This window comes from Caldicellulosiruptor morganii (assembly GCF_026810225.1).
Taxonomy (GTDB): domain Bacteria; phylum Bacillota; class Thermoanaerobacteria; order Caldicellulosiruptorales; family Caldicellulosiruptoraceae; genus Caldicellulosiruptor; species Caldicellulosiruptor morganii.
Window position 1 is genome coordinate 513358 of record NZ_CP113865.1, and the last position, 57671, is coordinate 571028.

The window sequence follows — 57671 nt, forward strand, 5'->3', positions numbered from 1 at the left end:
ACCGACTGGAGAGTAAATGAGAACAGCAACATGAGCTATTCTCTGCAGGGTTTGAACAATCACATCTCAACAGCTGTTATATCCAAGTACTGGCTGAACAAGATCTATCCCAGGGAGGTTGCCGAAGCCCATATAAATGGTGATTTTCACCTTCATGATCTGGGGGTACTAGGTGTTTATTGCTGTGGATGGGATTTGAGAGACCTTCTTTTGAATGGTTTTACGGGGGTTGAGGGAAAAGTTGCATCAAAGCCGGCAAAGCACTTTAGAAGTGCACTTGGTCAGATTGTCAATTTCTTCTACACACTTCAGGGTGAAGCAGCGGGTGCACAGGCATTTTCAAACTTTGACACATACCTTGCACCGTTTATATACTATGACAAGCTCACGTATTCGGATGTGAAACAGGCTCTTCAGGAGTTTGTTTTCAACACCAATGTGCCGACAAGGGTGGGGTTTCAGAGCCCGTTTACAAATATTACACTTGATCTGGTTCCACCGTCCACTTTAAAAGATGAACCTGTTATAATTGGCGGGCAGATTATGGACAGGACATACAAAGAGTTTCAGCGCGAGATGGATATGTTCAACATGGCATTTGCAGAGGTCATGATGGAAGGTGATGCAAAGGGAAGAATTTTCTCATTCCCGATTCCAACATACAACATAACAAAGGATTTTGACTGGGACAGTCCGGTTGTTGACAAAATCATGGAGATGACAGCAAAGTATGGCTTGCCTTACTTCAGCAACTTTGTAAACTCTGATATGCAGCCTGAAGATGCAAGGTCGATGTGCTGCAGACTCAGACTTGACAATAGAGAGCTCAGAAAACGTGGCGGTGGGCTTTTTGGTGCAAATCCACTGACTGGCTCAATTGGAGTTGTGACAATTAACCTGCCAAGAATAGGGTATCTGTCAAAGTCGGAGGATGAATATTTTGAGAGATTGGCAAGACTTATGGATATTGCAAAGACAAGCCTTGAGATAAAAAGAGAAATTCTGGAAGATTTGACCAGGAAGGGCCTGTACCCGTATTCAAGGTTTTATTTAAGAGATATATATGAGCGCTACGGTGAGTACTGGAAGAATCACTTTAACACAATTGGGATTGTTGGAATGCACGAAAGCCTTTTGAACTTTATGGGTGTCGGGATTGACACAAAAGAGGGAAGAGAGTTTGCAATAAAAGTGCTTGACTTTATGAGAGAGAGAATAAGAAAATACCAGGAGGAGACAGGGATACTTTACAACCTGGAGGCAACACCGGCAGAAGGGACATCCTACAGGCTTGCAAGAAAAGATAAGGAAATGTTCCCGGACATAATTACATCGGGGAAAGACGAGCCATTTTACACAAACTCAACACAGCTTCCTGTTGACTATACAGATGATATCTTTACAGCGCTTGACCACCAGGAGGAGCTTCAGATTCGATACACAGGTGGAACTGTTTTGCACGGGTTTGTTGGTGAGAAGATTGATGATATTGAGGTTTGCAAGGAGATAGTTAAAAAGATTGCATACAACTACAGAATTCCATACTATACAATAACACCAACATTTTCAGTATGCCCTGACCACGGCTATATTGCAGGTGAGCATTTTAGCTGTCCGACATGTGGCAAGGAGTGCGAGGTCTACTCAAGAGTTGTTGGCTACTACAGACCTGTTCAGTGCTGGAACAAAGGTAAGCAGGAGGAGTTTAAGTTCAGGAAGGAGTATAAGATTGCTGTGAGAAGGTAAAAAAGGTTTTTAAAAAATAGAAAACGGGCTGTTGATTTTGGCAGCCCGTTTTTGTTTTGGTGTGAAGGCTAATTTGCCTTCTTATACTGTTATATTTTACAATTGATTAATAATTTATAGAGATCAAGGCTTAGTTTTTATTTTGAAGGTTTTTTGTTTGACAGGCGTTTATAAATTGCTTTATCAAATCTTAATACCAAGTAAAATAATAATACACTAATAATAGCACCCAGTAAATATAAAAGGTTTTTGGTTTGATGTATTTTCAAAAAAGAAATTATTAAAGCAGTTACACAGGATATTAACAACGCTATTTTACTTAATTTCCAACTCCTTGCAAAATCAGGTCTTGCTTTGACACCAAATTGTTCCCATATTTCTTCAAATCCAAATTTTCCTATGTACACAGATAGTTCTATTAAATATAAATAGCCGATTGCAAGGCTTAACGTGAGTATAATACCAGCAAAAGATTTGTTTATGATAGAAAGAATGGTGCCACCTATAAAACCAATGAGGGCAGGAACTATAGCAAAATATTTGAAAAAGACTAAAAATAATTTTCCTATTAATTTCATTATCTCTCCCCTTTGCAAAGCCACTTATTAAATAACAAAGTCATTACATATTTTAGCATTTTTCTGAATTCTATTTCAACTCATCTATTGTTACTTAGCTTTTTTTCTTGATATAATAAAATCAAAAATCATAAAGATTAGAGAGGAGAGAAAAGGTGTATTACATAGGAATTGACCTTGGGGGAACAAACATTGCAGCCGGGATTGTTGATGAGGAAGGTAAAATTATAAAAAAGGGGTCTTTGCCAACAGGTGCACACAGGCACTACTCAGAAATATTGAAAGATATGGCAGAGCTGAGTCTAAATCTTGTAAAGGAATGTGGGCTTTCTCTTGATGATATACACTCGGTTGGTATTGGAAGCCCTGGCACACCTGACAATGAAAAGGGGATGATTCTTTACAGCAACAACATTGCTTTTTTGAATGTTCCCATGCGTGAAGAAATCCAGAAGTACATTCCAAAGCCTGTTAACATAGAAAACGATGCAAACTGTGCGGCATATGGAGAGTACATAGCAGGCGGTGCAAAAGACACAAAGATTTCTGTTACAATCACCCTGGGAACTGGCATTGGCGGTGGAATTATAATCGACGGGAAAATATACACCGGGGCACACCATGCAGGCGCAGAGCTCGGGCACATGGTGATTTGTGTTGATGGTGAGCAGTGCACATGTGGCAGGAAAGGCTGCTGGGAGGCGTATGCTTCGGCAACAGCTCTTATTCGCATGACAAGAGAGGCTGCTGCAAGGGATATAAACGGCACCATTATGAAGCTTGTGGGCGGCGATATTTCCAGGATTGATGCAAAGACCGCCTTTGATGCAAAGCGAATGGGAGACAGCACAGGTGCTGCAATTGTCGACAGGTACATCAAATACTTGGCTGAAGGGCTTGTTAATGTTTGCAATATATTTGAGCCCGATGTGATTTGTATTGGCGGAGGGGTTAGCAAAGAAGGAGAGTATCTGCTTGGGCCGGTAAGGGAATATGTTTACGAAAAGTTCTATTGCAAACAAATAGAACCACCTAAAATAATTCCGGCTGTTCTGGGGAATGACGCAGGTATAATTGGTGCTGCGCTTCTTGCAAAGCAGATTTAAAAAACTTTTAAAAAGAAGGTGAGTTTTTAATGATCATTGAAAAGGGTTCAAAGCTCCTTTTTATCGGTGACTCTATCACAGACTGCGGAAGGGCAAGACCGGTTGGCGAGGGCTTGCACTGGAACAATCTGGGCAATGGATATGTTTCTCTTGTTTCAGCACAGCTTCTTGCAAAGTATCCGGAAAGAAAAATAAGAGTTGTAAACATGGGTGTTGGTGGTGATACGGTAAGACATCTAAAAGCGCGCTGGCAGACAGATGTTTTAGATTTAAAACCTGACTGGCTTTCTATAATGATTGGTATAAATGATGTTTGGCGCCAGTTTGACAATCCACTTATACCCGAGTGTCATGTGTATCTGGATGAGTACAAATCTACCTTAGATGAGCTTATAAGCATTACCAGGCCAAATTTGAAAGGACTTGTTTTGATGTCGCCTTTTATTATAGACAATAACAAAGATGATGCAATGAGAAAGAAAATGGATGAGTACAGGTTTGCAATGAAGGAAGTGGCACAAAAACATGGTGCAATCTTTGTTGATGTACAGGAGGCTTTTGATAACTTTTTGAAATATTACCACTCATATGCGCTTGCGCTTGACAGGATTCATCCCAATCTCACAGGGCATATGATAATTGCTAATGAGTTTTTGAAGGCCATTGAATTTTAAATAATAAAAACCAAGGGCAGGCTTTACTGAATTTTTTACATCAAGCCTGCCCTTTGAGTTTCTTTTTCTAATTTTGATTTTTTGCATTGTTATCATCAATATAGTATAAACTTTCTGATGTTATTTTCCACTTGCCATTTTCTTTTATCAAAGTGTATTGATAACGTGTAATACCGCTTGCCTCAACAATTTCTATTTTCTTGGGTAGTTTTTTAATTAAAGCTTCAATTTCTTTCATCTTTTTGACCTGTTCTTCTGTGTCAGATGATTTATATACATTGATATTATTCAGTTTTTCTGAATCTTCAGAGGAAATTTTTGATTCATCCAAACAACGTAGCACGGATTTGTTTACAATGTAAGCATCAGCCACAACCTTTGCAGTATCACCTGTTATATTTATTTCTAAAAATTTTATTTGTTTCAATTTATGTTCAGTTGTTCTAATTTCTCCATATGGATATGCTTCATAATAAACAGCATCTCTAAAAGCATTTATCCTGTTTTCTAACCAACCATCTTTGCTGCTGAAATACTTATAACATTCACTGGTTACTTCCTGAACCTTTTTATCTATAACTTCCTTAGGAATAACTATATCCGGTGACTTGGTATACTGGGGTGGGAAGACAATTTTTTCATAAATTTTTATAGCCCCAATAACAGTATTTTTTATTTCTTCTTCATTTGCAACATCCTGGTTGCTATTTACGTAAATACCTATACATACAATACTAAACAAAATGAGAATTAAAGAAACTATACCCTTTTTTCTCATTTTTTATTCCTCCCATAATTTTTATTTTGGTCGGATTGCTGTTATAATAGTGGTTGCTCGCTTTGTGTTATAAGGTTTCAAATGCCATATTGCATGGTAACGATCAGTGGTATGCTGATTTTGAAGATTACCGATAATGTATGGTGTGTATGCATCACGACCATAATCCACTACAATCGCAGCATGGTCATAAGTGCCATCATTATTCCAGTCGTAGAATAAAATATCACCTCTTTTTAGGCTGCTGTTTGTATCAGTTTGTTGGTTCGGATTCCATTTACCGATAATTGTTCCTCTTTGTGAGTTAGACAAATATTTGTACAAGTCATTAGCTACACTCCACGCTGTTCCCCAGTTCCACCACCAGAGAACTTTTTCGCAGTACCAACCGTTTTGTTTGTCAAACGGAAGATTTCCTCCCTCATGCATTGCTTGAGATACAAAATTTGTACAATCTGAAGAAAAACTTGGATAGTTTGGGTTTCTATCTTCTGCCCACATATTTGCATATGAAACTGCACCCTCTGAATTGTAGGCTGCTGAAGCACTTATATGAGAGAAGCTGTTTAGAATGAGACTAATTATGATTAGCAATAATAAAGTAATATTTTTTTTCACTGTACACCCCTCCACTCCTTTTATTCTGAGTAAAAATACTAAGAGCTACAACTAAAATTGTTAACCTTAGATATTTAATTATGAAATATTTAATTATGCTATATTAAAGTGATAGTGGAATAATATCACCTCTATGGTAAATAATCTACTTTAAATTGAAAAAAAAAAAAAAAAAAAAAAGCAATAGCCATTTTCCACAAAAATTTTTATTTAATTTTGTAAATTTTGTTTTTACAATTTTTATATTATTCTAAAAATATTTAGAATACCCACGCAAAATCTGAAAAATTAAAACAAAGGTTAATCAGGAATTTCAACTCTTTTTATCTTCCAAATCTCATCAGCATACTTCTGAATTGTGTTATCACTTGAGAATATCCCTGAAGCGCCTATGTTGATTATCATCATCCTGCGCCAGACATCCTGCTGTCTGTACAGCCTGTCAATCTTCATCTGTGCCTCATGGTATGAATCAAAGTCTTTTAGGACAAAGTACTCATCATTGTAGGTTATCAGATGATGATATATGTCCATAAACTCATCCTTTGGCACATCGAAAAAGTTTCCTATAAGCTGGTCAATGATTTTGCGTATTCTCAAATCTTTCTGGTAAAGCTGGCTGCTGCTGTAGCCGCCGTTTTTATAGTAGTCAAGAACCTCTTCTGCTAAAAGTCCAAATATAACTATATTGTCATCACCAACAGCCTCTTTTATTTCTACATTTGCTCCATCTAAGGTCCCCAGGGTAATTGCTCCGTTCATCATAAACTTCATGTTTCCTGTGCCGGATGCTTCTTTTGATGCGGTTGAGATCTGTTCGGAAACATCTGCTGCGGGTATAATTTTTTCTGCCAGAGACACACAGTAGTTTTCCAGAAATACCACTTTTATTTTATCCTTTACATCCGGGTCTTTGTTGACTTTATCTGCAATGGAGTTTATGAGCTTTATAATCTTTTTTGCAAGGATATAACCGGGCGCTGCTTTTGCTGCAAAGATGAAGGTTCGTGGATAAATATCTAAGTTTGGATTTTCTTTTAGCATATTGTAAAGATGCAGAATATGCAGCGCATTTAAAAGCTGGCGTTTATAGGCATGAAGTCTTTTTGCCTGAATATCAAAGATTGAGCGTGGGTCGACAATTATGTTGTACTTATCTTTTATATACTTTGCAAGCTTCACCTTGTTGTTGAATTTGATGTTGCTGCATAGCTCCTGTGTGAGTTTATTATCTGCAAAGTCTTTGAACTTTAGCATAAGCATAAGCTCTTTTATCCACCTGTCTGTTTGTAATGTTTCGGTGATAAGCCTTGCCAGATCAGGGTTTGCTTCAACAAGCCATCTTCTGTGGGTGATTCCGTTCGTTTTACTGTTGAATTTTTCTGGATATATGGTATAGAAGCATTTTAGAACTTCATTTTTCAGAATTTCTGTGTGAAGCTTTGAAACACCGTTTACCGACTTGCTGCCAATAACAGCCAAGTGCGCCATGTTTATCTGACCATCCTGGATGATGGCAACATTGCAAACTTTCTGCCAGTCGCCATTTGTCCTTTCAAGCATTTCGCTGCAAAATCTTCTGTTAATCTCCTCAATGATAGTGTAAATCCTTGGAAGAAGGTTTCTTACCATGTCAATTGGCCACTTTTCAAGTGCTTCCACCATTATAGTATGGTTTGTATACGCAACGGTGTTTGTTGTAATCTCCCATGCCTCTTCCCACCCCAAGCCTTCTTCATCAATCAGGATTCGCATAAGCTCCGGGATAACAAGGGCTGGGTGTGTGTCGTTTATTTGTATCATTACATAGTTGGGAAGCTCATGTATGGGCTTTCCTCTTTTTTTGAATGACCTGATAATACTCTGAACACCGGCTGATACAAAAAAGTATTCCTGTTTTAACCGAAGAATTCTATTTTGTTCATTTGTATCATCAGGGTATAAAACCTGGGTTATGGATTGTACCATGTACCTGTACTCAACAGCCTTTATATAATCACCTCTTGAAAAAGATGCAAAGTCAAAAACATTTTCAAACGGCTCAGCACTCCAGAGCCTTAAAGTGTTGACTGTATTGCAACCATATCCAATTATGGGAATATCATAGGGTATTGCCCAAACAGGCTCATAGTTTTCGTGGAAGGCTTTCAGCTTCCCATCTACAATGTCAAAACGTACTGTTCCACCAAATTTTACAATGCAGGCTCTGTCGCTTCTTTTTACCTCCCATACATACTCTTCAGAAAGCCAGTTGTCAGGCACTTCAACCTGATAGCCATTTTGAATCTTCTGCTCAAAAAGACCATAGCGGTATCTGATGCCATTTCCATGGCCGGGAAGACCCATTGAAGCCATTGAGTCTAAGAAACATGCAGCAAGCCTGCCAAGACCTCCATTGCCAAGCCCCGGTTCTCTTTCTGCATCTTCTATCTCTTCAAGTGAAAGTCCAAGTTCGTTCAATGCTTCTTTGCAAACATCGCGAATCCCCAGATTTATCAAATTGTTTTCAAGTAGCTTTCCAAGCAAGAATTCAATGGAAAAGTAATAAACCTGTTTGACGTCATTTTGCTTGTAGTATTTGTTTGTTTTCAACCATCTTTCAAATGAATACTCTTTAACAACCTCACCCAGTGCAAGATACTGCTGGTATGTTGTTGCCTCTTTTGGATCTATGGCAAAAAGTGAGATTATCTTTCGCTGAAAATCATTCTTTATCCTTTCTTTGAGTTCATTTTTGCTGAGTCCTGCAATTCCACCAATCATAAAAATTTTTCCTCCTGTTTTGTTGTGATTTATTTTAAAAGCTGTTCATACACTCTTTTGTATTCAGCTGCTGAAGTATTCCATGAGTTATCTTGCGTCATTGCCTGGTGAACAATTGCCCTCCACTGCGCTTTGTCCGAGTAAATGGAAAGTGCATACTTTATAATAGCAAAAAGCTCTGCCGGGTCATAGTTTGCAAATGAAAAACCCCAGCCTTCACCTGTGAACTGGTTGTATGGTTTTACGGTGTCTTTTAGCCCTCCTGTTTCGCGCACAATGGGGATGCTGCCATAGCGCATAGCAATTAGCTGGGAGATACCACAGGGTTCTATCAAAGATGGCATAAGATACATATCAGAGCCTGCATAAATCTTTCGAGCAAGCTCTTCGCTGTAGCATATGTTTGCTGAAACCTTTGAAGGGTATGCTGAAGCAAAATATTTCAGCATCTGTTCATAGTGGTAGTCCCCGGCTCCCAGAACAACAAGCTGAATGGGTAGCGTCAGGATTTTGTTTATTATTCTCTCTATCAGCTCTATTCCCTTTTCCTTTGTAAGTCTTGTAACCATGCCGATTAAAGAAACATCATCGCAGACAGGTAAGTTCAGCATTTGCTGCAGCTTGAATTTGTTTTCCTTTTTTCTGCTCTCAAATGTATTGGCATCGTAGTTTACAAATATAAATTTATCTGTTGCTGGATTGTAAACCTCATAGTCAATCCCATTGACAATGCCTGTTAATTTGTCTCCTATTCCGGATAAAAGACCGTGCAAACCTTCACCGTGGGAATGTGTTCTAATCTCACTGGCATATGTTCTGCTCACTGTTACAACCCTGTCTGCAAAAATGATACCGCCTTTTAAAAATGAGATTGCATCATAGAACTTGAGTTTATTTTCGTCAAAGTATTCGTCTGGCAAAGAGAGCAGATCATACATGACCTCTTTCGGGAATACACCCTGGTATTTAAGATTGTGTATGGTAAGTATAGTTTTTATTTTCTGATGCTTTTGGGAATGTCCATAATGAGCTTTTAGCAGCACTGGAATTATACTTGTGTGCCAGTCATTTACATGGATTATATCCACATCAAAGTCAAGATGGTAGATAGCTTCACAGATTGCTCTTGAGAAGAAAGAAAATCTTTCTCCGTCATCGTAATAGCCGTAATACCCGGGTCTTTTGAAATAGTACTCATTGTCCACAAAGTAAAAATGAACACCATCAAAATTAAGATATTCAATACCGCAGTACTGGTTTCGCCATCCCACCGGGACTGTGAAGTGACAGAGATGTTTCATCTTTGTTGTATAATCAGCCGGGATATCACCGTACTTTGGCATTATCACCCTTATGTCAATTCCAAGCTTTCTCAAAGCTTTTGGAAGAGCATATGCCACATCTGCAAGTCCACCTGTTTTTGCAAACGGGAAAGCCTCTGATACGGCAAAGAGTATATTCATAACCTTTTCACCTCTTTTAAAAGATTCAGACATACTTCACTCTGTTTTTCCATCACAAGAGGGTTTTTATTATGTCCTATCAGGGTTGCGTTTGAATCAATCACAACGTTTTTGTCAAGAATTACGTTTTTCAAAACAGCCCCATTTTTGATAACACACTTTGAAAATATTATGCTGTTTTCAACAACCGCATCCTTCTCAATTACAACCCCGCGTGAGATTATACTATTTTTCACCTTTCCTTCAATTAAGCAACCATTTGAAATGAAAGAATTTTCAACCTCGCATGTAGAAAAATATCGGGTTGGTGGTGAGTCGTTGGATTTTGTGTAAACTGGTCTTTCTTTTGAAAATAGTTCCTGCTGGATATCTACATTTAGCATGTCCATGGATACCTTGAAATATGATGATATTGAGTTGATACAGCCCACATACCCTTTGAACTCATAGGCATTTACATTCATATTCTGGACATTTTTGTAGACAAAGTCTCTGAAAGAGCCGCAGTTGCCATTTTCAAGGCAGCCGAGTATACATTCAATCAAGAATTCCTTGCTGAGCAGGAACATATCCAAAGAAACATTGACAAATGCACGCCTTCCGATATTCTTTCCAACCCCAATAACTTTAGAATCTTCATCCAGAATCAGGGTTGGCGCATCTAAGAAAAGATCATCTTCATTGTTCACCTTTTTGTAAACAACTGTAATATCGGCATTTGATTCTTCATGGCAGCGTGCAACCTCTTCAAAGTCAATATTGCAGATCATGTGCGATTGAGTGAATATTACCATTTCTTTTTTGCTGCGAAGTAAAAATTCCATATTACTCTTCAAAAGCTTTATGTCACTTATTGAAGGTGGCTCATAGGAGTAGTTAAATATATACAGTCCATCAACCTTGCGGTTTAGATCCCATGGCTTGCCTGTTCCCACATGGTCAATAAGTGATCGTGACTTTGCTGGTGCAAGAATGCCAACATTTGTAACACCTGCGTTGACAAGGTTTGAAAGAGTAAAGTCAATCACTCTGTATCTTCCGAAAATAGGAATTGAAGCCAGTGGTCTTGTTGCAGTTAAACTTTTTAACTTGCTATCATTTTCTGTAAGGCTGACAATGCCAAGGTAATTTGTAAGCATATTAATCTCCCCCAATGATTTTATTCCAGGATCATATTTGAACTTTGCTTTTTATTTTCAGGAACAACAGCAATTTTCCCCGGTTTTCCTCTCACAATGCAACCTTTTAAAACCTTTGCTCCGGAGCATATGATTGCATTTTCAACAACTGCGTCATCTTCAATAAAGCTGTTGCTGAGAATTACCGAGTTGATAACTTTTGCGTTTTTACCAACATATACATTGTAGGACAGAACCGAGTTATACACCTCACCCCAGATGCTGCAACCCTCAACTATCATTGATTTTTTCACATTTGCACCCGGTGCTATGTACTGGGGAGGATACGCGATTGATGAAGTGTATATCTTGTACTCATCATTGTAAAGGTCCAGGTAGCAGCCGGGAGCATCTACGGGGCAGCTTTCATTCAAAAGGTCCATGTTTGCCTCCCAGTATGACTCAACTGTTCCGACATCCTTCCAGTAGCCTCTGAAAGGATACGCAAACATCCTTTCGCCAGCTTTTAACATCTTTGGGATAATATTTTTGCCAAAGTCATGTGCAGAGCTTTCATCTTTTGCATCTTCTTTTAGATATTTTTTAAGTTTTTCCCAGTTGAAAATATAAATTCCCATAGATGCAAGGTTATTTTTTGGATGTTTTGGCTTTTCTTCAAATTCATAAATTCTATTATCTTCATTTGTGTTCATGATACCAAACCTTGAGGCTTCTTGTATGGGCACCTCGATACATGCAATTGTCACATCAGCCTTTTTCTCTTTGTGAAATTTGAACATATCCTGATAGTTCATGGTATAGATGTGGTCGCCTGAGAGCACCAGAAGATACTCCGGTGAAAAAAGCTCAACAAAATTCATGTTCTGGTAGATTGCATCTGCAGTTCCTTTGTACCAGTTTCCTCCACTGTCGTTTGTATGAGGAGGCAGGATGTAAACACCACCTTTGCTTCTGTCAAGGTCCCATGCCGTCCCGATTCCGATGTGACAGTGCAGAGTAAATGGCTGATACTGTGTCAGAACACCAACAACGTCAATGGATGAGTTTGTACAGTTGCTGAGTGTAAAATCTATTATTCTGTACTTTCCTCCAAACTCCACAGCCGGCTTTGCATTGGTCTTTGTAAGTTCTTTTAATCTGCTTCCCTGACCACCTGCCAGGACCATTGCTATTATTTCACGCTTTAAGCCGTTCATACTGGAAAATCACCTCTTTACTAATTGACAGTTTAAAAATCAGAATTTTTTTGGTTTGTTTCTTGAAAAATCTCAATCGGTTTGAATATAAGGCACGAAAGAGCAGGGAGTCTAAATTCAATGCACTGCTCATAGCCGTGCCATGTCTCATCCTGAGTTTTCAATTTTTCCGGGTTTAATATATTATTACCCCCAAATTCAGCTTTATCACTGTTAAAAACTTCTAAATACAAACCTTTTCTGGGCACACCAATTTTATAACTTTCATATGAAGCAAGTCCAAAGTTACAAATTACAACAAGAAAATCATCGGGGTCTTTTGAGAATCTCACATATGAAATGACACTCTGCTGCCAGTTATGAACATCTATCCATCTAAAACCCTCCATTTTATGGTCAAGCTCCCAAAGGGCTTTGTTTTCCAAATAGAATCTGTTTAAGCTTTTAACATAGTGTTGAAGCATTCTGTGCATGGGATAGTCCAGCAAAAGCCAGTCCAAAGATGCGTAAAATCTCCATTCTATGAACTGACCGAACTCACCACCCATGAAAAGAAGTTTTTTGCCCGGGTGTGTGTACATATACCCGTAAAGAAGCCTTAAATTTGCAAACTTCTGATTGTAGTCCCCCGGCATTTTGTCAAGAAGTGATTTTTTTCCGTGCACAACCTCATCGTGCGAAAATGGCAGGATGAAATTCTCTGAAAATGCATACATAATAGAAAATGTCAGAAGGTTGTGATGATGTTTTCTTTCATCCGGATGGAATTTCATGTATTTTAGAGTGTCATTCATCCACCCCATATTCCACTTATAGTTGAATCCCAGACCACCATCATGGGTTGGATATGTAACAAGCGGAAAGGCAGTAGATTCTTCAGCAATCATCAGAACATTTGGATATTTTGAAAATATTGCTTTGTTCAGTTTTTTGATAAACTCTATTCCTTCCAAATTCTCATGTCCACCATACCTGTTTTTTTGATTGTTGTTCATGTAAATTATGTGCGAGACTGCATCAACCCTTATTCCGTCAATGTGATACACATCAAACCAGAACATTGCACTTGAGATTAAAAAACTTTGTACCTGAGGTTTTGAGTAGTCAAATGTGGCTGTGCCCCATGTATAGTTTTCTCTCAAAAGCTCATCTTCATATTCGTACAGAAATGTCCCGTCAAACCTGTAAAGCCCGTGTTCGTCCTTGCAAAAGTGGGCAGGCACCCAGTCCACAATCACACCAATTCCATTTTGATGCATAAAATCCACAAAGTACATAACATCCTCGGGTGTTCCATATCGCGATGTCACAGAAAAGTATCCAGTTGGCTGGTATCCCCATGACATGTCAAGAGGATGTTCCAGAACCGGCAAAAGCTCAATGTGTGTATAGTTCATTTCTTTGAGATAATCAACAAGCATATGGGCAAGTTCGCGGTAGTTATAAAATTCTCCTGCCTGTTCTATAGTGCCATCCTTTTTCATCTTCCATGATGCAAGATGCACCTCATATATGTTGATAGGTTTGTCATAAGGAGGTGTGGTTTTCCTTTTTTCCATCCACTCTTTGTCGTGCCATTCGTAGTCCGGAATGTTTTTGACAATCGATGCTGTGTTGGGTCGAAGTTCGGAGTATATTGCATAGGGGTCTGCTTTTAAAACTCTCTTTCCATCAGCACCTATTATTTCATATTTGTAAAGCTCACCTTCCATAAGCCCTTCAACAAACAGCCACCAGAACCCGCTGCCATATACCCTCATCATTTTGTGATTTTCGCCACGCCAGTTATTGAAATCACCCACAACAGATACACTTTTAGCATTCGGTGCCCAGACACAAAAAATGGTTCCAAGCTTTCCTCTGTAATTTACAACCCTGCTTCCCAAGAATTTGTAACTTTCAAAATGCTCGCCTGCTTCAAATTTTTTGATATCAGATAAGTATATTGTAGAATTAACTCTTTTAATCATTTATACAATACCTCCGGGAGTTGAGATTTGATATGTGAGAATTAAATTTGCACAAAACCAAAAAAAATTTAAACACAAATTCAAATAGTAAAACTGCAAAAAATATATTGTTATTGATTATAAAAAAAGTACAAAACACAATTTGATTATAACATTAATGTAAAATTAAAGCAATAAGAAATTTCTTTCCTGTATAATTATTTACCCGTTATTGTAAAAAGGATAAACATGATATAATTATTTTTAAGTGAAACTTAAAACTAATTATAATTGAGAGGGAAACTTGTATGGACGAATGTCTTCACAAAGGGCATAGAGAAAGGATAAAAAGGAGATTTGTTGAGCAGGGTCTTGATGGATTTGAAGATCATCAGGTTTTGGAGCTTTTATTGTTTTTCAGCATTCCTAGAAAAGACACAAATGAGATAGCACACAGGTTAATTTCTACCTTTGGAAGTATTTCGAATGTATTTGAAGCTCATCCAGAAGAACTTCAAAAGGTAGAGGGAGTTGGAGAAAACTCTGCCATTTTAATCTCTCTTATATCCCAGATAGCAAGAAGATACCTTGCCGATAAGGCAAAAAAGACCTTTCAGCTTAAAAATGTAGAAGTGGCAGCGGAGTACATAAAAAGTCTGTTTGTGGGAAGAAAAAACGAGGTATTCTATGTGATATGCTTGGATACCCAGCTAAATGTTATTCATTCTGTGCCGCTTTTTGAAGGAACAGTAAAAGAAGCTGTTGTGTACCCAAGAAAGGTTGTAGAGTGTGTTATACGCTACAGTGCAAGCAGTGTGATTTTAGCTCACAATCACCCGGGCGGTTCTGTAAAGCCTTCCATGGATGATATCAGAACAACTCAAAAGATTGTAAATGCTCTTTCAACCATAGATGTTGCTGTAAACGACCATTTTATTGTGGCAAAAGATAAATACTACAGCTTTGCTCAAAATGGAATGCTTCCACAGCCACAGGTTTAAAATGAGGGCTTGGACATTTAATCATTAAAAAAGCAAACCCTCAATATAGTTAAAAATTACTTTTAAACCTTTTTGAGGGTTTGCTAGGCTATTTGTTTTGCATAAATTAACTTACAGGTTAAATTTCATTAATATTCCTCATCAAGTTTGCCATCTCAAGTGCAGAAAGTCCTGCATCAAAGCCTTTGTTACCTGCCTTTGTGCCAGATCTTTCGATTGCCTGGTCGACTGTGTCACATGTCAGAACGCCAAAGATTACAGGTATCTCCTGCTCCAAAGATACATTTGCAACACCTTTTGAAACCTCAGCACTCACATATTCAAAATGGGGAGTTGCCCCACGAATAACTGCACCAAGTGCAATTATTGCACTGTATTTTTTGGACTTTGCAAGCTTTTTAGCGGCAAGAGGTATTTCAAAGGCGCCGGGGACATAGAAAACTTCAATGTCCTCATCCAGAACACCATGACGCTTCAGTGCATCCAAACACCCTTTCAGTAGCTCATCTGTTATGAATGAGTTGAACCTTGAAACTACAACCGCAAATTTCAAGCCCTCACCGTGATAGCTTCCTTCATAGATTTTCAACCTTATCAACTCCTTTTACACCGATTTTATGTCCTTTCTTTGTTATCTTTGAGTATATATAGTTTTTGTTATAAATGTTAAGTTTAATGGGAATATTTATCTGATTAACAACTTCAATCCCTGCCTCACTTAATGAAGAGATTTTTTCAGGGTTGGAAGTTGCCAGATTGATTTTTGTTATACCAAAGTATTTCAATATTTGGATGGCATCAAAGTAATCTCTCAGGTCATCTTCAAATCCCAGGATGTTATTTGCTTCATAGGTATCAAAGCCCTGTTCCTGCAAGGAGTAAGCCCTGATTTTATTTGCAAACCCTATTCCTCGTCCTTCCTGGTCAAGATATATAAGCATACAGTTTTTGTTGCCTGCCATATACTCCATGAAAAACTCAAGTTGCTGGTGACAGTCACAGCGGAGTGAATGAAATATATCCCCTGTCCTGCAGCTTGAATGAATTCTCACATTTACAATACCACCCGGGTTAAAACTTTTGTTTACAACTACTGCATGTTCTTTTTGTGTATAGGGGTTTTTAAAAGCAAAAATTTTAAAATGGCCGTATTCTGTTGGAAGGTCTGCTTCAGCTTCCTTTGTAATTACAATTTTGCTCAGCAAAATATACTTTTCAATTTCTTCAATTGTGGTTACAGGGATGTCAAATCTTTTTGCAAGATCCTTTACATACTCTTTATTATGACTGTCACCATTTTCGTCCAGAATCTCTATCATCAAAGCTGCCGGAAAAAGCTCTGAAAGCTTGCAAAGATCAATAGCCGCCTCTGTATGTCCTTTTCTTTCCAGAACTCCACCTTCTTTTGCAACAACAGGGCTCACATGTCCGGGGGTTTTGAAATCGGAAGGCAGTGAAAAGGGGTTTGCAAGCTCCTTTACAGTTTTGCTTCTTTCCTCTGCGCTGATACCCGTTTTTGTATCTTTGTGATCCACTGTTACAGTGAAAGTGCAGGAGTTCTGGATGTTATATGGTACGTACAAATTCAGGCGCTTTTGCACATCCGGGTTTATCGCAACGCAAAACATTCCCCTCGCATAGTTCAGTGTGAAACTTACCTTTTGCGGTGTTGAAAATTGTGCCGGCAAAATCAAATCTGCCTCATCTTCTCGTTTTTTGCTGTCAAATACAATAACAAAGTCGCCTCTTTTGAGTCTTTCAATAATTTCTTTCAATCTTTATCACCTCAAATTCTCTTTCACAATCTTTGCAATGTAATCAAACTCGATGTTCACAAAATCACCTGCTTTTTTAAAGCTTAGCGTTGTATTTTGAATAGTGTGAGGTATTAAAGAGATAGTAAAATATGTGTCAAAGACATCGACAACTGTGAGAGAAATTCCATCAATTGCAATTGATCCTTTTCTTACAACAAGCCCTTTAAAATTCTCATAAGGCTTTATTCCAATTATTTGGGACTTTCCCTGAATCTTTTGCAGATATATTGACCCAATACAATCAACATGCCCCAGGACAATATGCCCGCCAATTCTGTCGCAGAGTCTCATTGCGCTCTGGAGGTTTACATACATTCCTTCTTTTAAAAACCTGAGAGTTGTTCTGTTCATTGTTTCAGGCGAGATATCAAATTCAAACCTGTTTTCAAGGATATTTGTTATAGTCAAACACACGCCATCGATTGCAATGCTATCTCCAATGCTGCCGGTTATCTTTTTTGTCTCCACTTTCAGCTTTACAATGTCACCGAGTTTTTTAAGTTCTACAACTTTTCCAATCTCTTCTACAATGCCACTAAACATAACTGATATCTCCTTCAATTAGAGTGCTGTTTTTAAACCGGGTAATCTTGACATTGGAAAGTTTGGGATAAGAATTCAGAAAACCTTCACCATCAACACTGGTTTTTGTGGCTTTGCCTCCTATGAAAGTGTGGAAAACAAAGGAATACCAGTAATCAGCAAGTCCTTCTTTCAGGAGGGAAAAATTCAGATTACCACCGCCCTCAACCAGAATGGAGGCAATTTTTTCTTTTGCAAGTTTTGAAAGAGCATCTCTGAGGTCCATTCCATTTTCACTTTCATCTGCTTCAATAAGTTTTATACCGCTCTGGGAAAGAATTTTTATCTTTTCCTCATTCTTCTTGGAATACACAACAAAGGTTTGATAATCCTTTGCTGTCTCAACAATTTTAGAATTAGTTGGTATTTTCAGATTTGTGTCAATGACAACTCTTGCAGGCTGTCTTATTATTTTCCCAAAGCGTGCGTTTAGCATGGGGTTGTCAGTAATTACTGTGTTTGCAGAAACCAGGACCGCCATGTACTTTTGACGCAGAAGGTGAACAAAATCATTTTCTTCTTCTGTGTTAAATGAAAATCTTTCACCGCCCGGGCTTGCAATTTTACCATCAAGGCTCTGGGCAACCTTTACTGCAATATATGGAAGGTTTGTCTTTATGAATTTGAAAAAATCCTTGTTAAGAAGGATGGCTTCGTTTTCCAGAATTCCAACAATAACCTCAATTCCAGCACTTTTTAGTCTTGCAATCCCTTTTCCATTGACAAGGGGGTTGGGGTCCTTTGTGGCAACCACAACCTTTTTGATCCCGCTTCTCACTATTGCCTCTGTGCACGGTGGCTGCTTGCCATAATGTGAGCATGGCTCTAAGGTGACGTACATTGTGGCATTTTTCAAAGAGTATCCGTTTTTAATTGCATCTTCAATTGCCAGAACCTCTGCGTGCCTGTCACCATATCTTTGATGAAAGCCCCTGCCAATAATGGTGCCATTTTTGACAATAACACATCCAACCCTTGGATTTGGCAGTACAAAATATTCACCCTGTTTTGCAAGCTCAAGCGCTACGTTCATATAGTAACTATGCGAAAGGCACCTCAATATCTCACTCCTTTCCTGAAAAGGTTTTATAAAAAGCTTTGATTAAAAACTCAAAGCCCCGAAGGTATTTACACCTTCGGGGCTTTTCAACTCACATTTAAAAGTGTGATGTATAATTTTCCAATATACATCCACTCCTTCTCCCATCCGGACTTTAACCGTTGGCACCGGAATTTCACCGGTTCTGCAAAAGCTAAGCTTAGCTTTTGCTCGCGGGCTGTTACCGCCAGTGGGGAATTTCACCCCGCCCCGAAGGATGGACTTTATGTATTCATTATTGAGTTTTATTTACTTCATTATATTCACAATTGAAAAAAAGTTCAAGATAAATTTTAAATAAACTTGGACAATCAGGTTAAATATTTTTATTGAATAAGGTTGATAAAATGTGATATAGTTATAAAAAGGAAGCATAGAAATCGCTTACAGCTCAATTGATAAAGAGAATAAACTAAAGAAGGAGGGTAATAATAAAATTGCCATCAATTGAAGATGTTGCAAAAAAGGCTGGTGTTTCAAAAGCCACAGTTTCAAGAGTTTTGAACAACAGTGCCAATGTTTCAGAGAAAAAAAGAAAGGCTGTGCTTGATGCGATCAAAGCTTTGAATTACACTCCAAATGTCACAGCAAAGAATCTGGCTAAAAGAAAGACAGACACTATTGGGATTATAATCCAATCACTGGGTGGCTGGTTTTACGGTGAGGTTGTTTATCTTCTCAACAATTACATATCAAAACAGGGCTATGGTGCAATATTTTGTCAGATTTCAGATAATATAGACTATTTTAGATTCCTTGTTGGAAGGGTTGATGGAATAATTGTATTTGGCTACAAAACTATTAACAGGGAGTCATTGAGGCTTTTAAAAGCCAACAATGTGCCGGTTGTACTTGCAGAGAATAACACCGAATATTCAGATGTGCCACGCATAAATGTAAACAACTTTCAGGGCGGCTACATAGCAACAAAGTATCTGATAGACAGAGGTTGTAAAAAGATTGCTCATATTTTAGGACCTTCGGAGTCGTTTGAAAGTCTTGCAAGATTTGAAGGGTATAAAATGGCATTGAGCGATGCCGGGATTGAATTTGACCCAAGACTATGTATTGAAGGAGATTTCATGTTTCAAAAAGCATATGAAAATGTTAAAAAAATTGTTCTGGCTCAGGAAGTTGATGGGATATTTGCATCAAACGACCTTATGGCGTATGCAAGCATATATGCTTTAAATGAGATGGACATTGAGGTTCCCCAGCAGGTAAAAGTTGTTGGCTTTGACGATGTGGATATATTTGGGTTGAGACTTAGCAAGATGCCAAAGCTCACAACAGTTCGTCAACCAATTGATTTGATGGTAAAAACTGCCTGTGATGTTCTTTTTGACAAAATAAATAACCCTGAGAAGAAATTTGAAAGCGAGTATGTGCTGGATACTCAGCTGGTTGTGAGAGAGTCTGCTTAAAAAGAATTATTTCGAAAAAGGGGAGGTTCGACGAGATGTACTTTATTGGAATTGATGTTGGCACATCAGGCACAAAGACTATTTTGACAGACTCAAAAGGGAACATCCTGGCTACAGCTACTTTTGAGTATCCTCTTTATCAGCCACAGATAGGCTGGGCAGAGCAAAATCCTGAAGACTGGTGGGATGCAAGCGTAAAGGGTATTAGGGCTGTGCTTGAAAAGTCAAAGGTGGACCCGAAGGAGGTTAAGGCAGTAGGGCTCACCGGGCAGATGCACGGGCTTGTTATGCTCGACAAAAGCTACAATGTTATAAGACCATCAATTATCTGGTGTGACCAGCGAACAGCAAAAGAATGCGATGAGATAACAGAAAGAGTTGGCAAGGAAAGACTTGTAGAAATAACAGCAAACCCTGCCCTGACAGGTTTTACAGCGTCAAAGATTTTGTGGGTGCGAAACAACGAACCGCAGAGCTATGAAAGGGTATACAAAATTTTACTTCCCAAAGACTATATAAGATTTAAGCTCACAGGCGAGTTTGCAACAGATGTGTCCGATGCGTCCGGTATGCAGCTTCTGGATATAAAAAACAGGTGCTGGTCGGATGAGGTGCTTCAAAAGCTTGAGATAGATAAAGACCTGCTTGGCAGGGTGTATGAATCCCCTGAAGTGACGGGCACAGTGTCAGAAGAGGCGAGCAGAATAACAGGGCTTGCAAAAGGAACACTGGTTGTTGCCGGTGGTGGAGACCAGGCAGCGGGTGCGGTTGGAAATGGCATAGTAAAAACAGGTGTGGTATCATCTACAATAGGCTCATCCGGTGTTGTCTTTGCACACTTAGATGACTTTAGAATTGACCCCCAGGGAAGAGTTCACACATTTTGTCATGCAGTGCCCGGCAAGTGGCATGTAATGGGTGTTACCCAGGGTGCAGGGCTTTCTTTGAAGTGGTTCAGGGATAATTTTGCACACATTGAAAAAGCTGCTTTTGAGTTCATAGACAAAGATCCATATATTTTAATGGACCAGGAGGCAGAGCTTGCAAGCCCCGGTGCAGACGGACTTGTATTTTTGCCATACCTCATGGGTGAAAGAACACCAATCCTGGATCCATTTGCAAAAGGTATATTCTTTGGGGTTACTGCAAAGCATACACGAAGAGAATTTATAAGGGCTGTGATGGAAGGCGTGGTATTTTCTCTTAAGAACTGTCTTGACATTCTGGTTGAAATGGGCATTGATATTAGAGAAATAAGAGTTTCGGGTGGTGGAGCAAAGAGCAGGCTATGGAAACAGATGCAGGCAGATATATTTGAAATGGATGTGTGGACATTAAATTCAAAGGAAGGTCCTGCATTTGGTGCGGCAATTCTGGCAGCAGTCGGTGCAGGTGAATATTCTTCTGTTGAAGAGGCTTGTGATACAATGATACTAAAAATTGATGTTTGCAAGCCAAATCAGGAGTTATTTGGTGTTTACAGAAAGGCTTACAATCTGTACAACAGTATATATCCGCGCATAAAGGATTTGTTTAGAATGTAGCTAATTGGCTTTGTGTTGAAAAAAGATTGAACAGAAAGTCAAAAAAGGGGGCTTTTAAGCCCTCTTTTTTGCTATTTTCGTAAAAGGAGTTTTGCAAGATTTGTCGAAATTAATAGTTGTGTAAGTTTTTTTTGACAGGAGGTACGCAACAGTTGAAACAGCAAAGGAAGCTGCTAAGACATTTTCTTGAGTTTCTGGTGGTTGTCCTTATTTTCGTTTCGCTGAGCAGTCAAATCATCAGGGTTTTATTTAAGTTGAAAAATCCAGCACTTGATTATCTTCAGCTTGCTACCCTTTCTTTTGCCATGGTTTTCTTTTCTGTTTTCTACCTAATTAGATATAGCAGTATTTTGAAACAGTATCGACTTTCAGAAAAGAAACAAAAACTAATTATCAGTAAACTAAAGGCAGAAAAAGAAACTATTGAAAGAGGATATATTAACAGCATTCAGATGACAAAAGAGATGACAGGTATTGTAAAAAGGCTTATTGATACACAAAAAATGCTCAGACAGAAGAATGAGTGGCTAAAGAGCTTTTTTGAGCTTTCGACAAAAATTTTGAGTCTTTCTGAGGTTTATGAGATAGTTAAACTGGTTGGTAGTTTTGAAGGCGAAAATTTAAAATTTTTACGGATAAGTGTATATTTCAACAATCAGGACGATGAATTAAAACGGTTGTATCACTTTGGGAGGGAAGATGTTGATGAAGAGGTGCTTTTTAAAAAGGCAAAGGAGGATATAAATATTGCGTATAAAGTAGAAGAAAAAGATAATATAATCAAACTTTCAATTCCAATAATTTCGGAAGACAGATGCGAAGGGGTTTGCTTTTATGTGCTGAAGTGCAGTTTTTTGGAAAAGGAAGATATGAGTTACTATGTTAGTATATGTAATTTTATAACAATATCAATTAAAAATTCGATTTATTATTCAGATTTGAAAAAGCAAAAAATAGAACTGGAAAATTTGTATGAAAAAAGTACATACATGAATGAGAAGCTTAAAGAAACCATCGAAGAGTTGAATAAATCCAAGATTGAGCTTGAGAAGAAAAATGCCGAGATAGAAAAATTCTTTTATGAGACAATTCTTTGCCTGTCAAAGGCAATAGAGTACAAAGATATGTACACAAAGGGGCACTGTGAACGTGTTCAATCTATAGCTTTAAAGATTGCAGATGAGCTTGGTCTTACGGAGGATGAGAAGGATGTTTTAAAATTTGCATGTCTTCTTCATGACATTGGAAAGATTGGTATCAAAGAAGAGATATTGAATAAAAAAGAGCCTCTGCTTCCCCAGGAGTACGAGGAGATAAAAAAGCATCCACTGATTGGTTACAATATTTTGAAAGATCTGGATTTTATGCAAAGGATACAGAAGGTTATCCTGCAGCATCATGAAAGGGTAGATGGGAAGGGTTATCCATACGGTTTAAAGGATGATGAGATTGATCTTTTAGCAAAGATAATTTCTGTTGCCGATGCGTATGATGCTATGACATCTGACAGACCCTATCGCAAAGCTTTCAGTAAAACTGAGGCGTTGAATGAGCTTCAAAGATGTTCAGGAAGCCAGTTTGACAGAAATATTGTAAAAAAACTTCTTGATTTAGCACAAAAAGGAATGGTGATGTTTTTATAGAAAGATGGTTTTAAGTGTGATAAAATTATCTGAGATAATGTTAAAATGGAGTTATAATGCGGGATGTACAAAGCAATCCTGGCTATAAAAAATCAAAAGCTGTTTGCTGTTGTGAAAAATACGTTAACAGAAAATGGATATTCAATTGCAGATACGGCTTTGGACTTTTCTGACTGTCTTAGAAAAATCAGAGTATTAAAACCCGATGTATTGATAATGGAATATGGATTTAGTGTGGGAAGTATGGTTGAAATTATAAATATTCTCAGGGATGACAGGATATGTCCCACTATTATTCTGGCAAACCAGGCTCAGAAATCGAGTATAGAAAGTGTGATACTTGAGGATGATGAATTCAATGTATTTTTGTACAGTCCATTTAACAGAGGAGCTTTCATATCCTTTGTTGAGACGGTAATTAAAAGCTGGGTGAAACTCAGAAGATTAGAAGAGCATATAAAAAAACTGCAGGACGATTTGGAGACAAGAAAGCTTGTTGAAAGGGCGAAAGGGATTTTGATGAAAGAGCTAAAGCTTGATGAGGAACTTGCAATGAGAAGGCTTCAGAAGCTCAGCATGGACCACCAGATGCCTATTAAAGAAGTTGCAAGAAGAATCATAGAATGGAAAATGAGCAATAATAAGTAGGTTTTTTTAGGAAGAAAGATGAGGGTATTGGTTTTTGGTGGGTTTGATTTCAAAAATTCACAGCTTTATGTTGTGAGCAGCTACCTGGAAGTATTGCTGAGCTTAGATGCAAAGGTTATTATTTTCCCACTGAGCATTTCTGCAAAGGAGAGGATTGGGGAATACATAAATGATTGTGACTGTGTACTTTTCTGTGGAGGAGGAGATGTGCACCCCAGGTTTTATGGAAAAGATCCAGAAAGAGGAATAAAAAAGATAAACCCTCTTCGGGATGAGATAGAGATTGAAGCGATGAAGCTTTCGTACGAGCAAAACAAAAGAGTTCTGGCAATATGCAGAGGTATTCAGGTGATGAATGTTGCTTTTGGTGGAGCACTAAAGCAGGACATTGACAGAGAAGGCTATATAAGCCACTTTCAGGACATGGATGGAATGTATGGTTATCACAGGGTAGAAATTAGAGGGAAAATCTTGAAAGATATTTTTGGATGCGAAGAGATTTTGGTCAACTCATTTCATCATCAGGCAATTGATATTAAAGCTTCAGATTTTTCGGTTGAGGCTGTGGCAAAGGACGGTGTAATAGAGGCTATCTCAAGAGATGACAGAGACTTTTTTGTGGGCGTGCAGTGGCATCCTGAACTTATGTACATTCGGGATTGTTTGTAATTTGAACTTTTCAAAAGATTTGTTGGAGAGTGAGCAGAAAATGAATTTTCAGAAGGTTTCAGAAGTTCTGCTTAAATACAGCGGAAAAATAATATACTCTATTGCTATAATAATAGCTGGGTTTGTTATTTTGAAAGTTGCAAACAGAATGCTTGAAAGGTGGAAAAATAGAGAGAAAAGCACGGTGATTCCATTCAATCAAAAACGAATAGACACTCTTGCGGCACTTTTTAAGAGTATTGTAAAATACACTATATACTTTATTGTTATTGTACTCATACTTGAAAATTTTAACATATCAATCAAGACAATACTTGCAGTTGCCGGAATTGGAGGTTTGGCAATAGGTTTTGGTGCACAGAGTCTTATCCGTGATGTTATAGCAGGGCTTTTTCTGATAATTGAAGATCAGCTATCTGTTGGTGACTATGTGACAATTGACGGACGAAGTGGGACTGTTAAGGAGATGGGGATTAAAACCATCAAGATTCAGGATTTCAACGGCTCAATCCATATTATACCAAATGGTTCAATAGGTGCTATCACAAACTGGTCAAGGCATAATTCAAAAGCAATTGTTGATGTGAAGTTAAATACAAAAATGAACTATGACGAGGTTTCTCAGAAACTAAAAGAGGTATTTGAAGAGATTGAAAAAGAGTTTAAAGATGACATTGTAACCCCACCTCAGATTCTGGGCATTGTTGATACTAACTGGATAGAGTATACCCTGAGAATAGTAACAGAGACAAAGCCTTTAAAGCACTGGGATGTTGAAAGAGAAATGAGAAAGAAGATTATAGAAAAGCTATTTTTAAACTGATTTTTGTTGTTTTAACATAAACTTTCGGAAAGGGGAATAGCAGGGAAGATGAAAGTGTCTGAGCTTTTCATGCCGACAATGAAGGAAACACCTTCTGATGCTGAGATAGAGTCACATAAACTTATGCTTCGCTCAGGTTTTATGAGGCAGCTCTCATCGGGTATTTATGTATACCTTCCGCTTGGATACAGAGTTTTGAGAAAGATTGAAAATATTGTCCGTGAAGAGATGGACAGAAGCGGTGCTCAGGAAGTTCACATGTCAGCTCTTATGCCCAGGGAGCTGTGGGAAGAGTCGGGCAGGTGGGCAGTTTTCGGACCGGAGATGTTCAGGATAAAAGACAGAAATGAAAGAGAGTACTGCTTAGGACCTACCCATGAAGAGGCTTTCACTTACATTGTCAGAAATGAGATTACATCATACAGGGATCTGCCAAAGATACTGTACCAGATACAGACAAAGTTCAGAGATGAGAGAAGACCAAGGTTTGGTGTTATGCGATGTAGGGAGTTTACAATGAAAGATGCATATTCTTTTGACATAGATGAAAAAGGCCTGGATATATCTTATAGAAAGATGTACGATGCATATGTGAGAATCTTCAAAAGGTGCGGGCTTGATGTAAAGATTGTTGAGGCAGACACCGGTGCAATGGGTGGAGCAAGCTCACATGAGTTCATGGTGCCATCTTCTGTCGGTGAGGCTGAGATTGCTTACTGCAAGGCGTGTGGCTATGCGGCAAACCTGGAAAAGGCAGAGTGTCTGGATGAGCCTTTTGAAACTGCTGAAAAGATGGAGCAGATTCAAGAGGTCTTTACACCGGATGTCAGGACAATTGAAGAGCTTGTGAGCTTTCTTGGGATAGAAGCAAAAAGGTTTGTAAAGACAATGATATACAGAGCAGATGATAGATTTGTTGCTGTTTTGGTCAGGGGCGACAGAGAAGTCAATGAGACAAAGCTCAAAAACCTTTTGAAGGTGACAGAGCTTGAGCTGGCAGGTGCTGAGGATGTTGAGAGAATAACAGGTGCAAAGGTTGGGTTTGCAGGACCTGTTGGACTTTCAATTGATGTGTATGCCGACAATGAAGTAAAATATCTTAAAAACTTTGTGGTGGGTGCAAACAAAACAAATTATCATCTTAAAAATGTCAATCTCAATGATTTTGAGGTCAAACAGTTTGCTGATTTGAGAAACATAACACCCGATGATTTGTGTCCAAAGTGTCGCTCTCAAAAAGTGACAATTGAAAGGGGAATTGAGGTAGGGCATATATTCAAGCTTGGCACAAAGTACACAGAAGCTTTTAACTGCGTATATACAGACGAAAAAGGCGAGAAGAAGCTTATGATTATGGGCTGTTATGGGATTGGAATCAACAGGACTGCTGCTGCTATAATTGAGCAGATGCATGATGAAGACGGGATAATCTGGCCAATCACAGTTGCACCTTACGAGGTGATTGTGGTGCCTGTAAATGTGAAAGATCAGCAGCAAAGCAGTGTGGCATTTGAAATTTATAAAGCTTTGCAGCAGGAAGGCGTTGAGGTGCTGATTGACGACAGAGACGAAAGAGCCGGTGTTAAGTTCAAGGATGCAGACCTTATAGGGATTCCTTTTAAAGTAACAGTTGGCAAGAAGGTAACAGAAGGGAAGATAGAGGTCAGAAACAGAAGGACAAAAGAAGTGGTTGAGATTGATATGGAAAATGCAGTTGAGGCTATTGTAAATCTAATAAAAAAGGAAAAGGCACAGTATGAAGTTTAAATTGCAAACCATTTTGTCCTGGCTTTAAAAGGAGCATTGAGATGGCTTTTTTCAATGCTCCTTTTATTTTTGGGAGAGATAAAAAAATAAACAGGAGGTATAAAAAATGAGAATAATTGATGTCACCCTTGAAATTTCTAATGAGATGGTATCATTTCCGGGCGACCCGAGGGTTGAAATAGCAAAGGTTCTGGATATTAAAAAAGGAGATATTGCCACTGTGTCCAAACTCATGCTTTCTTCCCACACTGCAACCCATATTGATGCTCCGGCTCATTTTATAAAAGATGGGCTTACTGTTGACAGGCTCCTGCTTGAAAACCTCATGGGAAAAGTAAAGGTTATTGATGCTATTGATGAAGACAGGATAAATAGAGAATTTCTGTCCAAAAAAGAAATAGGAGATGCAAAAGCAGTGTTTTTTAAAACAAGAAATTCGCAGTATTTGCATTCGAAAAGTTTTTACCACAGCTATGTGAGTCTGTCACTTGATGCAGCTGAATATTTGATTGAAAAAGGTGTGAAGGTGGTTGGTATAGATTATCTTTCGATTGAGGAGTACGCATCTGTGGACTATCCTGTCCACAAAACATTGCTTTCAAGGGAAGTTGTAATTGTTGAAGGGCTAAATCTTTTGAATGTCTCCGAAGGTGAATATAGCTTTGTTGCGCTTCCGTTGAAAATAAAAGGCTGTGACGGCGCACCTGCAAGAGTTGTTCTGATAGAAGAGTAAACTTTTATTGTTTTAAAAGAGCGCTGTGCTGGTTAAATAAATAATAAGGCGCTCTTTTTATTTTATATAAAAGAGGAAGAAGGAGTGAATGTACAGGGTGCTTTTTAAAAACAGGTTTGAAGCAGGAAAGAAGCTTGCAGGAAAACTTGTTCAGTTTAAGGAAAGAGAAGATGTAATTTTGTTTGCTGTACCAAAAGGCGGAGTTGTGGTTGCAAAGGCAATCTCTGATATATTAAAAGTGCCATTTGACATTGTTCTGGCAAAGAAGATTGGTGCACCTTTTAACAGTGAGTTTGCCATTGCAGCGGTGGATATAACTGGCGATGTGGTTGTAAATCAAGATAATGCTGAATACTTAATGGTTAGCAAAGAATACATTGAGCACCAAAAAATAAGAGTTTTAGATACCTTGAGAAAACAGCTTGTCAAATACAGGGGAAGTGTTGACTATGAAACTTTGTTGAACAGAGTTGCTATAATAGTTGACGATGGTATAGCAACAGGTGCAACCACAAAAGCGTGTATAAGATTTCTTTCAAAGTTAAACCCCAGGCAGATTTATATTGCAACCCCGGTGATTGCTCCCTCAACCTTAAAAGAACTTGAGAAGGACTGCGATGGTGTATTTTATCTTATCAGCAGTGAACCGTTCTGGGCGGTTGGACAGTTTTATGTGGATTTTTCGGATGTTTCAGATGAAGAGGTCCAGAAACTGTTGAATTAGAAAAAATTTTTAAGCTGTGTGTGCACAAAATTGTTAACATAAAGGTTATTTTTGTGGTATCATAGAAGAAGAACAAGCAGAAGAATTGTTGCAGGTTTTGAGTGTGATGGGATATGGATTTTTACAGGGTGGGCGATAAGGTTATTAGCCTTCAGAAGATAATTGATGAGGTTAGAAAGATTCTTGATTTGCGTCAGAAAGGCTTTTCGCAGATAGAGGTTGCTGAAAAGCTGAAGGTTGACAGGTCTTTTATTTCAAAGCTTGAAGGACTGGGTGAGGTCAGAAAAGGAAAAAACATAGCAGCAATAGGTTTTCCTGTAAAGAATAAAAAAGAGGTTGAAGAGGTTTTGCAAAGCTATGGAATTAGCTACTATCTTTTGATGACAGAAGAGGAGAGGAATAACTTTATAAACTCCCTTTCTGCAGCACAGCTTCTTAACATTATGGGAGAGTATATAAACAACTTTAAAAACTTTGACATTGTAATTGCAATGGGTTCAGATTTCAGACTCAACTGGTTCAAGGCGTTTTTGGATTGCGAGGTAATTACAATTCCGCTTGGAAAATCTCCGCTAAAACACGATGTTGAGGTGGATATAGAGGCTCTTAAAAATATTTTGGATACAATCACTCAGTAGAAAAGAGGCGAGGGCTTTTGGTAAAAAGGGTTGTGAGTGTGAGCATTGGTTCGAGTAAAAGGAATCATAAGGTTTATGCCAGAATCAAGGGAATTGATTTTGAGATAGAGAGAATAGGAACAGACGGCAGTATAGAAAAGGCAATAGAGATTATAAAAAGCTTAGATGGAAAAGTTGATGCATTTGGAATGGGCGGAATTGACATTGTACTTTATGGTGGCGGGAAAAACTATGTTATAAAAAAAGCTCTTCCTATAAAAAATGCTGCACAAAAAACACCACTTGTTGATGGCACAGGTGTAAAAAATACCTTTGAAAAATGGGTGATAAAATATCTTCAAAAGAACAATGTAATAGATTTTAAGGACAGGACCGCTCTTGTTGTATGTGCACTTGACAGATACAAGCTTGCAGAAGGACTCTATGAAGCAGGTTGCAAATTGCTTCTTGGTGATGCGCTTTTTGCACTTGGCATTCCTTTTATGATAAAAAGTCTTAAGACTTTTTACTACCTTGCTGCATTGCTTGTTCCATTTATCATAAAACTTCCATTTGAGATGCTTTATCCCAATGATGATAGGAAAGAAGAAAATCCCAAAAAGCTGCAAAAATACTGGAAGTACTATAAAATTGCTGATATTATAGCGGGCGATTATAAGTATATTCAAAAATATATGCCAGATAATCTGGAAAATAAGATAATAATTACTAATACCATTACAAAAGAGGATGTTGAAGATTTAAAAGCAAGAAAGCTAAAAATGCTTGTTACAACAACCCCTGAGTTTGATGGAAGGTCGTTTGGCACAAATGTTGTTGAAGCGATACTGGTGGCTCTGACTGGCAAACGACTGGAAGAAATGAGTGAGCAGGAGATAGAAGAACTTATAAAAGAGATTGATTTTAAGCCAAGAGTAGAAATATTCTATTGATGAAAGAGTATATTTACAAAAGATTTTTTTGATGTTAAAATAGAGTTCAAAATAAGTTAATAAAAAAGTGGTGGTCAGAAAAGAGCAAAAGAAATTTGCTCTTTTCGGGCCTGAGTGCAATCAGGCAGCAGGAGTCAAAAATCCTGCGGGACCCATGTTTTTGTCAAAACATGAGTCTTCGCAGGATTTTTTTATATTTTCAAAGAATCTCTTTTCCAAGCCTTAACAGAAAGGAGTTTGTATGAAATCCTATGGATAAGCAAAAAGCAGCGCTTTTATCGGTTTTTTCTAATACCGCTTTGATTTTGCTCAAAGTTACAGCCGGTGTGATCATGGGTTCGGTTTCGGTTATCTCAGAGGCCATTCATTCAGGAATTGATCTTTTAGCAAGTGTTATAGCGTATTTTTCAATTAAACAGGCAAAAAAGCCGGCAGACAGCGACCATCCTTTTGGACATGGCAAGTTTGAAAATGTCTCTGGTGCATTTGAAGCTATTTTAATATTTTTGGCTGCCATCCTGATAATTTATGAAGCAATAAAAAAGATAATAAACAAAGGAGAAGTTGAGAGCATTGAAGCCGGACTTGCAGTTATGTTAATTTCAGCTATTGTAAATCTTTTTATATCTTCAAAGCTGTTTAGGATTGCCAAAAAGACCGATTCTGTTGCTTTGGAAGCTGACGCGATGCATCTTTTTACTGATGTGTTTACTTCATTTGGAGTGTTTCTGGGTCTTGTTTTGATTAAGTTTACGCATATATACATCCTGGACCCTGTAATAGCCATAATTGTTGCCTTGATGATAATAAAGGCTTCTGTGGAACTTACCCGGAAGGCTTTGTGCGACCTTGTTGACAGGAGTCTTCCTCAGGATGAGATAAAGCTGATAGAGGATATCATAAAAAGATACTCCCAGGTGACAAGTTATCACAAGCTCAGAACAAGAAAGAGCGGTGACAGAAGAGAGATTGATGTCCATATCCGAATGGAAAACTCCACAACCCTGATTGATGCACATAATCTTTGCAATATGATTGAAGACGAGATTAAAAATGCCCTGCCCAACTCCTATATAACAATCCACATAGAGCCAGAAAATGAAGAGTGATTTATTTTTCTTCAACAATTTCTAAAATTTGGTCATACAAATCTTTGCCAATATAGATTTTATTTTTTATTAATTCATCAAGAAATGGTTTAACATTTTGAATTAGCCCTTTTTCTTTAGCTTTAATTAGAATACCAATAGTACCTGTTACTTTTAAACCAAATAAGTTTGCATATTTTCTGGCAAGATAATCATCAATAATGCAAAGTTCGGCACCTATTTCTTTTGCTAAGATTATTACCTCTACTTCGCCCTTATGCAATGAAGTCGAAAAAAATTTTTTAGCTTCTTCATTTTTAATTTTTTCTATGACAATAAATTCATACTTTTCCACATTTACTCTTTTATCTTCAGGACTGCTTAATGCAACTTCTTCGTATACAGCATATGGAATATAAACTTTTTCATAAAGAGATTTTAACAAAGACAGTTTGTTAATAGAGTTAAATGCAATTATTGGAGTTGAATTAACAATTACTTTACGCATTTTGAACATCCTCTTCTATTTCGTTTGGGTGGTCAAAATGAAATATTGAAATTCCTTGCTCAGCTAAATATTTTATGAATTCTCCCTCACTGAGATTTGCAAGTTCGGCTGCCTGACCAATTGATAATTTTTTTTCTTTATAATACTTTGCAGCAATTAACTTCTTTATTTCAGCAGATAATTTGTTTTCATCTTCCCGCAAAGCTAAGAATATTTCAAAAGGGAGTTCTATATTAATATTTTTATGCATCATTTATGCACCTTCCTTTTTCTAACGAGTTTTATTTATATTATAGCATTATTGATAGATAATTTCTGCAACAATCACAATTTTTCTTTCTTGACATAGAAAGTGCTTTGATTTATAATTGTCAAAAGTTAAAATGTTCAGGCATAAATTATATGAGAGCAAACTAAAATTAATCTTAAAAACAAAAATTAAATTTTGTCTATAGAAAAAGGGGAGGAAAAAATGGCAAGAGAAATGGATACAGCAAAGTTTCAACTTTCGCGTGAAGCCTATGAAAAATACTTGAAGGAACTTGAAATTCTTAAAACTGTTAAAAGAAAAGAGGTTGCTGAAAAGATAAAGATTGCTCGTTCATTCGGTGACCTTTCAGAAAATTCTGAATACGACGAAGCCAAAGCAGAGCAGGCAGCTTTGGAAGAGAGAATTGCATACTTAGAAAAGCTCATAAACAATGCAAAGATAATTGACAAAGATGAGGTTTCAACCGATTATGTGGGAATTGGTACAAATGTGAAAATTCAGAATGTGGATACAGGCGAAGTGGTAGAATATTCTATTGTAGGTTCAAAAGAGGCAAATCCTTTTGAGTTCAAAATCTCCGATGAGTCGCCTGTTGGCAGAGCGCTGATGGGCAAAAAGGTTGGTGATATTGTGGAAGTTACTGTTCCCGCTGGAAAGTTCAGATATAGGATACTTGAAATATCAAAATAAAAAAGATGGAGTTGGTGAAGAGGCATGAGTGAGTTCGAATTTACTCAGGAGGAGTTAAACGAACAGATACAGAACAGGATAAAAAAGCTAAGAGAACTTCAGCAGAATAGATACAATCCATATGAAAAGGTAAAATATGATATAGCTCACTATTCAACAGAGATTAAAGAGAATTTTGACCAGTTTGAAGGCAAGTTTGTATCTGTTGCGGGAAGGATGCTGTCAAAAAGGGGTCATGGCAAGGCTTCGTTTGTGGATATATTGGATTCAAAAGGGAAAATTCAGGTTTATATCAAAATTGATGAAGTTGGTGAGGATAAATATCAGGAATTCAAAGAATTTTATGATATTGGTGATATTATAGGTGTCAAGGGTGAGGTCTTCAAGACTCATAAAGGTGAGATTTCAATCAAGGCAAAAGAGATTGAGATGCTAACAAAGTGCTTGAGGCCCCTTCCAGAAAAATGGCATGGTCTTAAAGATGTTGACACAAGGTACAGGAAAAGATATCTTGATTTAATTGTAAATCCCCAGGTAAGGGACACTTTTATAAAAAGAAGTTTGATTATCCGCTCGATCAGGAAATATCTGGATGAGAGGGGTTTTTTAGAGGTAGAAACGCCGGTTTTAAGCCCGATAGCAGGCGGTGCTGCTGCAAGACCATTTATCACTCACCACAATGCACTTGACATGGACCTTTACCTTAGAATAGCAACAGAGCTGCACCTCAAGAGGCTAATTGTTGGCGGATTTGACAGGGTATATGAACTTGGAAGGGTTTTTAGAAACGAGGGTATATCAATAAAGCACAATCCAGAATTTACAACAATTGAGATTTACCAGGCATATGCTGATTACAAAGATATGATGAATTTGACCGAAGAATTGATAACAACTGTTGCTAAAGAGGTTTTGGGGACACTGAAAATAACATATCAGGGGCAGGAGATTGACCTCACACCCCCATGGCAGAGGCTTACAATGATTGAGGCAATAAAGAAATATGTTGGAGTTGACTTTTCGCAGGTTCTGTCATTGGATGAGGCAAGAAAGATTGCAAAAGACCTTGGCATTGAAGTTGAGGACAGCTGGCAAATAGGTCATATTATAAATGAGGTTTTTGAACAGAAGGTTGAGGACTTTTTGGTTCAGCCAACATTTATCATGGACTATCCTGTTGAGGTATCACCGCTTGCAAAACGCAAAAGAGACAATCCACAGTTTACAGAGAGGTTTGAACTTTTCATAACATGCAGGGAAATGGCGAATGCTTTTTCAGAGCTGAACGACCCGTTTGACCAGAGAGAGAGATTTTTGGAGCAGTTAAAAGAGAGGCAAAGAGGTAACCAGGAAGCTCACATGATGGATGAGGACTTCATAGAGGCGTTAGAGTATGGAATGCCACCCACAGGTGGGCTTGGTATTGGGATTGATAGGCTTGTTATGCTGCTTACCGATTCTTACTCAATAAGAGATGTTTTGCTTTTCCCCACCATGCGACCAAAAGACTAAAAAAGAAAAAAGGGCAGTTCATTTTGCAAAAACTGCCCTTTTTTTAGACACTATTTTTGAGTTGTGCTATAATAAAATAGGATATTTAAAAGGTGAAAAAAGGAGTTATGGCGCATGAAGATAGCAATCCCCCATGCACTTTTGTACTATTATTATTTTCCTCTTTGGGACACGTTATTTAAAGAGCTCGGCTTTGAAGTTGTTGATACCGGAATAACAAATAAAGATATACTTGACAAAGGTTCCAAGGCGGCTGTTTCGGATATCTGCGCACCGATTAAGATTTTTACCGGGCATGTCATAGAAGGGCTTGAAAAGGCAGATTATGTTTTTGTTCCAAGGTTTGCGCGGATAAAAAAGCCGGAATACTTTTGTCCCAAATTTATGGGGCTTCCTGATATAATTGAAGGGACTGTTGAGGGAAGCAGCAAAAGAGTAATCTCTCCCATAATATATGAAAAGGACAATGAAAATATTAGTTCACCAAGGATATACAATGTTCTGACAGAAGTCTTTGGTTTTTCTCACAGAGAGCTGAGATTTGCTTTAAAGAAAGCTGAAGAAGTATTTTTGAGGTTTAAGAATTTGCTTCACAGCGGTCTTAGCTGTGATAAGGCGCTTGAGAGCTACAGGTTTGGACGTTGGGAAGAGGATTTGAAAAGAGTGAAAAAGGATGGAGAAGTGACTGTAGCTGTTCTGGGGTATGTTTATGATGTCTATGACTCTTTTATAAGCATGGATGTGATAAAAAAGCTTGAAGCAATGAATGTCAATATAAAAACCTTTGAGATGGTGCCAACAGATGTGGCATATGCAAACCTGAAACACTACAGAAAAAACCTGTTCTGGACGTTTTCAAATAGAATCCTGGGAGCAGGTCTTTTCTATCTCAAAGACCCGGAGGTTGACGGTGTGATTCATGTCACAGCATTTGGATGTGGACCTGATGCGATTGTGGGAAGGTTTTTGCAGTATGAAAGTGATATTGCCGGAAAGCCTTTTACAACTTTGAGAGTTGATGAGCACACAGGCGAAGGACATATGCTGACAAGGCTTGAGGCATTTGTGGATATGCTAAAGAGAAAAAAATGGGCAAGTGTGTTGCATGAAGTTTAATGCGGAGGGCAATTAAAAATGAAGGTTTCTTTTCCGTATATGGGGTCAGCAATAGTATATAAAAAGCTTTTCGAGTTTTTGGAGCACGAGGTTATAATGCCGCCAAAGCCAACCCAAAAAACAATGGACCTTGGAGTAAAGTATTCACCCGAGTTTGCCTGCATTCCTCTCAAGATGGTGATGGGCACATATTTGGAGGCTATTGAAAGAGGGGCAAAAGTGCTTGTCACATCCGGTGGGCATGGCCCGTGCAGAGCAGGTTTTTATGGTGATACCCACAGAAATATATTAAAGTCACTTGGCTATGATGATGTTGAACTTATTATATTCGACGCACCGCAGGATAACTGGAAGGCGTTCTGGCAAAATGTCCAGAAAGTCCGAAACGGTCTTCCATGGCATAAGATTATAAATAGAATGTATACATTATACAGATTTGTGCAGAAGTTAGATGAGCTTGAAAAGATGGTGCAAAAGATAAGACCTTATGAAATCAACAAGGGGCAGACAACACAGGTCTGGAATGAAATCCAGGAAAAGTTTGATAAAATAAAAACACGAAAAGAACTTTATGAAGTGTATGAAGAATGCAAAAAGATGCTTCTGAGTATTCCAACAAAAGAGGTTGATGAAAAAGACAGGATTAGAGTAGGGATTGTTGGTGAAATTTACGTTGTTATGGAAAGTTCAATTAATTTTGGTATAGAAGAAATTCTGGGCAATCTTGGTGTTGAGGTTGAAAGAAGCCTTTATCTTTTTGAATGGATAAATGACAATCTGGTTCCATGGGTATTGCGCCCCAGGAGGTTTAAAGAGATAATTAAAAAAGGGCAGAGGTATATAAAGATTCTGATAGGTGGACATGCTGTGGAAACTGTTGGGCACATTGTGGACTTTAAAGAAAGAGGATTTGACGGGATAGTCCATCTTATGCCATTTGCATGTCTGCCGGAGCTTGTGACACAGAGTCTTATACCAAAAATTTCAAAAGAACTTGATATCCCAATTTTATCTTTGCCTATTGATGAGCAAACAGGAAAGGCAAATATGTTAACAAGAATAGAAGCCTTCATTGACCTTTTGAGGCACAGAAAAAAGGGAAAGACCAAAGAAGTCTTTGTGGATGAGCTTCAACAACATGCTGAGGAAGAAAGGGTTGTCATGGTATGAAGAGTATCTACATAGGTGTTGATGTTGGGTCTGTTTCTACGAATGTTGTTGCCATTGATAGAGATGTCAATGTTCTTTTTAAGACATATATAAGGACAAATGGGCAGCCGATCGACTCTGTGAAAGAGGGAATCCGTCAGCTTAAAGAAAGCCTTGGCGATGTGGAAGTTCTGGGGGTTGGCACAACCGGCTCTGGAAGGCAGCTTGCCGGTGCCATCCTTGGTGCAGATGTAATCAAAAATGAGATAACAGCACACGCAACAGCAACAATCCACTTTGTGCCGGATGTCAGAACAATCTTTGAAATAGGCGGACAGGATTCGAAGATAATAATTATCAAGGACCAGATGGTTGTGGACTTTGCAATGAACACTGTGTGTGCTGCCGGGACAGGGTCTTTTTTGGACCATCAGGCAGAAAGGCTCAAAATTCCAATTGAGCAGTTTGGGGACCTGGCGCTGTCGGCGAAAAATTCTGTCAGGATTGCGGGAAGGTGCACTGTATTTGCAGAGTCGGATATGATTGCAAAGCAGCAGTTTGGTTTTTCAAAGGCGGAGATAATAAGAGGGCTGTGTGATGCGCTTGTTAGAAATTACCTGAACAACGTAGGAAGGGGTAAAAACTTAGAGCCGCCTTATGTTTTCCAGGGCGGGGTTGCGGCAAATAGGGGTATAAAGGCTGCATTTGAAAGGGAGCTGAAAAGTGAGATTATCGTCCCTGAGCATTTTAACGTTATGGGTGCAATAGGCAGTGCAATACTGGCAAAGGACTACATTGAAAAGAATAAAGTAAAGACAAACTTCAGAGGATTTGATGCTGCAGACATCGAATTTACAACATCATCTTTTGAGTGCAAAGGATGTTCCAACAGGTGCGAGGTTGTAAGGGTTGCAATGGAAGGAAAGGTCATTGCAATGTGGGGCGACAGATGCGGTAAGTGGACAAATTCCTTATAGAATATTCAAAAAACCATGGGCAGTATCCCATGGTTTTTTCATTTTAAGTTCACAAAATTTAGTTATATATTATCATCAGGAAAGTGATATAATAAAAGTAAAGAAAACTTATAAAGAAGGTCCTGTGTTATGTCCGAGGGGTAAGGGATTATATAATGTCACTTCTTTTGAAGATGTGCGCTATAGAGTCATACCCGGGGAAAGAAGATGAGCTCAAAGAATTTGTGGAAAATGAACTGAGTAGTATGCATGTCTTTTACGATGATGATGGTCTGAACAACCTTTTTGGAGAGAGAGGGAAAAATCCCAGAGTGCTTTTGAATGCACATCTTGACTCTTTCGGCAGTGAACAGATGAACAAAAATTGGATGATGGAAGTGGTGTACGATGAAAAAACCGGCAGAATAAAAGGAAACGGTACACGTCCAGTAGGTGCTGATGACAGGTGCGGGATCGCAATAATTCTGGCTCTTTTGAGATTCACAGACTTTAGTTTCAAATTTCTCTTCACAACTTCCTGCGAAGATGAGCACAGAGGAGTGAGATTTTTTATCAGAAGTATAGCAAGAAGACTCCATTTTCTACAAGATGGAGATGAATTGATAAAAGTGTGATAAAATGTTTCTGGGTGATGTCAAGTGTACAAAACACAGAAAAATCATATAAGATGTGATAAGAAAACATACAAACTTTTGCGAAAGCTCTGTCACTTTTCTAAAAACCTGTACAACTTTGCTCTGTATCATATAAGACAGCACTACTTTCAAACCCATGAACACCTGCGATATGAAAGCGTATACCATCTTGTGAAAGAGAACAAAAACTACAGACTTTTGCCATCACAGGTTGCTCAGCAGACACTTATTTCGGTGGATGAAGCTTTTAAATCTTTTTTGAACCTTTTGAAAGCCAAAAAGGAAGGAAAGATAAAAGAGAAAGTTTTAATGCCAAGATACTTACCCAAGGATGGGATGTATCAGATAGTTTTCCCAAAAGACCAGTTCAAAATAGAAGACAGAAAAGTGAGACTGAGTCTTGGTAGAAACTTTTCAAAGGAGTTTGGGGTAAAATACTTATATTTTGATTTGCCAAAAAACATTGCAGGCAAAAAGATTAAAGAAGTCAGGGTAATCCCGAGATACCATGGTAAATGGTTTGAGATTGAGTATGTGTATGAGGAAAAGGAGCATGATTATGAACTTGACAAAAACAGAATATTGGCAATAGACCTGGGGTTAAACAACTTTGCAGCGGTGGTTAGTGCCATTGGGACTGCCTTTTTGATAGAAGGCAGGTTTTTAAAATCAGTCAACCGATGGTACAACAAGGAAAAAGCAAGACTGCAAAGTGTATACTCCAAACAGGGAATCAAATATGGCTCAAAACTTGCTCAAATTTCTCTTAAAAGACAGCATATAGTTGAGAACTTTTTAAATCAGGCTGTGAACTTTGTAGTTAAGCACTGTCTGGAAAATAAAATAGGAGTAGTTGTTGTGGGCAGGATGAAAGAGATAAAGAAGGGTATAGAGCTGGGGAAGGTGAACAATCAGAGCTTTGTTGGAATACCATACAAGAAGTTTAAGAGAAAATTAGAAGCAAAGTGCAGGTTGTATGGAATAGAGTATGTGGAGGTAGAAGAAAGTTACACCTCACAGAGGTGCAGCAGATGTGGGGTGGTTGACAGGAGTAACAGAAAGCACAGGGGCTTGTATGTATGCAAGGAATGTGGGAATGTGGTGAATGCGGATATAAATGGGGCGATAAACATACTTTTAAAGGTAGCTGGTGAGTCTGCGATAAAGCAGATAATCAGTAGTGGGTGTGTGAACCACCCTGTGAGAATAAGGGTAGCTTAAAATGCTGCCAAACTTCTCATGAAGCCTTCACCTTTTTAGGTGGATGGTAGTTCACTGATGATCATCCCGAGTTTTTCAAAGGTGTAAATCTTGTGATTGGACTTGACAGGCGTGGCTTTGGCGATGTTGTCTGCAGCTACGGTGGAAAAGATATATGTTTTAAGAATGAATGCATTGACAAAGTAGTTGAAATGGGAAAAAGCCTGGGGATTCCGGCAAAGAGAGAGAAAAGTCCTCATATTGCCGATATAAGATACATTGCCGATAGGTTTGGGATAAGCAGTTTCTGTCTTTCTGTAGGTTATTACAATCCTCACACTCCATCCGAGTATGCGGTGCTGGATGAGGTTGTCAGAACGTATGATTGGATGTGCAGAATTTTGGAATGTGTGCACTAAAATAGTCTTTTAAGGTCCCGGGTAACGGGACTTTTTTGTATTGTGTTTTTAATTTTCATTGGGTATAATGTATTAAAATGTACTTTGAGCTTACACTGTTTCGCTTCTCTTTAAGAGAAAAAATCGTTAAAAAAATCCATGATGGTACAAAAAACATGTCGACATAAGTTTTCAAATATTATACAATAAATAATTAATCATCTCTGGATTTCAGTAAAAAAATCAATATACAAACAGGGGGAAATGTTTCAATGGAGGAAAAACTTATATACATTGATGGGGAGTTTTACAAAAAATCAGAGGCAAAGATATCGGTTTTTGACCATGGCTTTTTGTACGGTGATGGAGTGTTTGAAGGGATAAGAGTCTACAATGGGAAGATTTTCAAGTGCAAGGAGCACGTGGACAGACTGTATCAAGCAGCAAAGGCAATCTATATGGAAATACCTATATCGAAAGAAGAGATGGTGGAAGCTTTAAAGAAAACCTGCAGGTTGAATAACATTAAGGATGGATATATAAGGCTTGTGGTATCACGCGGTGTTGGTGATCTGGGTCTTTCACCAACCAAATGCCCAAAGCCAACCATTGTTATAATTGCTGACTCAATTGTTCTGTATCCCCAGGAGATGTATGAAAAGGGCATGAAGGTTATAACTGCCTCAACAAGGCGAAATAATCCTCAGTGTTTGGACCCGCAGATAAAATCTTTAAACTATTTAAACAACATCCTGGCAAAGATTGAAGCAAACAGGGCTGGTGTGCCGGAGGCTATAATGCTCACCCAGGATGGCTATGTGACAGAGTGCACAGGTGATAACATCTTTATTGTGAAAGATGGAGAGCTTATTACACCGCCTGTTTACCTTGGTGCTCTTGATGGAATTACAAGAAGGACGGTTATGAAACTTGCAAAAGACCTTGGTATCCCGGTGTATGAAAAGGTGTTTACGCTCTACAACCTTTACAATGCTGATGAGTGTTTCTTCACAGGAACGGCTGCAGAAGTTATAGCGGTGACAGAGGTTGATGGTAGAAAAATAGGAAGTGGCGAGGTTGGACCAATCACGAAGAAGCTTATGGAAGAGTTCAAAAAACTTACACTTGTTGACGGTGTTGATATATATGATTAAGTTTTGAGGGAGATGTGAAAAAATGCGAAGTGATATTGTAAAAAAAGGTTTTGAAAAAGCTCCCCAGCGCTCACTTTTCAAAGCGATGGGGTACACGGATGAAGAGCTCAGAAGACCTCTGATTGCTGTTGTGAACTCATGGAACGAGATAGTACCGGGGCATATTCACCTTGACAGGATTGCAGAGGCAGTAAAGGCGGGAATTAGGCTTGCAGGTGCAACACCTGTGGAGTTTAACGTCATAGGTGTTTGTGACGGCATTGCAATGGGGCATATTGGCATGAAGTATTCTCTTATCACAAGAGAGCTCATTGCAGACTCAATTGAAGCAATGGCAATGGCACATCAGTTTGACGGTATGGTTTTGATTCCAAACTGCGACAAGATTGTACCGGGTATGCTTATGGCAGCTGCAAGAGTGAACATCCCGAGCATATTCATAAGCGGTGGACCTATGCTGGCAGGACGGGTTGATGATAAAGTATGCGACCTCAACTCTGTATTTGAGGGTGTTGGGGCATACTCTGCCGGAAAGATTTCCGAAGAAGAGCTGTATGCACTTGAGGAAAATGCATGCCCGGGCTGTGGCTCATGTTCCGGGATGTTTACAGCAAACACAATGAACTGCCTCAGCGAGGTGCTTGGACTTGCACTTCCCGGAAATGGTACGATTCCAGCGGTTATGGCAGCGCGAATTCGACTTGCCAAAATGGCTGGTATGAAGATAGTTGAGCTTGTTGAAAAAGACATAAAACCATCTGATATTCTGACAGTTGAGGCATTTGAAAACGCTCTGGCAGTTGACATGGCGCTTGGTGGCTCAACAAACACCATTTTGCACCTTCCGGCTATTGCAAATGAGCTTGGGATAAAGCTTGACCTTGATATTATAAACCACATCAGTGACAGAACACCAAACCTTTGCAAACTCTCACCTGCAGGGCATTACCATATCGAGGACCTTTACTTTGCAGGTGGCGTTCAGGCTGTTATGAACGAGCTTTCCAAAAAAGGGTTGATTCATTTAAATCTTTTGACAGTTACAGGTAAAACTGTGGGAGAGAATATAAAAGATGCAAGGGTTAAAGATTACAATGTAATAAGACCTGTGGACAATCCATACTCACACACAGGTGGGCTTGTGATTGTGAGGGGCAACCTTGCGCCCGATGGTGCTGTTGTGAAAAAAAGTGCGGTGCCACCTAAGCTGATGAAGCACAGAGGACCTGCACGTGTGTTTGAAAGCGGTGAAGAGGTGTTTGAGGCAATCCTGAAAGGAAAGATTCAAAAAGGTGATGTTATTGTCATAAGATACGAAGGACCAAAAGGTGGACCCGGTATGAGAGAGATGCTCTCACCAACATCGGCTCTGGCAGGGGTTGGACTTATTGAAGATGTTGCACTCATCACCGATGGAAGGTTTTCAGGTGCAACAAGAGGTGCATGTTTTGGGCATGTATCACCGGAGGCAGCAGAGAGAGGTCCGATTGCTGCTGTGCAGGATGGAGATATCATCTCAATTGATATAGAGAATAAAACACTTACCCTGGAAGTTCCTGAAGAGGAAATAAAAAGAAGGCTTGAAAGCCTTCCACCGTTTGAGCCAAAAGTGAAAAAGGGGTATCTTTACAGATACTCAAAGCTTGTAAGGTCAGCGTCAACCGGTGCTATACTTGAATAAAAATCTTGTGTTGGGGGTTGTGGTATTTTGAAGTTAACAGGTGCCGAGATTATCGTTGAGTGTTTAAAAGAGCAGGGAGTAAAAGAGGTATTTGGATATCCGGGCGGTGCTGCGCTGAACATATACGATGCACTCTATAAGCATCAGGATGAGATAAAGCATTATTTGACATCACACGAACAGCACGCCTCCCATGCAGCAGACGGGTATGCAAGAGCGTCTGGCAGGGTGGGGGTTGTGTTTACAACCTCAGGACCCGGTGCTACAAATATCGTCACAGGTATTGCAACAGCCTATATGGACTCAGTACCGGTTGTTGCGATAACAGGTCAGGTGCCCACAAACCTTCTTGGCAAAGACTCATTCCAGGAAGTTGATATAACAGGTATTACCATGCCAATTACAAAGCACAATTTTATTGTAAAGGATGTAAATGTTTTGGCCGACACTATAAGACGTGCATTTGAGATTGCACAGAGTGGAAGACCGGGACCTGTTTTAATTGATGTTTGCAAGGACGTAACAGCAGCATATGCTGAATATGAAAAAAAAGAGCCAAAGAAGATTAAGAAAAAGGTTTTTGCAACACAACAAGATATAGAAAAGGCAATTGAGCTTATAAATTCAAGTGAAAGGCCCTTTATTTGCTCGGGCGGCGGGGTTATTTCGTCAGAGGCTTCAGAAGAGCTCATTCAATTTGCAGAAAGGTTAAATGCGCCTGTTGCAACAACTTTGATGGGTGTTGGTGGATTCCCATCAACTCATCCAAACTATACAGGGCTTGTTGGAATGCATGGAAGCCGTGCTTCCAACTATGCAGTTTCACACTGTGACCTTTTGATTGCAGTTGGAGCAAGATTTTCAGACAGGGTAATAAGCAAAGTTGACAGGTTTGCACCGAATGCCAGGATTATCCATATTGATATTGACCCGGCTGAAATTGATAAAAATGTGAGCTCAGATATTGCTCTGATTGGGGATGTAAAGCAGATTTTGAAGATTTTGATTGATAATATTGAGAAAAAGACAAATACTGAGTGGATAGATATGATATATGAATGGAAGAAAAACTATCCTTTGAGCTATCCAAAAGATGGTAAGCTTCATCCGCAGTACGTTGTTGAGAGAATTTCGGAACTCACCAATCATGATGCAATAATCACAACAGAGGTTGGGCAGAACCAGATCTGGGCAGCACAATTCTACAAATATCAAAGACCAAGACAGTTTATCTCATCTGGTGGTCTTGGCACAATGGGCTATGGTTTTGGCGCGGCAATTGGTGCAAAGATAGCAAGACCTGACAAAGTGGTAATTGATATTGCAGGGGATGGAAGCTTTAGAATGAACTGCGGTGAACTTGCAACAGCTGTTCACTACAACATTCCTGTGATAGTTGCACTGCTAAATAATAGCGTTCTGGGAATGGTAAGACAGTGGCAGGACCTTTTCTATGGCAAGAGGTTTTCTCAGACAACCCTTGACAGACCGCCTGATTTTGTAAAGCTTGCCGATGCATATGGTGCACTTGGTATAAGGGTTACATCACCGGATGAGGTTGACAGGGCTATTTTAAAAGCACTTGAGTCTGGAAGACCAACTGTGATTGACTTTGTAATTGATAAAGACGAAAAGGCACTGCCAATTGTCCCACCCGGCGCTCCAATTGATGAGATTATTGATTAAAAATGTATATTTTAGCAAAAGTTTTAATCAAATAAACTATTTTGGAATTTATTAATCAATATCAACAATATTCAAAGCTATAAAGAATTATGCTCCCTATTTGGTACAGCATAAAGAGTAATAAAGCTGTTTATTTATACAAAATAGGGAGCATATTTTTTTGTGGAAAAAAGTTATAGGAGAATTACTGGTGTAATTGAGTTCAATGATTAAGTGCTTTGTTCTTAGAAATAGGCAAGCAAGTCAACTTTATAATAAATTCAAGAAAATTGGAGAAATTTTGAGCTATTTAAAGAAAAATATATTCTGAGCTCAAAATTTAGCTGAGGATAAGCTAAAAAAAAAAAAAACGGGTTTGACAGTGAAAGATATATAAGATAAAATTTGCATATAAATTCCAAGGATAAATTTACAGAAAAAATAATTTAATTATGCAGTGGTATAAAAATAGAGTATATAATGAAACATATCAAATATCAAGTGAGATGAAAGAAATATAAAGTAATGTATTAAATAAGGTTATATCATATAATGTTTTGCTATAGAAATTGTACTTAATAATTACATGAGATAAAATAAATGTGTTAAGAAAAATGAATAACAGAAATAATACCTTGTAGATGTTGTGTCTGTTCAAGCAAGTGGCTGGTATGATTTGCGCTAAGTTTAACAAAATCAATTTTTGGGGTTATAGCATTTATTGCTATAACCCAAAATTATCAATTATTTGGGAGTGATTGCAATTTGACTAATGTATTAAAGTATGAATTTAAGAGGTTATTAAGTAGAAAGGAATTTTTTATTGTAATGGTAATTGCCTTTTTTTACATAAGTGTGGATTTTGTCTATCATTCAGTAAAGTTAATCAACGCACCTTTTTTTGAACTACCATCTGCATATCAGATGTGGATACTGTACAATAAGGTTGGTGGACAATGGGGACAGGTATTTGTTTTTTTCTTGCTTCCGTTGTTTGCAGCCATACCATATTCAGATTCTTATTTGGAAGATAAGAAGACAGGAGTTATAAATTTTATTGTCACACGATGTGACAGAAGACTCTATCTTTTTTGTAAGGGAATAGCTGTCTTTTTCTCTGGTTTTATTGTGGTTTTTGTACCATTGTTTATTAATCAGATACTGTGTCTTTGTTTATTGCCTGTTTATTCTCCATCGGAAAATGTATTTAACCATCCAACATATAATGCTTACCAGTTTTTGAGCACGGTACAGCTTCCCAAATTGCATTCATTGAATCCTTATTTGCATAATTTATTTTATATGCTTTTAAATAGCATGTTTGCTGGCATAATTGCTTTGCTTTCATATTCTATATCATTCTTGAAAAAAATGAACAGATATTTGGTGGTAATTTTAGTATTTTTATTCTGTTTAATTGAAAATGTTGTTGGAAAATTAATAAGTTCGTCAACTACTTTTTCAATAATTGATTATTTACATATTTTTTCATTTTCATTTGAAATCACAAATTATCTGTATTTTTTAATCTTTATGCTTGTACTGATATTTGTAAGTCTTTTTATTATCAAATTAGAATATAGTAAGGATGACGTGTAATGGAATTGAGAAAATTTTCAAATTTAAACCTGGCGAGAAAATTTGCAGCTTATTTTACAACTTTGCTGGTAGAATTTATCCTTGCGCTCTCTATGTTTGAAATTTTGAGCGTAAATAAAACATGCACAATTGATTTAATTTTACTTCAAATGTTTAGAGCAAACGTGATTACGTTTTTTTATGTTCCTTTATTTCTTCTTTTAATAAGTTCGCAGGGGTATACAAATAATTACCTGATTATTCTGAAATATTCTTATGTTGAAGATTGGTGGAAGGGAAAAATAAAAATTTTTTTAGAAGAAACCTTAATCTATTTTCTTTTGATATACACTGTACCTTTAATAGTAGTTATTATATTAAGTTCAAAGTATTTAAAAGTTTTAAGCTATAAGGAATTTGTTTTTATTGTAGAGAGTCTTATTATTGCTTTTCTTTTGTTGGTTATATATGGAACAGTATACCTTGCTGTATCAACCATTATTAAAAAAACTATTGCTGCATATGTAATTGGTGTATTGGTGCCTTTTATAGATTTCATTTTTATGTACGTTTTCAAGACAAGGAATTTCTCTGGTATTACCGCAGGTATGTTAATAAATTTTTTTATGAGCTATAGCCTATCGACAGAAAGGCAAATTTTTTTGTTTGTAATATACCTTGGCTATTTCCTGTTGCTTTTTGGCGTTCTGAACATTATTATGATAAATACACTCAAAAAAATTGATGTTTGCAGAGGTGATAAAAAATCAGAAAACTGATAAATTGCATTGCTTCTTCCTTTGTTATCTCATTGCTGATTGCTTTATACTGGCTGATGGTTTTAAGATTTTATAAGAATACTTCAACTGAAATTTTTGTAATCTTGAGTTTGGGTTATTTACCTTTTCCGGATAAAGCAAATTCATTTATGCCTCTTTTAATCTATGCTTTACCAAGATTATATCTTATTGCTGCTTTGGGAAATGTTTTTTCACAGGATTTTGAAAGAAGCGCTGTTTACATTTTTACAAGAAAAGACAGCAGGCTATCATGGTATTTTAATAAACTTTCTTTCATATCTTTGCATATTTTATCTTTTGCAGTTGCATTTGAAATAACTGCAATACTGTTTGCCATGGCAAATAGATTTGGGGCTGAATCTTTCATAAATGGTCTTTTGTGTTGTGCGACAATGGCTCTGCTATATTTTATGTCTGTAATGCTATTTGTTATAGCTGCAAATTTATTATCGCTGTATGTAAACTCAAGAATATCATTTCTGATTACTGTAATGGTCTGGGTAATATCTATTGTTCCCTATTTTGTATCTTTTAATGATTTCAATTATTTTTTAATAAAGTTCAGTCCTGCTTTGCAGGATGTTCTGAGCTGGCACAGTGATAGATTTATCGTGAGTGTCACCAAAAATTATGAAATAGATAACATAAATGGTTTTAGCATATGGTGGTCAATTTTTATACTTGCTATTTATCTTTCAATTGTGGTGGTAATGGGAATGAGAGTGGTTAAGAATATCGAAATATTAGAAAGAGATTGAAAATAAATGAGGTGATTTTGAGTTATGAAAGCAATAGAAGTAAGAAATTTAACAAAGATAATCAAAGGAAAAGCTATCCTGGATAATGTTAATCTTGAACTTGACGAAGGAAAGATTTATGGATTTTATGGCAGGAATGGTTCGGGTAAAACTATGCTATTTAGAGCCATATGCGGTTTGATAAAACCAACATCCGGAGAGATTGTTGTTTTTGGTAAGAGGATAGGGAGAGATATTTCTTTTCCTGAGAGTGTAGGGGTAATTATAGAAAATGTTGACCTGTGGGATAGCTTAACTGGCTTTCAAAATCTCAAGCTGCTGGCTTCTATCAAAAATATAATTACTGATGACGAGATCAAAAATGCAATAAAAAGAGTAGGGCTTGATCCAGAAGATAAAAGACCATATAGGAAATATTCGCTTGGCATGAAACAAAGATTGAAAATTGCACAGGCTATAATGGAAAAGCCCAAATTGATTGTTCTTGATGAGCCCACAAATTCTCTTGATGAAGACGGTGTTAAACTTGTAAGACAAATTTTGATAGAGGAAAGAACAAGGGGAGCAACAATATTACTGGCAAGTCATATAAAAGAAGATATAAATTTGCTGTGTGATTATAAATTTAAAGTTGATTCAGGGAAAGTCTACTTTTCGGAAGTGTGCAACAGTTGAGAATTACAATGCAAAAAGGTATAATTTTGACTGGGTAGCATTAAAAATTATTCTGTGTGCAAAAGGTTGGTAATATATATGCTGCCAGCAGAAGAGCCTTAATAAGAGGTGTAAAAAAACGTGGTAACAGTTCAGGCCAAGCTTATTTTTGAAAGTTATGAAGACAGGCAAAAGGTACTGGAGCTTATGAGAAGATGGTCATCCTGCATGAGATTTGCATACAAAAGGCTTTTAGAAGGCTTTGATAGAAATAGCCTCAAAAAAGATTTGCAGAGGATTTTCAATTTGAACTCAAGGTATGTAGATGATGCAATAATGAAAGCAAAGGGTGTTTTAGAGTCCTGCAAGCAAAGAGGGGAAGACCCGAGGAAAGCTATCTTTGGCGGCAGAGAGCTTTTTGAAAAGCTCAAAAAGCGACATATAAACGGCAAGCCTTATAAAAAACTAAAAATTGAATGGCAGGAAAAAAGAAAAGGGAATTTATACTCAAGAGGAGACAGGAGCAAGAAAGGGAACTTGAACACAAGGATTGTGGTAAATGAAAGAGGCACATTTTTGAGGATAAATATAGGAGATAGAAAGTATGTATTTGCCAGATTGTCAGCCGGTTTTAAAAAAGACAAAAACAGAAAAGAAATTTTACAGGAGATTGCTATTCTTGAAGTGCCTTATTCAGTAGAGCTAAAACTCAAGAATGGGAAAATATATGCTTACTTTTCAGTAGAAGAACTCTTTCCAGTAACAGAAATAACCAGAGAAAATGGTGCTATAGGGATAGATACAAACGCATATCCAAATCACATGGCATGGGTAGAGGTGGACAGAAACGGACAGTTTATAAGCCATGGCAAGATTCCAATGCCAGAGCTTGAAAGTGGGAAATCTAACAAAAGAGAGTATTACAGGTGGCAGTATGCACATGAGATTGTAAAGATAGCAAAAGAGAAAAGAAAGGCAATTGTTATAGAGAGGCTTGATATAAAAGACAAAGGAAGAAGAGGAGATTTTTCTTTCAGAAAATCAAGACGGATAAGACACTTTTTCAGCTACAGGTCGCTTTTAGACAAAGTTAAGATTTTAGCAAAACGAGAAGGGATAGAGGTTATAGAAGTAAATCCTGCGTACACATCGGTGATAGGGATGCTGAAGTTTGCACCGCAGTTTATGATAAGCAAAGATGTTGCAAGCGCATATGTGATAGCAAGAAGGGGACTTGGGAAAAAAGAGAGGATACCTGCAAACTACATGAAGCTTTTAAATAGTCTTGATGTAAGTAGTTTAGAAGAGCTAAAAGAGTATGTAAGCAAAGAAGTTAAGAATATACACTTGAGAAGGAAACAGATAAAAGAAATTGAATATGTAATGCGTAAGATACAAAGCCCTGGGAGTGAGTCAGGGAGGCTATTTGCACCTCTGGATGGAACAAGTGCGGGTAGCTGTAGTGAAGGCTACAATCTCTGGCGAGTTCTCAGGGTAGCGGTGGTGACGCCACTCTCCCCTGACAGGGTGTTGCGAGACATGTCTGTCCTGAAATCGGTATTAGTTTCAGGGCAAGTGGGGGGACCGAAAATCGGCGCAAGTTCCTACTTCTTGGGGTAGGGGCTATGGCTTTCCCAAAAACCGCCTGCTGGGGCTGGGAAAGTCTTGAGATGGCGGATTGCAAATACCCCAGCCACCAATACTGTGCAATTTTGCACAGTTTGGTTGACCAGGAAGGAAACAAAGATGAATAAGAAGTGGCTTGTGGTTATTTTTATTATTTTAGTCCTGGATGTGACTGCAGGGTTTTTGGTAAAAAGAACCTTTTTGTATGTTAATTCACAGACTATAAGCGAAAAAATAAAGGACAGATGCCTTTTTTTAAGTGGTGGCAGTTTTAAGGATTGCGATATCAAAAAGGTTTCGTTGGAAGAGATTATTAAAGATTCTGATGTTATTGTAAGTGGCAGGGCACTGGGTGATAGAATTTATGTAAAAAGTGCAGTTCTGACAGCTTTTAATGTTGAGAGAGCTTACAAAGGGCGAGTAACAGGTTCAAAGGTTTACATATTTGAGCCAAGCTATTTTAACCTGGGTAAATATAATAATTTTTTTGCATACTATGGCTATAATCTTATGAAACCGGGTCATCGATATGTTCTTTTTTTAAAAAAATGGAAATATACAACTTTTGTTGGATATAATCCGTATTATAGAGGCAAGGAGATTTATATTTTTGCTCATAATTGTGCTATTGATAAATTTGAAATAAATGGCTCATATATTACAAAAATAATCAATCCTGAAAATAATATCAGATACGGTCAGGTTAAAGATTTTGAAGTTTTTGTTTATAACAAAGGCGAGCTGGATGAATACTATCGGCTAAAAAAGAAAGTGTTGAACTGGATCTCTAAAAGTTAGGCTCAAATAATTGATAAAGGCACAAAAATATCTTAAATTTATAGGTTTTTATGGGTTTTGGGATATATAAATATTTTTCTCATGGAACTGTTGTTGGGTGGAAAGCCTAAGGCAAATAAATTTATTTGGAAAGGAATGTAATAAATAATGATTAAAATAAATAATTAAAATAAATAATGGTGCATGGTTTTTCACCGCATTTGTGATACTGATTGTTATAGTGTGGAAATATATCAAGGATAGAAAACTAAACGAAGATTTAATAGAATATTATATACCGGTGTTTCTACTCTTTTTAATTTTGGGGATATTAGATTTGTTTAACATAAAATAAACATGCTTTTAATATTATTGCAGTATGTATGTTTGTTTTGTATGTAATGTGTTTAATTGCAATGTTATTACACAAATTCAAAAGGCAAGGTTAAAAAGCAACATTAGAAATAAGATTGAAAAATAAAGACAAAAGAGGTTTATAAATTCAAAAATTTTGAAGAGCCCCCTTTTATTTTGCCTGCAGATCTCCCTCAATCAGTATAGACAGAATCTGGTCAATTTCAGCAAATGCCAGAGCAATGCATGAATCTGCTGCACCATAGTAAAGATAGATTGTATTGTCTTCAACAATTGCACCGCAGGTGAACACAACATTGTTCACATCACCGATTCTCTCATGTATGCTTTCTGATATAAACTTTCATCGTGTAAAATATCCTCACAAATAAATTAGTCTGTACACTTGAAATTTTCAATGTTTTTAAGTTGTTGCATTTAATTTTACAACAAATTGTCAAAACTCTATAATTACTTTTAAGCAAAGTAAATTAACTTTTTTATTGTAAACTTAAGAAAATCAAAGAAATTTTAAGTTATTTAAAGAAAAATATATTTTAAACTCAAAATTTAGCTGAAATAAGCTAAAAAAAAACGGGTTTGACAGAGTGAAAATGTATAAGATAAAATTTGTATAGAAATTCCAAGAAGAAAATTACAGAGAAATTATTTTAAGTATTTAATAACAACAAAGTAAAATGAAATATGAAAAATATCAAAATATTTAGTAAGTTGAAATAATAGTATGCAATATTATCTATCTATTTGTCTGATATGGTAAAAACCTCTATTGTGCGCAAAGAGGTTTGAATATTAAGATGCTATTAAATTAAGAGGGATTAAAATGAGCAAATACAGACATTTTGCCAATAACAAGGTATTTGTGTTTAGAGTTTTTGTTTGTTTATTAGTTTTTACTTGCTTATTAAGTAACGTTTGTTTTGCTGCACCAGAAGAAGTTTCGTTATCAGTGTATTTTAACGAAACAAATGTTCAGAAAGGTATTGTGATTCCTTTAGTTTCATGGTCTAAATCATTAACAATTCCAAATGGTGGCGGTACTCTAACCTCTAACGTGTGGAGATCAACTTTTGCGGAAGGTCCCGGGAATACTTTGAACTGGGATTATCAGGTATCTGCGGTTTATGAAGGTAATAAAAAAGTTCTTATGATAAAAACAGAATGGTGGTGTACAGCCTCATTGAGAAACAGTGCCTCAATTTCAATGTCAATAACAGTGAATGATAAGTCATGGATTGAAAGCTTTTCTGCTGGGGCTTCATCATCATGGCAAACTGTATCAACAAGAAAATTTTCCTGGACAAATGATAATGGAGCAAAAATTTCGTGGTATCGTTCAAATTTTTCAATAGGTCCGAAAATAGATTACCGGGATGACTCTGTGTGTACGTATAATACTGCTTATGTTAAAGTGCAGGGGTATTCACAAACTTTTATGATTACAGCAAGTATTTAAAAAGTATATTCACTTTCAATGAAGTTTGTAAATTGTTATCAAGGGCTGGTGCTTTTTTATCGTGCACTGGCCCCTTTCATAATTATCAAAAGATATAGCTTAGTTAGGAGGTATATCATTTGAAATTTAAAAATTTAAAAATAGTTACATTAGTATTTATTTTTGTAATGCTGAATGGTTGTTCTTTTTATCGCACGGATTATGTAAAATCTAAAGGCGGTAATATTGAATCCTTTGGGAGAGAAACTATATTGCCACAATATACACCACCCAGAAATTGTAAGGTTTTGTTTAAACATTGGAACCAGAGGTTTGTGGTTTATGATTTAAATATTAAAAAAGAGATAAAAGAATTGACGGGTGGGAATTATTTTGGTTATTCATTTAATGTTAAAAGTGATTATTACACAGTAGGTGATAGTTATACAAATGGATTTTCAATTGTTGAATGTGACGGTGAAAAAATTAAAGAAATTTACAGATTAAAAGATCAAAGGTGGCAAGCTATATTTCCGTTGGCAACAGATGGTAAAAATACCTTTTTTATAGTTGGTTATTATAAACCTGCACCGGGTCATAAAATAAATGAGAGATATAGAATTATTTCTAAATGGGACTATAAAAACAGGAGATTAATAGAGTATCAATATACTAAAGGGGCAATTTGTCATGGTGCTATTATAGGGAGGTTTTTGTATTATACTTCTTACGATTTTGGAAAAGAACAGTATAAAATTTACAGGTTAGATATTACTGGTGTAAAAAATAAGCCACAGTTAATAGGAAAGTTTGAGAGACTGTTAGGATTATATAATATTAATAATAAGTTGTATATATGGAATGATAAGGAATTCTTTTGTTTTTCAAAACCTACAGAAAAGATTTATTTTAAGCAAGCATTTGATGTTATTTACACTGGGAATAACAATATTTTAGTATTTTACACCGATTCATTTGCAAGAATTGCGGCAGATTTAATTGATGTCAAATCAAGAATTGTTAAAAAAACATTTACAAATGTTGTAGCTGTAAATTTTGAAGAAGATCAAGTAGTCGTATATGGAGATGGATATATAGAAAAGTTTTAGAAAAGCGTAGGAGGATAAAGTTACAAATGATACAATTAATTAATGTATTTAAGAGATACGGTGAAAAAACAATATTGGACAATGTATGTTACACTTTTGAAAAAGGATCTGTATACATAATTAATGGGAAAAATGGTAGCGGAAAATCAACCCTTCTGAATATTATTGCAGGCTATATTAAACCAGATTCAGGTACAATCATAATAGATGATGAACAAAGTATAGGTTATGTATATCAAGAAGATCTTTTGTTAACAAATTTAACTGTTGAAGAGAATTTTTACTTAAAATACTTAGCATCAAAGAATATAAATTTAAATTGGTACAAATGTCAGAAGGAAGAGATTTTTAGAATTTTGAATTTACAAAAATTAAAAGATAAAAAAGTATCTTTTCTATCTGGTGGTGAAAAGAAACGCTTGCAGTTTGCACAGCTTTTGCTCTCTCAACCACATGTTTTTTTACTTGATGAGATATTTTCAGCTTTAGACGAAGAAAGTGAGAATGCTGTTATAAGAATACTTGAAAAAATTAGTAAAGACAAAATTATAATAATTGTGAGTCATAAAGAATTAAACTTTAAAATTGAAACAATAAGTTTGAAACTTGAAGAAGGGAGATTAATACTCAATGATAAAAGAAGTTTATAAACTAATTAATAGAAAAACCTCGCTGTATTTAAGGATTTCCATTGTAATATTTATATTTTCTATATTTCTTCTTGTAACCATTATTTTAGAAGGTACTGATCAATATTTTAAATTTAGCGAGCAATTTTTGGAGAATAAAAATACTCATGTTATACAAGTTACTTTAAAAAAATACGACAATAAATTTAGAGGGTTAGTATTAGCAGATGAAAAAGAAATAAAGGAACTACTTAGAAATAACTTAAAAAACATTAAATTCGATATTATTAAACATTATCAGATACCGTTTGGAACAGTAGACGAAACTGGTTATGTTTATTTTATTAATGGATTGTCTGAAAATGGAAAAGTTTTGCTTGGTTTAGATGATGATTTTCAAAAAAATGGGATTGGTTATACTTTGCATACTTCAAAGGAGGGGATAAAAACTTTAAACATTCCTGTAATAACTGTTAATAATGGGAATATGCATAGTTCAAATATTTTTAAAGTATCCTTGTTTGTAAGAAGAATTGATGCTAAGAAATGTTTTTTGAAAATATTTGATCCTACTCCGCAACAAGCTACAGATTTATATGTGAATGAGCAAACGTTCAGAAATATTCAAAAAAAGATGTTTAATATATCAGATTATAGTTCTAAGACCTTAGGTGATGATAGTAAATTTCAGGGAGTAAGTAATATCTATATTTATGTGTATGATATTACAAAGGTAGAAAAGGTTGCGTCTATATTAGAAAGATATGGATATCAAACAAGATACATTTTAAAAGCCTTCGATAATTTTGGTTCAACGTTTAGTAGTATCATTTTCTCTAATTTTATAACAGTGTTTATTGTTTTTATATTTTCTATTTTTAATCTACTGTTTGCTTTTTACTTGTTTTTACGTCTGCAACAGAAAGACATGGGTATTTTATTTCATTATGGTTTTTCTACAAGGGAAATATATGATATTTATTCCTACAGTATTAATCGTATTTTTATTAAGGTAATGTTATTAACATTTGTCTACATAGGAGTTGCTGGTATTATTTTCTTGAGCAAAAATAGATTGGTTACATTATTACTGATAGAGTTAATATTTACATTGTTGTTATTTAGCATCAATATCTTTGTAAGAAGAATTATTTTATGCAATTTTGTTAAAAAGTCGCCTATTGAATTAATAAATGCAGGAAAGGCGTTTAAGTAAAACTTTTCTCAGAAACTTTATTATATAGAATTTCAAAATTCTTTATAAAGTTTTTATTCTACAAAATAAAACAAAGTTATTAACAAGTAAAAAAATTAATCAAACATAAGCTTTATATAAAAAAATACAGAAGAGAAAATTAAGAGTTTAGTTATTCGAAATAAATAAAATAAAATTAAAAAATAAAAACGAAAGGAGCTTTTCACAAAAATTTTGAAGAGCCCCCTTTTATTTTGCCTGCAAATCCCCCTCAATCAGTATAGACAGAATCTGGTCAATTTCAGCAAATGCCAGAGCGATGCATGAATCTGCTGCACCATAGTAAAGATAGATTGTATTGTCCTCAACAATTGCACCGCAGGTGAACACCACATTGTTCACATCGCCGATTCTCTCATAAACCTCTTGGGGTGATAGGAGCCACTCAGGACATCTTTTTTTGACCTTTGCCGGGTTTTCTAAGTCCAAAAGTGCTGCGCCAAGCCTGTAGATTGGTCCCGATGGCATCATCTTAACACCGTGGTAGATTATAAGCCAGCCTTCGGGTGTTTTTATTGGCACAGCCCCGGCTCCAACCTTAAACCCATCCCACCAGGGACCACCTTTTTCAACAAGCACAACCTCATGATTTCCCCAGTGAAGAAGGTCTGATGAGTATGCAATCCAGATGTGTTCAATGTCACCTGCAACAGGACGGTGCAGCATTGCATACCTTCCATTTATCTTTTCAGGAAACAGGACAGCATCTTTGTTATTCGGAGGATAGATTAACCCCAATTTTTCAACTTTCTTGAAATTTTTGGTTCGTGCAAGGGCAACAGCAGGACCATAACGGGAGTACGCAGTGTATGTGATGTAATAATAATCATCCTCGGGAATGTATGTTATTCTGGGGTCTTCACAGCCAAACTCTTCGTAGATAAATACTGTTGGCTGGGGGTATATCAGGGGCGATTTTTCAATCTTCCAGTTGGTTTTTCCATCGGCGCTTTTTGCAACGGTAAGGTGTGATTTTCCCTGCCTGTCTTCAACCCTCAAAAGAAGCAGGTACTCATTTTTGTATTTGATAGCGCCTGCATTGAAAACTGCATTTGCTGAATATGGTATATCATATACAGTGATTATTGGATTTCCACTGTAACGTGTAAATATATCCTTTTTTGCAAAGACTTTCTTCATGTCAAATCCCCCCACAATCTATTTCTCTATACATTGAAATATACCACATTTTCTGTTGAATCATTACAGAAAAATTATTAAAATATTTTTAAAAAACTGTCAAGGACAAAAACAATCCAAATTTAGCGGGGTGATTTGGTAAGGATGAAATCATATAGAAAGGAACTCTGGTTTGAGATTCCGGCAAGGCGCGGATTTGTTAATATAACAGATACGCTTCAAAAATGTGTTGATGAGAGTGGAATCAAAGAAGGACTGCTTTTATGCAATGCTATGCACATAACTGCAAGTGTATTCATAAATGATGATGAGGAAGGACTTCTTCGCGACTTTGAAATGTGGCTTGAAAAGCTTGCTCCTGAAAAACCATACTCTCAGTATCACCACAATGTTGGTGAGGACAATGCTGATGCTCACCTGAAAAGGACAATCATGGGAAGAGAAGTTGTTGTTGCAATCACAAACGGCAGGCTTGATTTGGGTCCGTGGGAGCAAATCTTCTACGGTGAGTTTGATGGCAAAAGAAAGAAAAGAGTGCTTGTGAAGATTATTGGGGAATGAGCTTTAAGAAGTTGCATAAATAATTTTATTGACAATGCCAGTTTGTTTTGTTAATATAATTGAGGCAAATTTGAAAATTGAATAACAAAAATGTGATAAGGTTATCCTTATCAAGAGAGGTGGAGGGAAAAAGGCCCGATGAAACCCGGCAACCGGCAGAGCTTTTTTTGAAGCTTTGCAATGGTGCCAACTCCGTCAGAAAGCTTAAAAAGTTTATAGACTTTAAGCTTTCTGAGAGATGAGGATAAAACTTTTGTAAAAGAAAGTTTTGCCTCTTCTTTTCAGAAGGGGCTTTAAATTTTATATGTGAGATTTTTATTACATGAGTTTCTATTTTATCTAAAAGGAGGTAAAAGAACAAATGAGAAAGCTATTTACATCAGAGTCTGTAACAGAAGGTCATCCGGACAAGATTTGTGACCAGATTTCAGACGCTGTTTTAGATGCTATTTTGGAAAAAGACCCTTATGCAAGAGTTGCATGTGAGGTTGCAGTAACAACAGGGCTTGTTTTGGTTATGGGTGAGATAACAACAAAATGTTATGTGGACATCCCAAAGATAGCCCGTGATACAATTAGAGAAATAGGTTATACACGCGCAAAGTACGGCTTTGACGCCGACACATGTGCGGTGATAACATCAATTGATGAGCAGTCACCTGATATTGCAATGGGTGTTGACAGGGCACTTGAAGCAAAGCTTGGTGAGATGACAGATGATGAAATAGAGGCAATTGGTGCAGGCGACCAGGGGATGATGTTTGGGTTTGCGTGTGATGAAACTCCAGTTTTGATGCCAATGCCAATATACCTTGCTCACAAGCTTGCAAGAAGGCTTGCATATGTTAGAAAAGAGGGGATTTTGACATATCTGCG

56 protein-coding genes and 2 riboswitches (2 of these 58 only partly in view) are annotated in these 57671 nt (G+C 37.2%); of the genes, 40 read left to right on the forward strand and 16 right to left on the reverse strand.

Annotated features, from left to right (window positions below; translation table 11 throughout):
- Window positions 1-1746, forward strand: partial view of a ribonucleoside triphosphate reductase gene (locus OTK00_RS02415; RefSeq protein ID WP_045170385.1) — the 3' portion only. Its footprint begins 342 nt before the window's first position; the window shows 1746 of its 2088 coding nt (coding positions 343-2088); the start codon falls outside the window, past its left edge; its stop codon occupies window positions 1744-1746.
- Between the two features lie 137 nt (window positions 1747-1883).
- On the opposite strand, the gene OTK00_RS02420 is transcribed toward OTK00_RS02415, so the two are convergent.
- On the reverse strand, window positions 1884-2324 hold the full coding sequence (locus OTK00_RS02420) for a hypothetical protein (protein WP_045170384.1): 441 nt from the start codon (window positions 2322-2324) through the stop codon (window positions 1884-1886).
- A 155-nt stretch (window positions 2325-2479) separates the two neighbouring features.
- Here OTK00_RS02420 and OTK00_RS02425 point away from each other — a divergent pair, with 155 nt between their 5' ends.
- Entirely contained in the window at window positions 2480-3430 is a 951-nt protein-coding gene (locus OTK00_RS02425; protein WP_045170383.1) for an ROK family protein, read from the forward strand.
- A 29-nt stretch (window positions 3431-3459) separates the two neighbouring features.
- Window positions 3460-4104 (forward strand): SGNH/GDSL hydrolase family protein, encoded by a 645-nt coding sequence (locus OTK00_RS02430; RefSeq protein WP_045170382.1) that lies wholly within the window; start codon window positions 3460-3462, stop codon window positions 4102-4104.
- Between the two features lie 67 nt (window positions 4105-4171).
- Here OTK00_RS02430 and OTK00_RS02435 read toward each other — a convergent pair whose 3' ends face one another.
- The 7 genes from OTK00_RS02435 to glgB form a co-directional block, all read right to left on the reverse strand.
- A complete protein-coding gene (locus OTK00_RS02435; protein WP_045170381.1) occupies window positions 4172-4882 on the reverse strand; it encodes a hypothetical protein in 711 nt (236 codons plus the stop codon).
- Window positions 4883-4903: 21 nt separating this feature from the next.
- Window positions 4904-5500: an amidase domain-containing protein gene (locus OTK00_RS02440; protein WP_045170380.1), complete on the reverse strand. Its 597-nt coding sequence runs from the start codon at window positions 5498-5500 to the stop codon at window positions 4904-4906.
- Window positions 5501-5800: 300 nt separating this feature from the next.
- On the reverse strand, window positions 5801-8263 hold the full coding sequence (locus OTK00_RS02445) for a glycogen/starch/alpha-glucan phosphorylase (RefSeq protein ID WP_045170379.1): 2463 nt from the start codon (window positions 8261-8263) through the stop codon (window positions 5801-5803).
- Window positions 8264-8292: 29 nt separating this feature from the next.
- The gene (gene glgA / locus OTK00_RS02450; RefSeq protein ID WP_045170378.1) at window positions 8293-9726 is read right to left on the reverse strand and encodes a glycogen synthase GlgA; all 1434 of its coding nucleotides are present in this window, start codon (window positions 9724-9726) and stop codon (window positions 8293-8295) included.
- Complete coding sequence (gene glgD / locus OTK00_RS02455) at window positions 9723-10865, reverse strand: glucose-1-phosphate adenylyltransferase subunit GlgD (RefSeq protein ID WP_045170377.1); 1143 nt, start codon at window positions 10863-10865, stop codon at window positions 9723-9725. Before glgD ends, glgA begins: the two co-directional genes overlap by 4 nt.
- Window positions 10866-10885: 20 nt before the next feature.
- Window positions 10886-12061 (reverse strand): glucose-1-phosphate adenylyltransferase, encoded by a 1176-nt coding sequence (locus OTK00_RS02460; protein ID WP_045170376.1) that lies wholly within the window; start codon window positions 12059-12061, stop codon window positions 10886-10888.
- A 32-nt stretch (window positions 12062-12093) separates the two neighbouring features.
- Window positions 12094-14031 carry a 1,4-alpha-glucan branching protein GlgB gene (gene glgB, locus OTK00_RS02465; RefSeq protein WP_045170375.1) on the reverse strand — a complete coding sequence of 646 codons (1938 nt, stop codon included), beginning with the start codon at window positions 14029-14031 and terminating at the stop codon, window positions 12094-12096.
- 287 nt (window positions 14032-14318) lie between these two features.
- Between glgB and radC the strand changes: the two genes are divergently transcribed.
- Entirely contained in the window at window positions 14319-15011 is a 693-nt protein-coding gene (gene radC / locus OTK00_RS02470; RefSeq protein WP_045170374.1) for a RadC family protein, read from the forward strand.
- Between the two features lie 118 nt (window positions 15012-15129).
- On the opposite strand, the gene ribH is transcribed toward radC, so the two are convergent.
- The 4 genes from ribH to ribD are packed head-to-tail and all read right to left on the reverse strand — an operon-like array spanning window position 15130 to window position 18470.
- On the reverse strand, window positions 15130-15600 hold the full coding sequence (gene ribH / locus OTK00_RS02475; RefSeq protein ID WP_045170373.1) for a 6,7-dimethyl-8-ribityllumazine synthase: 471 nt from the start codon (window positions 15598-15600) through the stop codon (window positions 15130-15132).
- Window positions 15587-16786, reverse strand: a complete 1200-nt coding sequence (ribB, locus tag OTK00_RS02480; protein ID WP_045170372.1) for a 3,4-dihydroxy-2-butanone-4-phosphate synthase — start codon at window positions 16784-16786, stop codon at window positions 15587-15589. The genes ribH and ribB overlap by 14 nt, the downstream gene beginning before the upstream one ends.
- A gap of 6 nt (window positions 16787-16792) precedes the next feature.
- Window positions 16793-17371 carry a riboflavin synthase gene (locus OTK00_RS02485; protein WP_045170371.1) on the reverse strand — a complete coding sequence of 193 codons (579 nt, stop codon included), beginning with the start codon at window positions 17369-17371 and terminating at the stop codon, window positions 16793-16795.
- Window positions 17364-18470: a bifunctional diaminohydroxyphosphoribosylaminopyrimidine deaminase/5-amino-6-(5-phosphoribosylamino)uracil reductase RibD gene (gene ribD, locus OTK00_RS02490; protein WP_052670945.1), complete on the reverse strand. Its 1107-nt coding sequence runs from the start codon at window positions 18468-18470 to the stop codon at window positions 17364-17366. The genes OTK00_RS02485 and ribD overlap by 8 nt, the downstream gene beginning before the upstream one ends.
- Window positions 18471-18601: 131 nt before the next feature.
- Window positions 18602-18731: riboswitch (FMN riboswitch) on the reverse strand.
- Between the two features lie 215 nt (window positions 18732-18946).
- Between ribD and OTK00_RS02495 the strand changes: the two genes are divergently transcribed.
- The 12 genes from OTK00_RS02495 to OTK00_RS02550 all read left to right on the forward strand — a co-directional run bounded on the left by OTK00_RS02495 (window position 18947) and on the right by OTK00_RS02550 (window position 31163).
- Window positions 18947-19933, forward strand: a complete 987-nt coding sequence (locus tag OTK00_RS02495) for a LacI family DNA-binding transcriptional regulator (RefSeq protein ID WP_045170369.1) — start codon at window positions 18947-18949, stop codon at window positions 19931-19933.
- A 35-nt stretch (window positions 19934-19968) separates the two neighbouring features.
- Window positions 19969-21477, forward strand: coding sequence for a xylulokinase (gene xylB, locus OTK00_RS02500; protein WP_045170368.1), 1509 nt, complete (start codon window positions 19969-19971; stop codon window positions 21475-21477).
- A 152-nt stretch (window positions 21478-21629) separates the two neighbouring features.
- Window positions 21630-23120: an HD-GYP domain-containing protein gene (locus OTK00_RS02505; protein ID WP_045170367.1), complete on the forward strand. Its 1491-nt coding sequence runs from the start codon at window positions 21630-21632 to the stop codon at window positions 23118-23120.
- A 63-nt stretch (window positions 23121-23183) separates the two neighbouring features.
- Window positions 23184-23768: an ANTAR domain-containing response regulator gene (locus OTK00_RS02510; RefSeq protein WP_045170366.1), complete on the forward strand. Its 585-nt coding sequence runs from the start codon at window positions 23184-23186 to the stop codon at window positions 23766-23768.
- Between the two features lie 18 nt (window positions 23769-23786).
- On the forward strand, window positions 23787-24437 hold the full coding sequence (locus OTK00_RS02515; protein ID WP_045170365.1) for a gamma-glutamyl-gamma-aminobutyrate hydrolase family protein: 651 nt from the start codon (window positions 23787-23789) through the stop codon (window positions 24435-24437).
- Window positions 24438-24477: 40 nt separating this feature from the next.
- The gene (locus OTK00_RS02520) at window positions 24478-25260 is read left to right on the forward strand and encodes a mechanosensitive ion channel family protein (RefSeq protein ID WP_045170530.1); all 783 of its coding nucleotides are present in this window, start codon (window positions 24478-24480) and stop codon (window positions 25258-25260) included.
- Between the two features lie 48 nt (window positions 25261-25308).
- Complete coding sequence (locus OTK00_RS02525; protein WP_045170364.1) at window positions 25309-27027, forward strand: proline--tRNA ligase; 1719 nt, start codon at window positions 25309-25311, stop codon at window positions 27025-27027.
- A 106-nt stretch (window positions 27028-27133) separates the two neighbouring features.
- A complete protein-coding gene (locus OTK00_RS02530; RefSeq protein WP_045170363.1) occupies window positions 27134-27760 on the forward strand; it encodes a cyclase family protein in 627 nt (208 codons plus the stop codon).
- Between the two features lie 97 nt (window positions 27761-27857).
- Window positions 27858-28484, forward strand: a complete 627-nt coding sequence (locus OTK00_RS02535) for a phosphoribosyltransferase (protein ID WP_045170529.1) — start codon at window positions 27858-27860, stop codon at window positions 28482-28484.
- Between the two features lie 113 nt (window positions 28485-28597).
- Window positions 28598-29122 carry a helix-turn-helix domain-containing protein gene (locus OTK00_RS02540; protein WP_045170362.1) on the forward strand — a complete coding sequence of 175 codons (525 nt, stop codon included), beginning with the start codon at window positions 28598-28600 and terminating at the stop codon, window positions 29120-29122.
- A 17-nt stretch (window positions 29123-29139) separates the two neighbouring features.
- Entirely contained in the window at window positions 29140-30054 is a 915-nt protein-coding gene (locus OTK00_RS02545) for a hypothetical protein (protein WP_045170361.1), read from the forward strand.
- 251 nt (window positions 30055-30305) lie between these two features.
- Window positions 30306-31163 carry a cation diffusion facilitator family transporter gene (locus tag OTK00_RS02550; RefSeq protein ID WP_045170360.1) on the forward strand — a complete coding sequence of 286 codons (858 nt, stop codon included), beginning with the start codon at window positions 30306-30308 and terminating at the stop codon, window positions 31161-31163.
- A 1-nt stretch (window position 31164) separates the two neighbouring features.
- Here the strand turns inward: OTK00_RS02550 and OTK00_RS02555 are convergent, their stop codons facing one another.
- Entirely contained in the window at window positions 31165-31650 is a 486-nt protein-coding gene (locus tag OTK00_RS02555; RefSeq protein WP_045170358.1) for a DUF3368 domain-containing protein, read from the reverse strand.
- Window positions 31643-31903, reverse strand: a complete 261-nt coding sequence (locus OTK00_RS02560) for a UPF0175 family protein (RefSeq protein ID WP_241765552.1) — start codon at window positions 31901-31903, stop codon at window positions 31643-31645. The genes OTK00_RS02555 and OTK00_RS02560 overlap by 8 nt, the downstream gene beginning before the upstream one ends.
- A 219-nt stretch (window positions 31904-32122) precedes the next feature.
- Here OTK00_RS02560 and greA point away from each other — a divergent pair, with 219 nt between their 5' ends.
- The 18 genes from greA to OTK00_RS02650 all read left to right on the forward strand — a co-directional run bounded on the left by greA (window position 32123) and on the right by OTK00_RS02650 (window position 50312).
- Window positions 32123-32611, forward strand: coding sequence for a transcription elongation factor GreA (greA, locus tag OTK00_RS02565; protein ID WP_082054665.1), 489 nt, complete (start codon window positions 32123-32125; stop codon window positions 32609-32611).
- Between the two features lie 24 nt (window positions 32612-32635).
- Complete coding sequence (gene lysS / locus OTK00_RS02570) at window positions 32636-34123, forward strand: lysine--tRNA ligase (protein WP_045170356.1); 1488 nt, start codon at window positions 32636-32638, stop codon at window positions 34121-34123.
- Window positions 34124-34237: 114 nt separating this feature from the next.
- Window positions 34238-35239: an acyl-CoA dehydratase activase-related protein gene (locus OTK00_RS02575; protein WP_045170355.1), complete on the forward strand. Its 1002-nt coding sequence runs from the start codon at window positions 34238-34240 to the stop codon at window positions 35237-35239.
- Window positions 35240-35257: 18 nt separating this feature from the next.
- Window positions 35258-36409 (forward strand): 2-hydroxyacyl-CoA dehydratase, encoded by a 1152-nt coding sequence (locus OTK00_RS02580; protein ID WP_045170354.1) that lies wholly within the window; start codon window positions 35258-35260, stop codon window positions 36407-36409.
- Window positions 36406-37365 (forward strand): acyl-CoA dehydratase activase, encoded by a 960-nt coding sequence (locus tag OTK00_RS02585; RefSeq protein ID WP_045170353.1) that lies wholly within the window; start codon window positions 36406-36408, stop codon window positions 37363-37365. Before OTK00_RS02580 ends, OTK00_RS02585 begins: the two co-directional genes overlap by 4 nt.
- 155 nt (window positions 37366-37520) lie before the next feature.
- Window positions 37521-37979 carry a zinc-binding metallopeptidase family protein gene (locus OTK00_RS02590; RefSeq protein ID WP_241765551.1) on the forward strand — a complete coding sequence of 153 codons (459 nt, stop codon included), beginning with the start codon at window positions 37521-37523 and terminating at the stop codon, window positions 37977-37979.
- A gap of 24 nt (window positions 37980-38003) precedes the next feature.
- Window positions 38004-39221 carry an RNA-guided endonuclease InsQ/TnpB family protein gene (locus OTK00_RS02595; protein ID WP_045170352.1) on the forward strand — a complete coding sequence of 406 codons (1218 nt, stop codon included), beginning with the start codon at window positions 38004-38006 and terminating at the stop codon, window positions 39219-39221.
- Between the two features lie 92 nt (window positions 39222-39313).
- Window positions 39314-39619 carry a hypothetical protein gene (locus OTK00_RS02600; protein WP_241765550.1) on the forward strand — a complete coding sequence of 102 codons (306 nt, stop codon included), beginning with the start codon at window positions 39314-39316 and terminating at the stop codon, window positions 39617-39619.
- A gap of 251 nt (window positions 39620-39870) precedes the next feature.
- Window positions 39871-40752, forward strand: coding sequence for a branched-chain-amino-acid transaminase (gene ilvE / locus OTK00_RS02605; RefSeq protein WP_045170351.1), 882 nt, complete (start codon window positions 39871-39873; stop codon window positions 40750-40752).
- Between the two features lie 22 nt (window positions 40753-40774).
- Entirely contained in the window at window positions 40775-42433 is a 1659-nt protein-coding gene (gene ilvD / locus OTK00_RS02610; protein WP_045170350.1) for a dihydroxy-acid dehydratase, read from the forward strand.
- A gap of 27 nt (window positions 42434-42460) precedes the next feature.
- On the forward strand, window positions 42461-44119 hold the full coding sequence (ilvB, locus tag OTK00_RS02615; protein WP_045170349.1) for a biosynthetic-type acetolactate synthase large subunit: 1659 nt from the start codon (window positions 42461-42463) through the stop codon (window positions 44117-44119).
- Window positions 44120-44863: 744 nt separating this feature from the next.
- The gene (locus tag OTK00_RS02620; protein WP_045170348.1) at window positions 44864-45697 is read left to right on the forward strand and encodes a hypothetical protein; all 834 of its coding nucleotides are present in this window, start codon (window positions 44864-44866) and stop codon (window positions 45695-45697) included.
- Window positions 45697-46455, forward strand: a complete 759-nt coding sequence (locus OTK00_RS02625; RefSeq protein ID WP_045170347.1) for a hypothetical protein — start codon at window positions 45697-45699, stop codon at window positions 46453-46455. Before OTK00_RS02620 ends, OTK00_RS02625 begins: the two co-directional genes overlap by 1 nt.
- 32 nt (window positions 46456-46487) lie before the next feature.
- Window positions 46488-47234, forward strand: a complete 747-nt coding sequence (locus OTK00_RS02630; RefSeq protein ID WP_045170346.1) for a hypothetical protein — start codon at window positions 46488-46490, stop codon at window positions 47232-47234.
- A 24-nt stretch (window positions 47235-47258) separates the two neighbouring features.
- Window positions 47259-47909, forward strand: coding sequence for an ABC transporter ATP-binding protein (locus OTK00_RS02635; RefSeq protein WP_045170345.1), 651 nt, complete (start codon window positions 47259-47261; stop codon window positions 47907-47909).
- Window positions 47910-48029: 120 nt separating this feature from the next.
- Complete coding sequence (locus OTK00_RS02640; protein WP_045170344.1) at window positions 48030-49508, forward strand: IS200/IS605 family accessory protein TnpB-related protein; 1479 nt, start codon at window positions 48030-48032, stop codon at window positions 49506-49508.
- A 5-nt stretch (window positions 49509-49513) separates the two neighbouring features.
- Entirely contained in the window at window positions 49514-49642 is a 129-nt protein-coding gene (locus tag OTK00_RS02645) for a hypothetical protein (RefSeq protein ID WP_268760824.1), read from the forward strand.
- The gene (locus OTK00_RS02650; protein WP_045170343.1) at window positions 49635-50312 is read left to right on the forward strand and encodes a hypothetical protein; all 678 of its coding nucleotides are present in this window, start codon (window positions 49635-49637) and stop codon (window positions 50310-50312) included. The genes OTK00_RS02645 and OTK00_RS02650 overlap by 8 nt, the downstream gene beginning before the upstream one ends.
- Window positions 50313-50817: 505 nt before the next feature.
- On the opposite strand, the gene OTK00_RS02655 is transcribed toward OTK00_RS02650, so the two are convergent.
- Window positions 50818-51003: a glycoside hydrolase family 130 protein gene (locus OTK00_RS02655; RefSeq protein WP_082054664.1), complete on the reverse strand. Its 186-nt coding sequence runs from the start codon at window positions 51001-51003 to the stop codon at window positions 50818-50820.
- A 486-nt stretch (window positions 51004-51489) separates the two neighbouring features.
- On the opposite strand from OTK00_RS02655, the gene OTK00_RS02660 reads away from it, so the two are divergent.
- The 4 genes from OTK00_RS02660 (at window position 51490) to OTK00_RS02675 (ending at window position 55055) form a co-directional block, all read left to right on the forward strand.
- Window positions 51490-52122, forward strand: coding sequence for a hypothetical protein (locus tag OTK00_RS02660; protein WP_052670943.1), 633 nt, complete (start codon window positions 51490-51492; stop codon window positions 52120-52122).
- Between the two features lie 119 nt (window positions 52123-52241).
- Window positions 52242-53210 (forward strand): hypothetical protein, encoded by a 969-nt coding sequence (locus OTK00_RS02665; RefSeq protein ID WP_045170342.1) that lies wholly within the window; start codon window positions 52242-52244, stop codon window positions 53208-53210.
- A gap of 26 nt (window positions 53211-53236) precedes the next feature.
- Window positions 53237-53860 carry an ABC transporter ATP-binding protein gene (locus tag OTK00_RS02670; RefSeq protein WP_045170341.1) on the forward strand — a complete coding sequence of 208 codons (624 nt, stop codon included), beginning with the start codon at window positions 53237-53239 and terminating at the stop codon, window positions 53858-53860.
- Window positions 53841-55055, forward strand: coding sequence for an ABC transporter permease family protein (locus OTK00_RS02675; RefSeq protein ID WP_045170340.1), 1215 nt, complete (start codon window positions 53841-53843; stop codon window positions 55053-55055). Before OTK00_RS02670 ends, OTK00_RS02675 begins: the two co-directional genes overlap by 20 nt.
- Before the next feature lie 228 nt (window positions 55056-55283).
- On the opposite strand, the gene OTK00_RS02680 is transcribed toward OTK00_RS02675, so the two are convergent.
- Window positions 55284-56234 (reverse strand): glycoside hydrolase family 130 protein, encoded by a 951-nt coding sequence (locus OTK00_RS02680; RefSeq protein ID WP_045170339.1) that lies wholly within the window; start codon window positions 56232-56234, stop codon window positions 55284-55286.
- A 144-nt stretch (window positions 56235-56378) separates the two neighbouring features.
- On the opposite strand from OTK00_RS02680, the gene OTK00_RS02685 reads away from it, so the two are divergent.
- Window positions 56379-56795, forward strand: coding sequence for a secondary thiamine-phosphate synthase enzyme YjbQ (locus tag OTK00_RS02685; RefSeq protein WP_045170338.1), 417 nt, complete (start codon window positions 56379-56381; stop codon window positions 56793-56795).
- Window positions 56796-56899: 104 nt separating this feature from the next.
- A riboswitch (SAM riboswitch) is annotated at window positions 56900-57040 on the forward strand.
- A 116-nt stretch (window positions 57041-57156) separates the two neighbouring features.
- On the forward strand, window positions 57157-57671 hold the beginning of the coding sequence (metK, locus tag OTK00_RS02690) for a methionine adenosyltransferase (RefSeq protein ID WP_045170337.1). Its footprint extends 676 nt past the window's final position; only the first 515 of its 1191 coding nucleotides appear in the window; the start codon lies at window positions 57157-57159; its stop codon lies off the right edge, out of view.

Bases quoted from the DNA above. Each gene is read 5' to 3' on its own strand.
- glgD (WP_045170377.1), bottom strand. From the start codon at position 10,865: ATGCTTACAAATTACCTTGGCATTGTCAGCCTTACAGAAAATGATAGC.
- OTK00_RS02590 (WP_241765551.1), top strand. From the start codon at position 37,521: ATGTCACTTCTTTTGAAGATGTGCGCTATAGAGTCATACCCGGGGAAA.
- OTK00_RS02650 (WP_045170343.1), top strand. From the start codon at position 49,635: ATGAATAAGAAGTGGCTTGTGGTTATTTTTATTATTTTAGTCCTGGAT.
- OTK00_RS02680 (WP_045170339.1), bottom strand. From the start codon at position 56,234: ATGAAGAAAGTCTTTGCAAAAAAGGATATATTTACACGTTACAGTGGA.
- OTK00_RS02635 (WP_045170345.1), top strand. From the start codon at position 47,259: ATGAAAGCAATAGAAGTAAGAAATTTAACAAAGATAATCAAAGGAAAA.
- glgB (WP_045170375.1), bottom strand. From the start codon at position 14,031: ATGATTAAAAGAGTTAATTCTACAATATACTTATCTGATATCAAAAAA.
- OTK00_RS02435 (WP_045170381.1), bottom strand. From the start codon at position 4,882: ATGAGAAAAAAGGGTATAGTTTCTTTAATTCTCATTTTGTTTAGTATT.
- OTK00_RS02550 (WP_045170360.1), top strand. From the start codon at position 30,306: ATGGATAAGCAAAAAGCAGCGCTTTTATCGGTTTTTTCTAATACCGCT.
- xylB (WP_045170368.1), top strand. From the start codon at position 19,969: ATGTACTTTATTGGAATTGATGTTGGCACATCAGGCACAAAGACTATT.
- OTK00_RS02625 (WP_045170347.1), top strand. From the start codon at position 45,697: ATGGAATTGAGAAAATTTTCAAATTTAAACCTGGCGAGAAAATTTGCA.
- OTK00_RS02430 (WP_045170382.1), top strand. From the start codon at position 3,460: ATGATCATTGAAAAGGGTTCAAAGCTCCTTTTTATCGGTGACTCTATC.
- OTK00_RS02585 (WP_045170353.1), top strand. From the start codon at position 36,406: ATGAAGAGTATCTACATAGGTGTTGATGTTGGGTCTGTTTCTACGAAT.
- OTK00_RS02580 (WP_045170354.1), top strand. From the start codon at position 35,258: ATGAAGGTTTCTTTTCCGTATATGGGGTCAGCAATAGTATATAAAAAG.
- greA (WP_082054665.1), top strand. From the start codon at position 32,123: ATGGCAAGAGAAATGGATACAGCAAAGTTTCAACTTTCGCGTGAAGCC.
- OTK00_RS02485 (WP_045170371.1), bottom strand. From the start codon at position 17,371: ATGTTTAGTGGCATTGTAGAAGAGATTGGAAAAGTTGTAGAACTTAAA.
- ilvD (WP_045170350.1), top strand. From the start codon at position 40,775: ATGCGAAGTGATATTGTAAAAAAAGGTTTTGAAAAAGCTCCCCAGCGC.
- radC (WP_045170374.1), top strand. From the start codon at position 14,319: ATGGACGAATGTCTTCACAAAGGGCATAGAGAAAGGATAAAAAGGAGA.
- OTK00_RS02560 (WP_241765552.1), bottom strand. From the start codon at position 31,903: ATGATGCATAAAAATATTAATATAGAACTCCCTTTTGAAATATTCTTA.
- OTK00_RS02520 (WP_045170530.1), top strand. From the start codon at position 24,478: ATGAATTTTCAGAAGGTTTCAGAAGTTCTGCTTAAATACAGCGGAAAA.
- OTK00_RS02460 (WP_045170376.1), bottom strand. From the start codon at position 12,061: ATGAACGGCTTAAAGCGTGAAATAATAGCAATGGTCCTGGCAGGTGGT.
- OTK00_RS02510 (WP_045170366.1), top strand. From the start codon at position 23,184: ATGTACAAAGCAATCCTGGCTATAAAAAATCAAAAGCTGTTTGCTGTT.
- glgA (WP_045170378.1), bottom strand. From the start codon at position 9,726: ATGAATATACTCTTTGCCGTATCAGAGGCTTTCCCGTTTGCAAAAACA.
- OTK00_RS02660 (WP_052670943.1), top strand. From the start codon at position 51,490: ATGAGCAAATACAGACATTTTGCCAATAACAAGGTATTTGTGTTTAGA.
- OTK00_RS02645 (WP_268760824.1), top strand. From the start codon at position 49,514: ATGGCTTTCCCAAAAACCGCCTGCTGGGGCTGGGAAAGTCTTGAGATG.
- OTK00_RS02575 (WP_045170355.1), top strand. From the start codon at position 34,238: ATGAAGATAGCAATCCCCCATGCACTTTTGTACTATTATTATTTTCCT.
- OTK00_RS02530 (WP_045170363.1), top strand. From the start codon at position 27,134: ATGAGAATAATTGATGTCACCCTTGAAATTTCTAATGAGATGGTATCA.
- OTK00_RS02670 (WP_045170341.1), top strand. From the start codon at position 53,237: ATGATACAATTAATTAATGTATTTAAGAGATACGGTGAAAAAACAATA.
- OTK00_RS02420 (WP_045170384.1), bottom strand. From the start codon at position 2,324: ATGAAATTAATAGGAAAATTATTTTTAGTCTTTTTCAAATATTTTGCT.
- OTK00_RS02445 (WP_045170379.1), bottom strand. From the start codon at position 8,263: ATGATTGGTGGAATTGCAGGACTCAGCAAAAATGAACTCAAAGAAAGG.
- OTK00_RS02540 (WP_045170362.1), top strand. From the start codon at position 28,598: ATGGATTTTTACAGGGTGGGCGATAAGGTTATTAGCCTTCAGAAGATA.
- lysS (WP_045170356.1), top strand. From the start codon at position 32,636: ATGAGTGAGTTCGAATTTACTCAGGAGGAGTTAAACGAACAGATACAG.
- OTK00_RS02685 (WP_045170338.1), top strand. From the start codon at position 56,379: ATGAAATCATATAGAAAGGAACTCTGGTTTGAGATTCCGGCAAGGCGC.
- OTK00_RS02515 (WP_045170365.1), top strand. From the start codon at position 23,787: ATGAGGGTATTGGTTTTTGGTGGGTTTGATTTCAAAAATTCACAGCTT.
- OTK00_RS02525 (WP_045170364.1), top strand. From the start codon at position 25,309: ATGAAAGTGTCTGAGCTTTTCATGCCGACAATGAAGGAAACACCTTCT.
- ilvE (WP_045170351.1), top strand. From the start codon at position 39,871: ATGGAGGAAAAACTTATATACATTGATGGGGAGTTTTACAAAAAATCA.
- OTK00_RS02555 (WP_045170358.1), bottom strand. From the start codon at position 31,650: ATGCGTAAAGTAATTGTTAATTCAACTCCAATAATTGCATTTAACTCT.
- OTK00_RS02675 (WP_045170340.1), top strand. From the start codon at position 53,841: ATGATAAAAGAAGTTTATAAACTAATTAATAGAAAAACCTCGCTGTAT.